Origin of the sequence: Sphingomonas swuensis (genome assembly GCF_039538045.1) — a bacterium.
GTDB lineage: Bacteria > Pseudomonadota > Alphaproteobacteria > Sphingomonadales > Sphingomonadaceae > Sphingomicrobium > Sphingomicrobium swuense.
This window is the reverse complement of sequence record NZ_BAABBQ010000001.1, coordinates 547054-603741: the sequence shown is the minus strand read 5'-3', so window position 1 is coordinate 603741 and position 56688 is coordinate 547054. Positions and strand designations below refer to the sequence as shown.

The window sequence follows — 56688 nt, the reverse complement described above, 5'->3', positions numbered from 1 at the left end:
TTCCGGCCGCGACCGACTTCATGCCCTCGCGGACGATCGCCTGGGCGAGAACGGTGGCGGTGGTGGTGCCGTCGCCGGCGAGGTCGTTGGTCTTCGAGGCCACTTCGCGCAGCATCTGCGCGCCCATGTTCTCGAACTTGTCCTTGAGCTCGATCTCCTTGGCGACGGTGACGCCGTCCTTGGTGATGCGCGGCGCGCCGAAGCTCTTGTCGATGACGACGTTGCGGCCCTTGGGCCCGAGGGTCACCTTGACCGCGTCGGCGAGGATGTCGACGCCGCGCAGGATGCGCTCACGCGCGTCGCGGCCGAATTTTACGTCCTTGGAAGCCATGTTGGCAGATCCCTTGATTGTGCCCCGGCGAAGGCCGGGGTCCAGCTGTTAGAAGAAGTCCGGGTCCCGACCTTGGTCGGGGATCGGGTCATGAAGTCAGCCGACGATCCCGAGGATGTCGCTTTCCTTCATGATGATCAGGTCCTCGCCGCCGACCTTGACCTCGGTGCCCGACCACTTGCCGAACAGGATCTTGTCGCCGGCCTTGACCTCCAGCGGAGTGATCGTGCCGGTGTCCGAACGGGCACCGGTGCCGACGGCGACGACTTCGCCTTCCTGCGGCTTTTCCTTGGCGGTGTCGGGGATGATGATCCCGCCCGCGGTCTTCGCCTCGGCCTCGGTCCGACGGACCAGAACGCGATCGTGAAGCGGCCTGAAAGCCATGTGTAAGCCCCTCATGTTGCTCATGTGAATGGTTCACGCTGGCACTCGCTCGAAGAGAGTGCCAGCGATGATCGGGCATATGGGTGGGGGGTTTTCCGCCGTCAACGGCCTGTTGTTCATTTTTCCGCAAGACGAAGGCGGACCACCTTTTGGCTTGCCTCAGCGCGCCTCGACCAGCCCCAGCTTCTCGCGCCGCGACCAGCGCCACAGCATCAGCACGCTGACCACCGCCAGCCCGAGCGCGAGCCCGGTCCAGATGCCCTCGCCGCGCCAGCCGGCACCGAAGGCGAGGCCGACCCCGCTCCCAAGCCCGACCGCCCAGTAGCCGAAGGCGGCGTAGAGCATCGGCACGCGCGTGTCCTGGAGCCCGCGGAGCATCGCCGCGCCGACCACCTGCGCCCCGTCGGCGAGCTGGAACACCGCCGCGATCAGCAGGAACTTGACCGCCAGCGCCAGCACCGCGGCATTCTCCGGGCGCCCTTCGGACAGGAACAGCCCGGCAAGCTCGCCCGGGAACAGCCAGATGATGCTCGCCGCCACGCTCATGAAGGCCATCGCGACTGCCAGTGCGACCTTGCCGGCAAGCCCGACCCAGGCCCGGTCGCCCGCGCCATAGGCGATCCCGATCCGCACCGTCACCGCCTGCGCAAGGCCGAGCGGGACCATGAAGCTGACGCTGGCGAGCTGGAGCGCGATGACGTGCGCCGCGACCGAGGTCGTGTCGATCAGCCCCATCAGGAACACCGCGCAGGAAAAGACGCTGACCTCGAACGCCCAGACGATCCCGATCGGAACCCCGACCTTGGCAAGTTCGACGAAACGCTGGCGGTCGAACCGCCACCAGCGCCCGAACAGGTGCATCCGCCGGAAGGTGCGCGAACGGTGCAGCACCAGCCCCATCGCAAGCGCCATCAGCAGGGTCGTGATTAGGCTCGCCAGCGCCGACCCGGTCAGCCCGAGCGCCGGCGCACCCCAGTAGCCGAAGATCAGCATCCAGTTGAGCACGGCGTTCACCGCCACCCCGCCGAGCGCCACCGCGAGCGCCACCAGCGTCCGGTCGAAGGCGGTCAGCGCGGTCCGGAACAGCGCCACCAGCAACGCCGGCAGCAGCGCCCACATCAGCACCCGGGCGAACCGTCCCGCGCCTTCCGACAGGACCGGGTCCTGCCCGAGCAGCAGGAACAGCCGCTCGCTGTTCCACAGCAGCAGCCAGCCGGCGAGGCAGTAGACGCCGACCAGCCAGATCCCCATTCGGAAGGTCCGCCGACTGTCGCGGATCGCGTGCCGCCGCCGCCCGAGCGCGGCCGCGATCAGCGGCGCGGCGCCGACCGCGAGGCCGGTGCCGCTGAACATCACCAGGCTGTAGAGGTTGACCGCCAGCGCCGAGGAGGCGAGCTCGCGCGCGCCCAGCCGGCCGAGCATCAGCACGTCGGTGGTGGTGATCGCGATCCCCGCCAGGTTGGCGAGTACCAGCGGCCACGCCAGCCGGAGCATGGCCGACACTTCCTCGCGGGTGCTCTTGGGGGCTTCGACCAGGACGGGCATCGCCGCGCGGTAGGGATGGGCGGCATTGGGAGCAACCCGCCAGCACCTCCCCGTCGCGCAGCAATGCAGGGGGAATCACGAGGCACTGCCGAGCATTGAAAGGGGTCCACGAAGGTCGTCCCGGCGGAGGCGGGGCCCAGCCGCCCGGAGCCCCAGCTCCCTCCCGCGATCGAGCCACCCCGCCCCTTCGACGAACGCCGCTTCCCCTCTTCCCACCCCTCCCCTATCAACCCCGGCAACAACGAAGGACACAAGCATGCGCGTGGCGAAGGCGATCTGGGGACTGCTGGTAGGGGTCAAGGACGCGCTCGTCCTGCTCTTCATGATCCTGTTCTTCGCCGGGCTCTATGCCCTGCTCAATGCCCGTCCCGCCCCCACCGTCAGCGACGGCGTGCTGATGCTCGACCTGTCGGGCGGAGTCGTCGAGCAGCCGGCCGAGGAAGGCTTCGCCGCGGTCGGCGGAAGCGCGGGACCGCGCCCGGTCGCGCTCCGCGACGTCCGTGCCGCCCTGCTCCGCGCCCGTACCGACGAGCGGGTCAAGGCGGTCGCGCTCGATCTCGACGGCTTCTCCGCCGGTCAGACCGTCATCGCCGACCTCGGCGACAGCCTCGGCGAGCTGAAGCGCGCGGGCAAGCCGGTGCTCGCCTACGCCACCGGCTACAGCGACGACGGCTATCAGCTCGCCGCCCATGCCGGCGAGGTGTGGCTCAACCCGATGGGCACCGTCCAGCTGATGGGCCCCGGCGGCAACAACCTCTATTTCGCCGGGCTGCTCGACAAGCTCGGGGTCACCGCGAACGTCTACAAGGTCGGCAAGTTCAAGAGCGCGGTCGAGCCCTTCACCCGCTCAGACATGAGCCCCGAGGCCCGCGAGAATGCGCAGGCGCTCGCCGGCTCGCTGTTCGAGACCTGGCGCGACGACGTCCGCCGGGCGCGTCCGCAGGCCAATGTCGAGGCCGCGCTGCGCGGTCCGGTCCAGCTGGTCCAGGCCGCCGGGGGCGACTTCGCCCGCGCCGCGGTCCAGGCGAAGCTGGTCGACAAGGTCGGCGAGAAGCGCGCCTTCGAGGCCCGCCTCGCCGAGCTTGGCGGCGCCGACGACAAGCTTCGCGGCGGCTACAAGCGGATCCGCCTCGACCGCTACATCGCCGCCGAGGTCAAGCAGGACACGAGCGGCCCGATCGGCGTCGTCACCGTTGCCGGCAATATCGTCGACGGCCGCGCCGGGCTCGGCACCGCGGGCGGCGACAGCATCGCCGAGGCGATCGAGAAGGGCATCCGCGGCGGCAAGATCAAGGCGCTGGTGGTGCGGATCGACTCGCCCGGCGGCTCGGCGCTCGCCTCGGAGCGGATCCGCCAGGCGCTGCTCCAGGCGCGCCAGAAGAATATCCCGGTGGTCGCCTCGATGGGCAATGTCGCGGCGTCCGGCGGCTATTGGGTCTCGACCGCGGCGCAGCATGTCTTCGCCGAGCCCTCGACCATCACCGGCTCGATCGGCGTGTTCGGGATCCTTCCGAGCTTCCAGGGTTCGCTCAGCAAGCTCGGGATCGCCGCCGACGGGGTCAAGACCACCCCGCTGTCGGGCGAGCCCGACCTTCTCAAGGGCCCCTCGCCCGAGGCCGGGCAACTGGTCCAGCTCGGGGTCGAGAGCATCTACGGCAAGTTCCTCGGGATCGTCGCCGAGGCCCGCCGCAAGACCCCGCAGCAGGTGGACGCGATCGGCCAGGGACGGGTCTGGTCGGGCGGCCAGGCGCGCCAGATCGGGCTCGTCGACCAGTTCGGCGGGATGGACGAGGCGATCGCCAAGGCGGCCGAACTGGCCAGGCTCGACGAGGACAATCGCGGGATCACCTGGCTCGAGCGCAAGAAGGGCTGGCAGGCCGAGCTCGCCGGGCTGCTCCGCGACGACGACGAGGATTCGGCCTCCGAGGACGACCCCTTCGCGTCGCTCCGCGCCCAGCCCGACCTCGTCGCGCTGGCGGCGCTGCGCGAGGCCGAGCTGCTGCTCTCGGGCCCGACCATCCAGGCCCGCTGCCTCGCCTGCGGCACCCCGGAGACGCGCTCCTCGGCTCCGACCCCCCGCCAGGGCTGGCTCGCCACCCTCCTCGCCTTGCTCTCGTGAGGCGTTCGCGCTAAGGGGCCGGCCGTCTTTCCGGGCGCAATCGCGGGGAAGCCGTCCGCTCAGCTGCTCATCGTCCCCCGTCTTCGGGAGGCAGGCGCTCGGTCCGGTCGGTTTGCCGCACCCGCGTCCGGAACGGCTCGTCCGTCGGCATGAGGTCGGCGCGGCGAACAACGAACCAACGCTTGCCAGGCCCGCCTGATGGAAAGCCGCCCCCAACCGGGCGGCTGGCGGCAAACCGACCGAGCTTTTGAAGGACGACCCTTTTCCTATGGCGACAGCCGCACAGCCGACCCGCGACGATTTCGCGGCCCTCCTCAACGAAAGCCTTGGTGGCGAGAACGAGGCCTTCGAGGGCCGCGTCGTCCAGGGCACCGTCACCGCCATCGAGAATGACCTCGCGGTCATCGACGTCGGTCTCAAGAGCGAAGGCCGCGTTCCCCTGCGCGAGTTCGCCGCCCCCGGCCAGAAGGCCGAGCTCAAGGTCGGCGACCAGGTCGAAGTCTATGTTGACCGCGTCGAGAACTCGCAGGGCGAAGCGATGCTCAGCCGCGACCGCGCCCGCCGCGAAGCCGCCTGGGACAAGCTCGAGGGTGAGTTCGCCGCTGGCAACCGCGTCGAGGGCGTGATCTTCGGCCGCGTCAAGGGCGGCTTCACCGTCGACCTCGGCGGCGCCGTCGCCTTCCTCCCCGGCAGCCAGGTCGACATCCGCCCGGTCCGCGACGTGCAGCCGCTGATGGACCTGCCGCAGCCGTTCCAGGTGCTGAAGATGGACCGCCGCCGCGGCAACATCGTCGTGTCGCGCCGCGCCATCCTCGAGGAAACCCGCGCCGAGCAGCGTTCGGGCCTCATCCAGAGCCTGGCCGAGGGCCAGATCATCGAGGGCGTGGTCAAGAACATCACCGACTACGGCGCCTTCGTCGACCTCGGCGGGATCGACGGCCTGCTGCACGTCACCGACATCAGCTACAAGCGCGTCAACCACCCCTCGGAGGTGCTCGAGATCGGCGCCACCGTGAAGGTGCAGATCATCCGCATCAACCGCGAGACCCAGCGCATCAGCCTCGGCATGAAGCAGCTCGAGAGCGATCCGTGGGAAGGCGCGCAGGCCAAGTATCCGGTCGGCGGCGTGTTCCAGGGCCGCGTGACGAACATCACCGAATATGGTGCTTTCGTCGAGCTCGAGCCGGGCATCGAGGGCCTCGTCCACGTCTCCGAGATGAGCTGGACCAAGAAGAACGTCCACCCGGGCAAGATCGTCAGCACTTCGCAGGAAGTCGACGTCAAGGTCCTCGAGGTCGACGGCGAGAAGCGCCGCATCAGCCTCGGCCTCAAGCAGGCCCAGACCAACCCGTGGAGCGACTTCGCCGAGAAGCACCCGGTCGGCAGCCAGGTCGAGGGCGAAGTCAAGAACGCCACCGAATTCGGCCTGTTCATCGGTCTCGACGGCGACGTCGACGGCATGGTCCACATGTCGGACATCGCCTGGGGCGTGTCGGGCGAGGAAGCGCTTGCGCTTCACCGCAAGGGTGAGACCGTCCAGGCGGTCGTGCTCGACGTCGACGCCGAGAAGGAGCGCATCAGCCTCGGCATGAAGCAGCTCGAGCGCGGCGGTGTCGCGACCGGCGCGACTCCGGGCGACGGCGCTCGCAAGGGCGAGGTCAAGACCGTGACCGTGCTCGAGGTCATGGACGGTGGTCTCACCGTTCAGGTCGGCGACGATGGGCCCACCGGCTTCATCAAGCGCTCGGATCTCGGCCGCGACCGCGACGAGCAGCGTCCGGAGCGCTTCCAGGTCGGCCAGAAGTTCGACGCCCAGGTGACCGGCACCGACCGCTCCAAGAAGCCGACCTTCTCGATCAAGGCGATGCAGATCGCCGAGGAGAAGCAGGCCGTGGCGCAGTATGGTTCGTCGGACTCGGGTGCGTCGCTCGGCGACATCCTCGGCGCCGCTCTGGAGCGTGCCAACAAGAAGTAAGTCGGCAAAGCCCCCATTTCGCGGGCACTTGCAGTCGGACCTCACATCTGACAGCTTGTGTCCCGCGGGTGGGGGCCCGTTGACCAACGAGAGGGGCGGGAACGAGACAATGATCCGGTCGGAACTGGTGCAGAAGCTCTGCCACGATTTTCCCGATCTCACCCAGCGCGACATCGAGCTGGTGGTGTCCAGCCTGTTCGACCAGATCACCGAGCAGCTCGCCCAGGGCGGCCGGGTCGAACTCCGCGGCTTCGGCGCCTTCTCCACCCGCCGCCGCGATGCCCGTACCGGGCGCAATCCCCGCACCGGCGAACAGGTCGAGGTGGACGCCAAGAAGGTCCCCTATTTCAAGCCGGGCAAGGAGATGCGCGAGCGTCTCAACCTGAGCGAAGTCACCGCCGAATAGGCTGGTTCACGTGCCCGGGATCATCTTGACTACGGGCTTTGATACAATTGCGGCATCGTCACTCAATGTGACATTGCGGAGCCGATGACCGGCAGTCCTGCCCTCTCCAGCCGTATCGCCGAACTCGAGGCCGAGCTTGCCGAACTCCGTGCCGAGCAGGCGCGCGAGGCCGACGGAGCGATGCTCAAGGTCCTTCTCGACGACATCGAGAAGCGCCACGCGGTCGAGCGGCGGCTGCACCGCGCCGAGGAATGGCTCCACCTCGCCGAGGAAGCGGGCCGGGTCTCGGCCTATACCTTCGACTTCGCCACCGGCACCCTCGACTGGTCGCCCTCGACCCTCGCGCTCTACGGCTTCCCGCTCGACGAGCAGCCGACGCTCGGACGCTGGCTCGCCGCCATCCACCCCGCCGACCGCCCCGCGGTCCAGGCGATCGCCGACCACGCGCTCCAGCATCATGGCGACGTCGACCACCGCTTCCGCATCGTCGGGCCCGGCGGCTGGCGCTGGATCGAGGACCGCGGGCGGATCGTCCGCAACGAGGACGGAAGCGCCGCGCGCCTCGTCGGCATCAACATCGACGTCACCGAGCTGGTCGAGCTCGAGCGCCGCGCCAGCCTCGACGGCGAGCGCCTCCGACTCGCCCTCGCCGCCGGCCGCAATGCCTGCTGGGATTGGGACCTCGTCACCAACCAGGTGACCTGGGACCAGCAGCTCGGCGTGCTCGCCGGCGTCGCCGACTTCGGCGGCGATTTCGACAGCTTCTGGGCACTCGTCCATGACGAGGACAAGCCCCGGGTCCGAGCCGCGCTCGACAGGGCGCTCGCCACCGGCAGCGACTATCGGGTCGAGTTCCGGATGGTCCGCGAGGATGGCAGCATCCGCTGGACCTTCACCCAGGCCAAGGTCGTGCAGGACGCGGACGGCAAGCCGGTCCGGCTGGTCGGCATCGACAGCGACATCACCGAGACCAAGCTCGCGCATCTCGCCCTCAACGAAAGCAGGCTGTTCCTCGTCTCGGTGCTCGGCGCGTCGCCCGACTGCATCAAGGTCATCGAACCCGACGGCACGATCAGCTTCATGAACAGCAACGGCCAGCTGCTGATGGACATCGCTGACTTCGAGGCGATCCGAGGCAAGCGCTGGGTCGACCTGTGGCCGGCCGAAGCCGCGCCGCTGCTCGAACATGCGCTGTCCGAGGCGGTGGCGGGCCGCCGCTCGCGCTTCGATGCCGCCTGCCCGACCGCCGCCGGGACGCCCAAATGGTGGGACGTCAGCGTCGCTCCGATCACGGCCGAGGACGGCACGGTCGAGCGCATCCTGTCGATCTCGCGCGACGTCACCGATCGCAAGGACGCCGACGATCAGCTCCAGCTGCTCAACGCCGAGCTTCACCACCGGATCAAGAACACCCTCGCGACCGTCCAGGCGCTCGCCCGCGCGACCCTTCGCAGCCATTCCGACCCGGCCCAGTTCGAAGCCGCCTTCTCGAGCCGACTGGAGTCGCTCGGAAAGACCTATGGGCTGCTTCGAAGCGGACCCCAGGCCGCCACCTTAAGCGAGCTGGTCGAGGCCGAGCTCGGACCGTTCGGCGGCCGCTCGGACGCGCTCGCGATCGGCGGTCCGGAAGTGCTGCTTTCATCCAACGCCGCCGTGTCGGTCGGCATGATCCTCCACGAACTCACCACCAACGCCTCCAAATATGGCGCGCTGGCAAGTCCCGGGGGCAAGCTCGCAGTCGACTGGACCATCGAGGACGGCAATGTCGCGCTGTCCTGGCGCGAGCATTGCGGAGACCCCGTCGCCCCGGCGGCGCCGGCCTCGGACGGCGGCTTTGGCTCGAAGCTCATCGACCGCCTTACCCGTCAGCTCGACGGCAAGGTCACACGCGTGTGGAGCGACGATGGCCTGTCACTCACCTGCCGCTTCCGCCAGTCCGCCGACTGAGCGCACGCGCCCGAGGCGGCGTCCCGCGGTACCTACTTGATAAGTAGGACTTCGTTTGTTCTATCCTCGCGATGGACTCACCCGATCGCGACGAACCTTCCTACGCCGACGTCATCGCCGAGGCGCCCGAACTCCACCGCGCCGATGGCTGGACCGCCGAGCGGCGGGTTCGCTTCCTCGACCTTCTCGCCGAGCATGGTTCGGTCACCAATGCCGCGCAGGCGGTCGGCCTGACCCGCCACTCCGCACGCAAGCTGCGGCTTCGTGCGCCCGCCTTCCGCGCCGCCTATGACGAGGCTCTGCGCGAAACCACCGCGATCCTTGCCGACACCTTGTTCGACCGCGCGATCCACGGGACCGAGCAGCCAATCGTCTACAAGGGCGAGGTCGTCGCGACCCGGATCCAGCACCATGACCGGCTCGGCATGTATCTGCTTCGGGTCCGCGATCCCGCCAATTATGCGCCGGTCGGCGAGCGCCTCCGCTGGCTCGACCGACAGGACCGCGACGCCGCCCCGACGCTCCCGCCCGCGGCCGCCGCGAACGACAATGACGAGGACGCGCCGCCGGTTAGCGACGAGAACCTGCTCACCAGGGTAACAAGGGTAACTTCGGCCGGGTCGCCCGCTCCGGGCGACCCCTCAGATCGCGACCGGGGCGGCGATGTGGGGATGGGGATCGTAGTCCTCGATGACGAAGTCCTCGAGCTCGTAGCCGAACAGGTCCTGCCCGCGGTCGCGGATGGTCAGCCTGGGCAGCGCCCGAACCTCGCGGCCGAGCTGCAGCCGAGCCTGGTCGAGATGGTTGGAATAGAGGTGGACGTCGCCGCCGGTCCACACGAACACCCCCGGCTCGAGCCCGCACTCGCGCGCCAGCATGTGGGTCAGCAGTGCGTAGGAAGCGATGTTGAACGGCACCCCGAGGAAGAAGTCGGCGCTCCGCTGGTAGAGCTGGAGGTTGAGCCGCCCCGCCGCGACCTGGGTCTGGAACAGGCAGTGGCAGGGCGCCAGCGCCATCCGACCGAGCTCGCCGGGGTTCCAGGCGGTGACGATCTGCCGCCGGCTCGCCGGATCCTTGCGGATCAGCGCGACCAGTTCGCGGATCTGGTCGATGTGGCGCCCGTCGGCACTCTCCCAGTCGCGCCACTGCTTGCCGTAGACGGGCCCTAGGTCGCCATTCTCGTCGGCCCATTCGTCCCAGATGCTGACCTTGCGCTCCTGCAGCCAGCGGACGTTGGTGTCGCCGTTGAGGAACCACAGAAGCTCGACGATGATCGAGCGCAGGTGCAGCTTCTTGGTGGTGACCAGCGGGAAGCCGTCGCGAAGGTCGAATCGCATCTGCGCCCCGAACAGCGACAGAGTCCCCGTCCCGGTCCGGTCCTCCTGCGGCACCCCCTCGTCGAGGATCCGCGCCATGAGCTCGTGATAGGCCTGCATGCGGGCCAGCCTAGCCGCTCCCATCGTCCCAAGCGAGACCGTTCCCCTGCGAAAGCGGGGCCCAGCGATCTTGCTCCAAAACCGACCAAACTCCCCGCCGATCGCATCAGAGCGGACCCGACTTCGCTAGGCATCGCCCGGCCGCGAACGGTAACCATGCCTCATGCTTCAGCGTGCCGAATCTCCTGTTGCACTCACCGGCGTCGAGGCGAGCCGGTCCTTCTTCGCCCCCTGCTTCCACGGCCAGTCGTCCGAACGGCTGTGGGTCGCCCATGTCGACGAGGAGGCGCGCTGCATCCACCTCGCCAGCTACGACGGCAGCCTCGACCAGGACGACATGCCGGTCCGCTCGATCATCGGCGATGCCATCAGGCTCGACAGCGCGGGCGTGGTCCTCGCCCACAACCATCCGGGCGGCAACGCCCTGCCCTCGCGTTCGGACAAGGTCTGCACCCGCAGCCTCGCCATCGCCGCCGAGGCGATCGACCTCACCCTGCTCGATCATCTGGTCTTCGCCGGCCCCGACTGCACCAGCTTCCGCCGCCTCGGACTGCTCTAGCCCGGCGCGCCCGGGTCAGTGCATCCGGCTTCCGTCGGGCACCTCATGGTCGGGAGCGAGCAGGCTGATCCGCCCTTCCCCGTCGCTCGCGCCAAGCACCAGCACCTCGCTCATGAACGGCCCGATCTGGCGCGGCGCGAAGTTGGTCACCGCCATCACCTGCCGCCCGATGAGCTCGGCCGGCTCGTACAGCGCGGTGATCTGAGCCGAGCTCCGCTTCACTCCGAGCTCGGGTCCGAAGTCGATGGTCAGCTTGATCGCCGGCTTGCGCGCCTCCGGAAAGGGCTCGGCCGCGATCACCGTCCCCGCGCGGATCTCGACCTTGAGGAAGTCGTCGAACGGGAGGGTCATGGCGCCGCCGGCTCACGGCACGGCTTGATCGCGCCCGGCGCGGGCCGCGGCCCGCTCGCCCGGAAGGCCGCGAAATAGCTGTCCCCGCCCGGCATCCGCTGGAAGCGGTCGAGCGTCAGTCCGACCCCGGCAAGCTCGCACTTGAGCTGCGCCGGCGGGATCCCGTGACGCTTCACCGGCCGGTCGGCGTCGACCACGATCACCTCGCCGCCTGCCTTGAGACCGCCGGTCAGGTGCCACAGGAAGGCATAGGGATCGGTCACCTCATGGTACATGTGCACCAGGAAGATCCGGTCGAGGCTGGCCGGCGGAAGCTTGGGATCGTCGGGCAGGCCGAGCCGGACCGCGACATTGTCGAGCCCCTCGCGCTGTACCCGCTGCGCCAGCCGGTCGCGGACCTCGGGCACGATGTCCTGCGCCAGCACCCGCCCCTTGGCCCCGACCAGCGGCGCCAGGCGGACGGTGTAATAGCCCTCGCCCGCGCTGATGTCGGCGACCGACATCCCCGGCTTGACCCCCGCCGCCGCGACCACCGCCTCGAACTCGCCGACCCGGTCGCGGACGTCCTCGGTCGAATAGGCGTCGGACACGATCGGCGCGGCGTCGCGCCCCGCCTTGGGGAAGGCCGCGACGTCGGGCTCGGCCCGGCAGCCGGTCAGCAGCACCAGGGTGGCGAGGCCCAGCAGCCGCATCCTAGTCGACATCCTCGACCACGACCTTCTCGCCGGTCACCCGCTGGCTCAGCGCCGCGGCCATGAAGCGGTCGAGCTCGCCGTCGAGCACGTCGCCCGGCGCGGTCGAGGTGACGCCCGTGCGCAGGTCCTTCACCAGCTGGTAGGGCTGAAGCACGTAGGAGCGGATCTGGTGGCCCCAGCCGATGTCGGTCTTGGCCGCCTCGGTCTTGTTGACCTCCGCCTCGCGGCGCTGCAGCTCGGCCTCGTAGAGCCGGGCCTTGAGCTGCTTCATCGCCTCGGCCTTGTTCTTGTGCTGCGAACGCTGGTTCTGGCACTGGACGACGATGTTGGTCGGCAAGTGGGTAATGCGGACCGCGCTGTCGGTGGTGTTGACGTGCTGCCCGCCCGCGCCCGACGCGCGGTAGGTGTCGATCTTGAGGTCGCCCTCGTTGACCTCGATGTCGATGTCGTCGTCGACCTCGGGATAGACCCAGACCGAGGCGAAGCTGGTGTGGCGCCGCGCCGAGCTGTCGTAGGGGCTGATCCGGACGAGGCGGTGAACCCCGCTCTCGACCTTGAGGTTGCCATAGGCATTCTCGCCCTTGATCAGCAGCGTCGCCGACTTGATCCCGGCCTGCTCGCCGGCGTGGAAGTCGACCAGCTCGACCTTCATCTTGTGGCGCTCGGCCCAGCGCGAATACATCCGCTGGAGCATGCCCGCCCAGTCCTGGCTTTCGGTCCCGCCGGCACCCGAGTTGACCTCGACATAGCTGTTGTTGGCGTCCGCCTCGCCCGCGAGCAGTGCCGCGACCTTGTCGCGCTCGGCCCGCTCGGCGAGCTCGGCGAGCGCCTTGACCCCGTCGTCGACCAGCCCGTCGTCGCCCTCGGCCTCGGCCATCTCGATCAGCTCGACCGTGTCGGTAAGCTCGGTCTCGATCTTGCGGGTCGCGGTGACCGCCTCCTCGAGCCGGCGGCGCTCGCGCATCACTTCCTGTGCGCCCTTGGGATTGTCCCACAGCGTGGGATCCTCGACCTTGCCGTTGAGCTCGTCGAGCCGCATCAGCGCGCGGTCCCAGTCGAGGAACCGGCGGAGAAGCGCGGTGGCGGCGTTGATCTGGTCGATATGAGCCTGCGCTTCGGCGCGCATCTTGGGTTCCTTCACTTCAACACCGTTCGTGCCGAGCGAGGTCGAGGCACCGTCCGAGCCGGCGTCCCTCGACTTCGCTCGGGACGAACGGACCAGGCGCTCCTAGTAGATTCCGCCCTGCCTTGCCAAGAAGTCGTCTGCCGGCGGCGTCGCCTGGGCGGGCGCGTCGGCGCGGGGGCGTGAACGCGGGGTAGCGGCGGGCCGGCGGCGCACGGTCGGCGCCTCGGCCGCGGCGAGCACGGTGGGCGAGCGGCGGATGGTCCGGCGCGGCTCGGTCTCGGGCTGGAAGGCTTCCCAGATCACCGCCGACTTGGGATCCTCGCGGACCGGGAAGGTCCCGAACACCCGGCGACCGGTGGCGCGGTCGATCCGGACCATGCGGATGCCCTCGGGCGCGATGAACGGCGTCGGCGGCACGTCCTTGAACGCGACCTGCGCCCATTGCTTGAAGATCGGCGCGGCGATCCGTCCGCCCTGCGCTCCGCCACCGAGCGAACGCGGCTGGTCGTAGCCCATGTAGACCCCGGCGACGACGTCGGGCGTGCCGCCGATGAACCACACGTTGGTCGGCCCCGAGGTCGTTCCGGTCTTGCCGAACAGCGGGCGATTGAGGTCGCGGAGGACGGTCGCGGTGCCGCGCTCGATCACGCCGGTCATGATGTGGACCATCTGGAAGCTTGCCTGCGGGTCGAGCAGCTGGCGCGAGCGGCTCGGCGGGCGCGGCATCGCGCGTCCGTCCCAGTCGGCGGCGTTGCAGCGCCCGTCCATCACGCCGCAGCGATTGTCGGTCCGGAAGATGACCTTGCCGTTGCGGTCTTGGATGTAGTCGATGAGGGTCGGGCTGACCGCCCGGCCATGGTTGGCGAGGATCGCATAGGCGTTGGTCAGCTTCATCACCGTCGTATCGCCGGCGCCCAAGGCCATCGACAGGAAGTTGGGATAGTCGCCGACGCCGAGCCTCCGCGCGGTATCGGTGACCTTGGCCATTCCGGTCTGCGAGGCGGTGCGCACGGTGATGAGGTTGCGCGACTGCTCGACCGCCCAGCGCATCGTCTTGGGCCCTGCATAGCCGCCGTCGAAGTTGCGGAAGCACTTGTTGCCGAGGCCGGCACCCTGCCAGACGCAGAAGGGCGCATCGGGGATGATCGAGGCCGGGGTCATCCCGTTGGCAAGCGCGGTATAGTAGACAATCGGCTTGAAGGTGGAGCCCGGCTGGCGCTGCGCCTGGGTGGCACGGTTGAAGCTGGCGCCGATCGCGTCGAACCCGCCCTGCATCGCCAGCACCCGGCCCGAGCGCACTTCCTGCGCGACGAAGCCGCCGCCGATCTCGGGGATGGAGCGGATCGCGTAGGTGTCCCCGGCGACCTGCTTGACGATGATGACCATGCCTTCGCGAAGGTTGGAGAAGGCGGTGCCGCCTCCGCCCCGCCGCGGCATGGTGGCATTGCCCGACGGAAGCGTTCCGGTGGAGCCGTCGGTAAAGCCGATCCGGGCGCTCGAACCGCTCTTGTCGAGAACCACGGCCTTGCGCCAGTCGGGGAAGCCGGTGCCGAGCGGGGTCCGATCGAGCGCCCCGGCCCAGCTGTCGCCCGAGACGTCGATGCTGAGGTCGGTATCGCGCCAGCCGCGCCCGCCATCGAAGCGCGCGAGGCCTTCGCGGAGCGCCTCGGCCGCGGCGTCCTGCATCACCGGGTTCATCGAGGTCCGCACCCACAGTCCGCCGGCGTAGACGCTGTTGGGGCCGTTCTTGGCATCCTCGCCGTAGCGCCGGATCAGCTCGCGGCGGACTTCCTCGGTGAAGTAGCCACCGACCTCCCGGAACTTGGCGTTGGTGCCGTAGCCGATGGTGCCAAGCGGAGCGGCGGCGGCGGCGGCACGCTGCGCCTCGCTGATGTAGCCGTTGCTGACCATCTCGCGCAGCACATAGTTGCGGCGGTCGAGCGCGCGCTGGGTGGCGCGGACGGGATCGTAGTTCGACGGCGCCTTGGGAAGGACGGCGAGATAGGCCGCCTCGGGGATGGTCAGGTCGGCGACGTCCTTGTCGAAATAGGCCCGCGCCGCCGCCTGCACGCCATAGGCGTTCCGGCCGAGGAAGATCTGGTTGAAGTAGAGTTCGAGAATCTGCTGCTTGGTGAGCGTGTTCTCGAGCCGGAAGGCGAGGATCGCCTCGCGGATCTTGCGGGTGACGTTGTAGCTCGAATCCTGGAGCAGCGCCTTGGCCACCTGCTGGGTGATGGTCGAGCCGCCGCGCGCCCGCGCGCCCCCGGTCGCCTTCTTCAGCGCGAAGTCGCCGACCGCGCCGACCAGGCCCGGATAGTCGATCCCGCCATGCTCGAAGAAGGTCTTGTCCTCGGCCGAGATGAAGGCCTGGACCACCAGCGGCGGATATTCGTCATAGTCGAGCTCGACCCGCCGCTCGCGGGCGAAGGTGCCGACGGGCTGCCCATCGAACCCGCGGATGTTGCTCGGCAGCGAGGGCTGGTAGGCGAGCAACGTCTCCTGGCTCGGAAGCCCAGCGGCGAACACCAGCCAGATGAGGATGAAGAAGGCGTAGCCCGAGGCGACCAGATAGCTCAGCCAGCGCAGCCAGCGCCGCTCGCGCCAGGCCGAGCGCAGGCGGTCGGCGGTGCGGGTGTGACGGTCGAACCAGACCGGGGCAGGCGGGGTCGCGACAGCGTCCATGGGCGAGCGCTCTACCCCGTCGGACGAGCGGGGGAAAGCCGAAGTTCGGGGCTAGCGGGCGCGAACCGCCTCGGCTTCGATGGTCCGGGCCAGGGCCTCGACGATCTGCCGGCGACGGACGGGATCGAGCAGCATCGCTTCATCCTCGGCATTGCTGAGGTAGCCGGCCTCGAACAGCACCGCGGCCGCCTCCGAGCGGCGGAGCACGCGGAAGGCGGCGAAGCGGTGCGGTTCGGGTCGAAGCGGGACCTGGTCCCTGGCTTCCTTGACGAGGCGGAGCGCGAAGTCGGCCCCTGCCGCCATCTCGTCGCGGGTCGCGACATCGGCGAGCAGCGCCCGGACCGACCCGTCGGATTCGCTCGAGACCGCTTCCTCGCCATTCTGGCGCGCGGCGAGCAGCGCGGCGCCGCCGTCGCTTGCGACCTCGGACAGAGAATAGGCCGTCGCGCCGCGCGCCTGCGGGTTGTTGGCGCTGTCGGCGTGGATCGCGAGGAACAGGTCGGCTCCGAGGCGACGAGCGATCGCGGCGCGGTCGTCGAGCGTCAGCGTCGCATCCCCGTCGCGGGTCAGCGCGACCCTCACCCGTCCGCGTTCGGCAAGGCGGTCGCGCAGTTCTCCGGCGATGAGCAGCGTGACGTCCTTCTCGCGGATTCCGTCGACCACCCCGCTCGCGCCGGGATCGCGCCCGCCGTGACCGGGATCGATCACCACCAGAGGGCGGCCCGGTGCCCGCGCCTCGATGATCCGGACGTTGGCGACGGTCGGCGGCAAGGCGGTGCTGAGCCCGCCTTCGCGGGCTTCACCCGCCACGGCCTCGCTCGCGGCGGCCCGCAACGGACCGCGCCCGAGCGCCACATAGGCCGCCCCGGCGAGGAGCAGGCCGCCCGTCGCAAGGAGCAGCAGTCGGGCAGAAGTGCGGTTCGGCATGGCGCGACCCTAGCGTGCCGTTGCAGGGGAACAAGGAGGCTGCTACGGCTGCTTCGTTCGCGGCTCGGTTTTCCGAGGCCCGCGGATCAAGGCCGGGGGCGTCGAAGACAGGGCGACACAACCGGCGTCGTACAGGTTGACGCTGATCCATGAAGTTCAAGAACGCGCCATTACCCGCTGCCGATGAGAGCAGCGACGCGCGTTTCCCGGTGACTGCCGGGGAGCCTCGATCAGCAGATGCATCCCCTTTTATTGCCATTCCCGCCGGCGTGAAGGCGCCCGCGATGGCACAAACACGCGCGCGCCGCCTGACCCTGTTCAGGGCGCGCGCCCGGAGACTATTCAATGACCACGCGCATGCTGATCGACGCGCGCCACCCGGAGGAAACTCGGGTCGCCGTCGTCCAGGGGAACCGGATCGAGGAGTTTGACTTCGAATCCGCCGAGCACAAGCAGCTCAAGGGTAATATCTATCTCGCCAAGGTGACCCGAGTCGAACCGTCGCTCCAGGCGGCGTTCGTCGATTATGGCGGAAATCGCCACGGCTTCCTCGCCTTCAGCGAAATCCATCCCGACTATTATCAGATTCCGAAATCCGATCGCGAGGCCCTGCTCCGCGAAGAGGCCGAGCATGCCGCCGAGGAAGAGCGGCTGCGCTCCGAAGCCGACGAACATGACGAGGACGACGGTCCGCTCGACCCGCACCACGAGGACGATGGTCATGACGACCGTCCCGAGGAGCCCGAGGACGAGCAGGACCCCGGTGACAGCCAGGGCGATCCCGAGGAAGGCGAGCGGGCACCGCGCGGTCGTCGCAGCCACAAGGACGAGGCCGCCGACGAGGTTCGTCGCAAGCGCCTGAACCTGCGCCGCCGCTACAAGATCCAGGACGTCATCCAGCGCCGCCAGGTGCTGCTGGTCCAGGTCGTCAAGGAAGAGCGCGGCAACAAGGGCGCGGCGCTGACCACCTACCTCAGCCTTGCCGGCCGCTATTGCGTGCTGATGCCCAACACGTCGCATGGCGGCGGAATCAGCCGGAAGATTTCCAACGGCGCCGACCGCAAGCGGCTGAAGTCGATCATCTCCGACCTCAAGCTTCCGGGCACCATGGGACTGATCGTCCGCACCGCCGGGCTCGAGCGGACCAAGGTCGAGATCAAGCGCGACTTCGACTATCTCGCCCGGCTGTGGGACGAGGTGCGCGAACGCACCCTCTCCTCCTCCGCACCGGCGCTCATCTATCGCGACAGCGACCTAGTGAAGCGGGCGATCCGCGACCTCTACCATAAGGACATCGACGAGGTCCTGGTCGAGGGCGAGGATGGCTACAAGGCGGCGCGCGGCTTCATGAAGCTGCTAATGCCAAGCCACGTCAAGAAGGTGCAGTCGCACCATGAGGCGACGCCGCTGTTCCAGCGCTACGGCGTCGAGGACCAGCTTGGCGCCATGTACCAGCCGCTCGTCCAGCTGAAGAGCGGCGGCTACATCGTCATCAACCCGACCGAGGCGCTGGTCTCGATCGACATCAACTCGGGCCGCTCGACCCGCGAGCACAATATCGAGCAGACCGCCTATGCGACCAACCTCGAGGCGGCGCAGGAGATCGCCCGCCAGCTGAGGCTGCGCGACATGGCCGGCCTCGTCGTCATCGACTTCATCGACATGGAACAGAACAGCCATGTCCGGAAGGTCGAGAAGGCGATGAAGGAAGCGCTCAAGAACGATCGCGCCCGCATCCAGGTCGGCCGCATCTCGAGCTTCGGGCTGATGGAGATGAGCCGCCAGCGGCTGCGCACCGGCGTGCTCGAGGCCTCGACCAAGGCGTGCCCGCATTGCGAGGGCACCGGCCTGATGCGCACCGCCTCCTCGGCGGGCCTCAGCGCACTCCGGATGATCGAGGACGAGGCCACCCGCGGCCGCGGCGAGAAGGTCTGCCTGCGGGCGGGCGCCGAAGCGGCGATCTACGTCCTCAACAAGAAGCGCGCCGAGCTGGCCGATATCGAGGAGCGCTACGGCGTCTCGGTCGAGGTGCTGGTCGACCCGACCTTCGAAGGCGCCCGCATGGCGGTCGAGAGCTCGGGCCCGCGCCCGGTCGCTCCGGTCCGCGCCGTCGCCCCGCCGGTCCAGGTCCAGGACGACGAGCCCGAGATCGACGAGGAGGAGTTCGCCGAGGACTTCACCGACGAGGAAGAGGGCGAAGGCGAGGACGAGCGTTCGTCGCGCGGCGAACGCGATGGCGAGGGTGACGACCGCAATGGTCGCCGCCGCCGCCGCCGCCGCCGTGGTGGCCGCAATCGCCGCCGTGACGGCGAGGCCGGCGAGCCGGGCGAGTTCGAGCCACGCGGTGAGGCCGAGGAATCGGACGAGACCGAGGTCGCCAACGACGACCAGCCCGAGGGCGAGGAGGAGCATGCTCCCGGCGCCGAGGGTGGCGAGGACGAGCCGCGCAAGCGGCGCGGACGCCGCGGCGGTCGCCGCAGGGGTGGACGTGGCCGTCCCGGCGAGGAAGGCGGCGAGGAGCTGACCCCCGATGCCGGCGAGGCCCCGATGGTCGAGCCGGTGCCGAGCGAGGACCCTGCGCCCGAGACGGTCGAGGCTCCGGTCGAGCCGCAGCCCGAACCTGTCGCCGAGCCCGAAGCCGAGGAAAAGCCCAAGGCGCGCCGTCGCCCGCGGGCCCGCAAGGCCGAGCCGGTCGCGGCCGAGGCGTCCGAGGCGGCTCCTGTCATCGAGGCACTTGCCCCCGAAGCCCCGGTCGAAACCGCCGCCGAGGATTCGGCAGTGGCCGAGGAGAAGCCCAAGCCGAAGCGCCGCTCGCGCGCCAAGAAGGTCGCCGAGCCCGTCGCCGAGACCGCGTCCGAGCCGCAGCTCGCACTGGCCGAGGCCGAGCCTGCCCCGGCCGAAAGTGCTCCGGTCACGGCGGCTCCGGCTCCGGCCGAAAGCGCCGGCGACGATGCCTCGCAGCCTGCCCGCAAGGGCTGGTGGTCGCGCACCTTCGGCTGAGCCTCTACCCCTGTTCCCCGGCGCGAGCCGGGGAACAGGTCAGGCCAGCGCCCTGATCTCGCGATTGTGGTGAACGAACAGCCCGGTGCCGGGGCGCCCGGCAAGAGCGGCCATCGCGCGCGCCACGGTCTCTGCCTCGATGGCGGCATAGCGCTCCAGCCCTCCGCGTAAGAGCAGGTTGAGCAAGGGCGCGGCGGCCTGCGCGAGGCCCTCGGCGGTGCGCCGCTCGGCCCGTTCGCCGAGCAGCAGCCCGGGCCGAAGCACGTCCACCCGCTCGAAGCCCAACGCGGTCACTGCCTGCTCGACCTCGCCCTTGAGCCGGAGATAGTCGTTGCGGCTGCCGAAGTCGGCGCCGCTCGACGAAACCAGGAGGAACTGCCGTGCGCCGGCCTTTCGGCAAGCCTTGGCGAAGGCGACGACGGCGTGGCGGTCGACCGCCTCGAACGCCGCCCAGCTGCCCGCCGACTTGCGGGTCGAACCCAGGGTCGAGATCCCGACGTCGATCCGCTCGCCCTTGAGAAGAGCGGGCCATTCCTCCATCGGACCAAGCTTCTCTCGCGCCGCGCCGCTCGGCCGCCGGCCAAGAACCAACAACGCCCCTCGCCGCTCGAGGAGCGGCCACAACCATCCTCCGACAAGGCCGGTGGCACCGATCATCGCGATCGTCATGGCGCGCTCTCCCGCGGGATGAGGCGCCAGACTATCAGAATTTCTCGGGTAACTCGACCGCGCCGACGAGTGCCTCGTGGCGCTTGATCGCGAAGGGATCGGTCATGCCCGCGACATAGTCGGCGACGTTGCGCGCCACGGCACGGGGATCGTCGCCGCGGTGCCAGGCGTCGGGCAGAAGTCGCGGGTCGTCGAGATAGGCGTTGGCAAGGTTGGTCACCACCCGCTGCGCCTCGCGACGGACAGGCTGCAACGGCGGCGCGTTGTAGAGGTTGGCGTAAAGGCAGCGCTTGAGCGCCCTTTCCTCGCCCCCGAGCGCCTCCGAGAAGCCTGCCAGCGCGAGCCCGGCGCCGCGCACGTCGGCGGTCGTCTCGGCGCCCGCTTCGGCGACCCGGCGGCGGGTCTCGGCGATCAGGTCGCCGACCATGGTCCCGATCTGGTCGCGGACCAGCGCCTTGACCTTGCGCTCGAGCGGGAGGTCGGGCCAGCGCTCTTCGATCGCCTGCCAGTGGCGCGCCACAAAGGGCTGGTCGAGCAGCAGGTCGAGCGGGAGCACCCCGGCGCGAAGGCCGTCGTCGATGTCATGATTGTCGTAGGCGATGTCGTCGGCGAGCGCCGCCACCTGCGCCTCGAGCGTCGGCCAGGTGTCGAGCTCGAGGCCGAGCAGCGCATCGACCTCGGCCAGCGCCCACTCGGGCTTCGCGACCGGACCGTTGTGCTTGGCCAGTCCCTCGAGCGTCTCCCAGCTGAGGTTGAGCCCGTCGAAATGCGGGTATGGAGTCTCCAGGCAGGTGACGAGCCGAAGCGTGTGCCCATTGTGGTCAAACCCGCCATGCGCCGTCAGCGCCTCGTCGAGCGCGTCCTCGCCGGCATGGCCGAACGGCGGATGGCCAAGGTCGTGGGCGAGGCACAGCGCTTCTGTCAGATCCTCGTTAAGGCCAAGCGCGCGGGCGATGGTCCGCCCGATCTGGGCGACCTCGATCGAATGGGTCAGCCGCACCCGGTAATGATCGCCGTCGGGGGCGACGAACACCTGGGTCTTGTGGCGGAGGCGACGGAAGGCGACCGAGTGGACGATCCGGTCGCGGTCGCGCTGGAAGGCATCGCGGGGCCCGCGCGGACCGAGATCAGGCTCGGCATGGAGCCGCCCGCGGCTCTCCGCGGGCCGCGCGGCGATCCCCCCGGGCAAGGTCACTTGGCGGCCAGCTTCTCGAACCTGGTTCCGGACGGTGCGGTCCAGACGAAGCCCTCGAGCTTGGCGGCATGGAGGTCGTTGACGAACTCCTGCGCCTCGTCCGAGTCCTTGAACGGGCCGACCAGCAGGCGCGACCAGCCGCGGACCTCGCTGACCAGCGGCGCGCGCGAGCGGAACAGTGACGACTTGGTCTTGCGAATGCGGTCATACTCGCGGCCCATGCGGTCGGCGTTCGCGCCGCCGGCGAGCTGGACGTAGATGCGCGATCCCGACGCGGTCGCCTTGGCCGGCTTCTCCTCGTCGGCCTTGGCCTTGTCGGTCTTCGACTTGTCGTTCCTGGCCTTGGGATCGACCTTCGCGGCCTTGTCGGCGGCGGCGAGCTTCACCGGCTTCCTGTCGCTCGCCTTGGCCTTGGCAGCGGGCTTCTCGGGGGCGTCGAGCTCCTCGCTTTCGGGGCGACTGGCGAGCCGCCGCTCGGGCGCGGGCTTGGCCTTGGCCTTCGGCTTCTCGACGATCGGCTTGGGTGCTGGAGGCGGCGGCGGGAGTGGGGCCGGAAGGCTGGTGAGGGTCGCCTCGATATCGGCGAGGCGCGTGGTGGTGCTCGCGGCCGGCTCAGGCGCGGGCGTGACGATGGAGGCGGTCCGGACCGGCGCGGTCTCCGCCACCCGGACGGGCGCGGGCCGCGTGCGGGCCACCCGCACCGGAGCCGGGCGGGGCTCGGCCTGCCTCGGCTCGGCGGGCGGATCGAGGGCAGCCAGCGCCGCCCCCTCGGCCGGCATCATGCCGAGATGCACCGCGGCGGCCTTTTGCCCCGGCCCAAGCGTCGGCAGGCGCCGAAGGAACGGGTCGAAGCCGAGGCCGACGCCCGGCATGATGAGGGTGATCGCCTGGCGCGCACCGTCGATGTCCCCGCCGAGCGCGAGGATGAAGGCACGGGCACGACGCGCGCCGGCATCGCGCCGGGCGAGCAGCGGGTCGAGCGCGGCCAGTGCCTCCGCCTTGCGGCCCGAGATGGCGAGGCTGAGCGCGAGCCGCCGGCGGGCCTCGGCCTCGTCGGGTCCGCTCAGCACCGCCCGGTAATCGCTCTGCGCCTCCGCCTGGCGACCGAGGAGGTCGAAGGCGAGGCCGCGGTCGAGCGCGACCAGTGCCTGGACCGCGCCGAGCCGTTGAGCCTGCTCGAACATGCCGAGCGCGGCGGTCCCCTCGCCCATCTGCGCGAGCGCCGATCCCTGCCCGGCCTTGGGTGCCCAGTGCGCGCTGTTCACTTCCTCGGCGCGGCCGAAGAAGCCGATCGCGGCCTGTGGATCGCCGAGCCGGATCGCGGCACGGCCGGCACCGAGCAGGGCATTATAGTCGCGCGGGTTGATGGCGAGCAGGCGGACGTTGCGCGCCAGCGCCGCCTCCGGGCTCTCCAGCGTACCGGCCGGCGGCGCCGCCGGAGGCAGCGGCGCTCGACCGCCGATATATTGTGCCGCGGCCGGCGCAGGCAGCAGCGCTGCAGCGGCCAAGATCCATGTCGATCGCATCCCCATCCCGTGCCGGGGTCTAGCTGAGCGGGTGCTGACGGGAAGCCGGACAAGCGGCAGGGCGTTGGCGGGAGCCGACGAGTCGAGCCGCGACCGCCGACACTCCGCCCGAGAGGGGTCGCGCCCATGACAAAGGGGTCCCGGCATGTCGCCGAGACCCCTCGCCGGCCGCCAGGCGGCCACCCCCGTGAAGAGGATTACTGGTTGTTCTGGCGGTTGAGGAACCGCGGAATGTCGAGCGGCTCGCGGCGGAGGCTCGGCGCGGCCTCTTCCTCGACCTTGCCGGCACCGCGCGCCATGCTGCTCATCCGCTCGAACAGGGTCCCGCTCGCGGCGGTCTGGAGCTTGGGCGCGGGCGCCGGCTCCTCGTCGCGCGGAGCCGGGATCGGCGGCGTCCCGACCGGGGTGGTCAGGATGTCCTCGCTGTCGAGCAGCAGTTCGTCGCTTCCCTCATCGGTGAGGTCGAGCGGGGCGGGAGCGGGAGTCGGTGCCGGAGCGGCCGAGATGACGGCGGCCGGAGCGGCAGTGGCGCGGCCCGGGAAGGTGAACACCTTGCTCGGCGCGGCGCTGGTGGTCGTCGCGGTGCTGGTGGTCGGCCGGGTCGCTTCTTCGGCTTCGATGCCGGTGGCAACGACCGAGACGCGGATCTTGCCGTCGAGGTCGTTGTTGAACGCCGAACCCCAGATGATGTTGGCGTCGGGGTCGACCAGCTCCTTGATGTGGCTGGCGGCCTCGTCGACCTCCATCAGGCGCATATCCTCGCCGCCGGTGATCGAGATGATGACGCCCTTGGCGCCCTTCATCGAGACGCCGTCGAGCAGCGGGTTCGAGATCGCCTTCTCGGCCGCCTCGATCGCTCGGTTGTCGCCCGACGCCTCGCCGGTGCCCATCATCGCCTTGCCCATCTCGCCCATCACCGAGCGGACGTCGGCGAAGTCGAGGTTGATGAGGCCGGGCATGACCATCAGGTCGGTGATCCCGCGGACGCCCTGCTGGAGGACCTCGTCCGCCATCTGGAACGCTTCCTTGAAGGTCGTGTCCGAGTTGGCGAGGCGGAACAGGTTCTGGTTGGGGATGACGATCAGCGTGTCGACGTGCTGCTGGAGCTCGGCGATCCCGGCCTCGGCGGCGCGGGTCCGGCGGCTGCCCTCGAAGGCGAACGGCTTGGTCACCACGCCGACGGTCAGGATGCCCTTGTCGCGAGCGACCTTGGCCATCACCGGAGCGGCACCGGTGCCGGTGCCGCCACCCATGCCGGCGGCGATGAAGCACATGTGCGCGCCCTCGAGCGCGCGCTCGATCTCTTCCATCGCCTCTTCCGCGGCGGCACGGCCGATTTCCGGACGGGCCCCGGCGCCAAGGCCCTGGGTGATCTTGTGACCGAGCTGGATTCGCCGATCGGCGAGGCTCGCGTTGAGCGCCTGCGCGTCGGTGTTGGCGACCGCGAAGTCGACACCCTGAACATCGGCGCGAATCATGTTGGCGATGGCGTTTCCGCCTGCACCACCGACGCCGATGACGGTGATCCTCGGCTTCAGCTCGTCAACCGCCGGACGGACGAAATCGATGCTCATGCCGCTTGCTCCCCCGAATGCCTTGTACGCGTTGAATTTCGTAGCCTGAATCTATGATTCACCGGACCTATCCGCACAAGCGGAAAAGTTAACGAACCTGCATCTTTTCGGACGAAACGTGCCCGGAGGGACTCAGGTGATTCAGATTGGGACGGTTTTCAGCGCCCGCCGCGCATCGCCGCGACCAGCCGGCCGATCCAGCCGCCGCTCGGTCCCGCCGGACGACCGGTCGGAAGCGCGAGGTCGCGGATGTCGCCGGTCCCTTGCCCCGCCAGCAGCGCCAGCCCGACCAGGCTCGCGAAAGCCGGCCCGCTGTGCGCGTCGGGAAGTCCGGTCAGCTGGCGCGGACGACCGACCCGGACCGCGCGCCCGAGCACGCCCTGCATGTAGTCGGCGATGTTCTTGAGCTCGGCCCCGCCGCCGGTCAGCACCACCTGGTGGCCGACCGGCTTGACGAAGCCGAGGTCCTTGAGCGCGCTCTCGACCTCGGCGGTGACCTGCTCGACCCGCTGGCGAATCACGGTCATGAACTGCGCGCGCGGGATGCGCAGCGGCTCGGCGCCATCCTCGGCCCCCATCGGCAGCGCCTCGACCACCTCATGGTTGTCGCGCGGGCTCGTCATCGCCGAGCCATGATAGCATTTGACCCGCTCGGCATCGCGGCGGCGGACACCAAAGGCGGCGGCGATGTCGTCGGTGATGTCCTTGGCGCCGAGCGGGATCGAGCGCAGCCCGACCAGCATCCCGCCCGCGTGCAGCGAGACGTTGGTGACCTCTGCGCCAAGCTCGATCAGCGCCACGCCAAGGTCGCGTTCCTCGGTGCTGAGGCAGGCGAGGCCCGCGGCGACCGGCGAGGCGACGATCGCCCGTACCCCGAGATGCGCCTGGCGGATGGTGAGGTCGACGTTGCGCAGCGGCGCCTCGTCGGCGGCGACGACATGGATGTCGACGCCCAGCCGGCTGGCGTGCATCCCGACCGGGGAGCGAACGCCCTGGACGTCGTCGATGGTATAGAGCGCCGGGTTGGCGTGGAGCACGACCTGGCCCGGACGGTCGACCGCGTCCCGCCCGCTGCGCAGCAACTCGTCGACGTCTGACGGCTCGACCTGGTGCCCGCCGATCTCGACCTCTACCGTGGCGAGGCCGCTCGACAGCCCGCCCGCGCCGAAGCTCGCCCACACGTCCTCGATCGTCTGGCCGCTCATCCGCTCGGCCTGCTCGACCGCCTCGCGGACCGCGACCTCGGTCGCCTCCATGTCGGTGACGAAGCCGCGCTTGACTCCGCGGCTCTGGCGCTGACCGGTGCCGAGCACGCGCAGCCGGCCTTCCTCGTCGGTCGTGCAGACCAGAGCGGAAACCTTGGAGGAGCCGATGTCGAGGGCGCCGATCAGCGGCGGCGCGTCAGTGGGGCGCATCAACCGTTCGCCTCGGGGGTGGTGCCGGGAGGTGGCGGCTGCGCGCCGGGCGGCACCCGGACGATCATCTTGCCGGGCACGCGAAGGTCGAAGCGGAGCATGTCGCGGCCGAGCAGGCCAACCGAGCGGTCCATCTTGGCGAAGCGCTGAAGCGCCTTGCTCGCCGCTGCCTCGCCCTCGGGCAGCGAGACCGTCTCGCCGGTGGCGAACGCAAGGTCCCAGCGGCGCCCGCCGATCCAGGTCGCCGACGCGACCTGCGGCTTGAGCGTCGGGACACCGTCGATCATGCGCTTCAGGAAGACCGCCTGGCGGTTGGCCTGCGGGCCGATCAGCAGCGGCAGGTCGGGCATCTTGTCGAGCGCGACCGCGTCGAGCACCACGCCCTCGCCGTCGATCAGGTTGAGCCGTCCCTGCTGCTGCCAGACCGCCGCGGGGGTCCGCTCGACCAAGTCGATCACCAGCGTGTCGGGAAGCCGGCGCGAGACGCGCGCGTCCTTGACCCAGCCGAACTGGAGAAGGTTGTCGCGGATGAGGTCGAGGTCGACGAGCGCCTGCGCGGCCTTGTCTTTGCCGATCGGCGCTTCCTCCGCTGCCCGGCGAAGCTCCTCGGTGACCACCGCGTCGACGTCGCCCCGGTCCATGTTCCGGAGGCCGACGATCTGGTAGCCGGCGACCGCGAAGCCGGCCTCGCCGCTTGCCGCGCCGGTCGCTCGGAACGCCTTGCCGGGGAGGTCGAGCGCGATGATCGCGACCAGGCCCATGACGACAACCAGCCCGAGGAAGGCGTAGCGGGCAAGCTTGCCAGTCCCTTCGGGCCAGGCCGCCGCGGGGGGCGCCTTGCGCGCGGGAGCCTTGCGCGTGCCCTTGCCGCGACCCTTGGCGGCGCTTGGCCGACGGATGGTCTGCGCGTTCATTCCATCGCCTCGGCGATCAGGCGCTCGACCAGTTCGCCGTAGCTGACGCCGCGCTGGCGGGCCTGTTCGGGGACCAGGCTGAGCGGGGTCATGCCGGGCTGGGTGTTGACCTCGAGCAGGTAGATGCCCGCCTCGCCCTGGCTGTCGTCCCAGCGGAAATCCGAGCGGCTCGCGCCCTTGCAGCCAAGCGCCCGGTGCGCGTTGAGCGCCATGTCGAGCATCGACTGCGCGATGTCGTCGGGCACCTCGGCCGGGCAGATGTGCTGGGTCACGCCATCGGTATACTTGGCTTCGAAATCGTAGAAGTCGTTGTGCGGCTTCAGCTCGGTCACGCACAGCGCCTCGTCGCCGACCACCGCAACGGTCAGCTCGCGGCCGCGGATGAACGGCTCGGCGAGCAGCTCGTCGAAGTCCTTCCACGGACCACTGGTGTCACGCCCGATCGGGTTGCCGTAGTTGCTCTCGTCAGTGACGATCGCGACCCCGACCGAAGAGCCTTCGTTGACGGGCTTCAGCACATAGGGCCGGGCGATCGGATCGCCCTCGAACAGCGCCTCGGAGCGGACCATCGTCCCCTTGGGCATGCGAACGCCGGCGGGCACCAGCAGGAGCTTGGTCAGTTCCTTGTCGATCGCGATCGCCGAGGTGGTCACGCCCGAATGGGTGTAGGGAATGCCCATCAGGTCCAGCAGCCCCTGAACGGTGCCGTCCTCGCCCGGGTGGCCGTGGAGCGCGTTGAACACCACGTCGGGCCGGAGCTCGGTCAGCACCTGTGCGACGTTGCGGTCCATGTCGACCTCGGTGACCCGGGTCCAGCCGCGCTCGCGCAGTGCCTCGGCGACGCCCTTGCCGCTCATCAGCGAGACTTCCCGCTCGGACGACCAGCCGCCCTTGAGGACGACAACGTGGAGGTTCCTGTTCAACGCTGCACTCCCACGCGCTGGATTTCCCATTCGAGCTCGGTCCCGCTGTGCGCGGCGACCCGGCGCCGGACCTCTTCGCCGAGCGCCTCGATGTCCGCGCTGGTTGCGCTTCCAAGATTGAGCAGGAAGTTGCAATGCTTCTCGCTCACCTGCGCGTCGCCGATCGTCAGCCCGCGGCAGCCGGCGCCGTCGATCACCTCCCACGCCTTCTTCGGCAGCGGGTTCTTGAAGGTCGAACCGCCGGTCTTGCTGCGGAGCGGCTGCGAGGCCTCGCGGCTGGCGGCGATCCGGTCCATCTCGGCCTGGATGGCGGCGGGCTCGGCCGGCTCCCCGCGGAAGGTCGCGGAGACGACGATCGCTCCATCGGGCAGCGCGGAATGGCGGTAGGTGTAGCCGAGTTCGGAATTGCCGAGCGTGAGCAGTTCGCCCGAGCGGAGCACGACCTCGGCCTCGACGAGAATGTCCTTCACTTCGCGGCCATAGGCGCCGCCGTTCATCCGGACGAAGCCGCCGACCGTGCCGGGGATCGAGCGGAGGAATTCGATCCCGCCGATCCCCGCGTCGCGCGCCGACGAGCTGACGAGGATTCCCGACGCGCCGCCGCCGCACTTGAGCGTGACGTCGTCGAGGCGGGCGACGCGCGCGAACGGCTTGCCGAGGCGGACGACCACTCCGGGTACGCCGCCGTCACGGACGATGAGGTTGGAGCCGAGCCCGAGCGCCATCACCGGCACCGCGGGATCGAGGGTGCCAAGGAAGGCCTGGAGGTCGGCGACGTCGGCCGGCTCGAACAGGGTCTCGGCCGCTCCGCCCGACTTGAACCAGACCAGCGGCGCAAGCGGGGCCGCGCTAGTCAGCTTGCCCCTCACCGCGCTCATCGCTTGCTGGCCCGCTCGGCCCGGATCGCCTCGGCGAGGCCTGCGGCCCACTTGGTGATGTCGCCAGCACCCATGCAGATCACCAGGTCGCCCTCGGCGGCGAGGTCGCGAAGGACATGGGCAAGGTCGGCGGCGCCGTCGACGGTCTGCACCATCCGGTGGCCATGGGCGCGGATGCCCTCGGCCAGCGCGGCCGCGTCGACACCCTCGATCGGCTCCTCGCCCGCGGCATAGACGGGCGCGACCAGCACCACGTCGGCCTCGACGAAGGCGTTGGCGAAGTCCTCCATCAGGTCGCGAAGCCGGGTGAAGCGGTGCGGCTGGACGACCGCGATGACCCGCCCGCTCGTGCTGTCGCGCGCGGCGGAGAGGACGGCGCGGATCTCGACCGGGTGGTGGGCATAGTCGTCGATGACGATCGTCCCGTCGATCTCGCCGACGCGGGTGAAGCGCCGCTTGACCCCGCCGAACCGCTCGAAGCCGCTGGCGATGACCTCGTCGGCAAGCCCGAGTTCGAGCCCGACCGCGATCGCCGCCAGCGCGTTCTGGATATTGTGCCGCCCGGGCATCGGCAGGGTCACGCCCTCGATCCGCCGCCGCTCGCCCGACCTTTCGAGCACCAGCGCGTCGAAGCGGGCCAGCCCGCCCTCGGTCACGACATTGTCGGCGCGCAGGTCGGCCGAGGCCGAGAAGCCGTAGGTGACGACCCGCCGGTCCTTGATCCGGCTGAGGAGGTTGGCGACCTCGGGATGGTCGATGCACATCACCGCCAGCCCGTAGAAGGGGACGTTCTCGATGAACTCGACGAACGCGTCCTTGGCCCGCTCGAAGCTGCCGTAATGGTCGAGGTGCTCGGGATCGATGTTGGTGACCACCGCGATGGTCCCGTCGAGGCGGAGGAAGCTTCCGTCCGATTCGTCGGCCTCGACCACCATCCACTCGCCCTTGCCGAGCCGGGCGTTCGAACCGTAGGCGTTGATGATCCCGCCATTGATGACCGTCGGGTCGCAGCCGCCTGCATCGAGCAGCGCCGCGACCATCGAGGTGGTCGTGGTCTTGCCGTGGGTGCCGGCGACCGCGACGGTGTTCTGCATCCGCATCAGCTCGGCCAGCATCTCGGCCCGGCGGACTCGCGGAAGGCGACGCTCGGCAGCGGCCTGAACCTCGGGATTGTCGGCGCGGATCGCGGTCGAGCAGACGACCACCGCCGCATCGCCTAGGTTGTCGGCGCTTTGCCCGATCATCACCGGGATGCCGGCCTTGCGCAGCCCCTCGGTGACGTAGCTCTCGGCCTGGTCGGAGCCCTGAACCTTGTAGCCGAGCTGGTGCATCACCTCGGCGATTCCCGACATGCCGATGCCGCCGATGCCGACGAAGTGGATGGTCCCGATGTCGGTGCCGACCGCCTTCATGCCGCGGCTCCCGCCGGAGCGAAGGTCGCCGTGGGCGGAGTTGCCTGCACCCTCCCGACCGGCAGCACCGACTCGCCGCCGCCGATCCGCTCGACGAGGTTGGCGAGGTCGCGCGCGGCATGCGGGCGTCCGACCGACAGCGAGCGCGCAGCGGCATTGGAGAGCGCCTCGGGATCGTCGGCGAGCGCCTCGATCTGCCGGGCCAGCGTCTGCGGGGTGAAGCCGGGCTGCGGGATCATCCGCGCCCCGCCTGCCCGCGCCATTTCGCGTGCGTTGGCGGTCTGGTGGTCGTCGGTGGCGATCGGCAGGGGCACGAGGATCGCCGGGCGGCCCGCCGCGGTCAGCTCGGCGATGGTCGAGGCACCGGCGCGGCCGATCATCAGGTGGCACTCGCCAAGCTTGCTGTCCATGTCCTCGATGTAGGTGGAGAGTTCGGCCGGGATGCCGAGCGCGCGGTAGGTCGCGCGGACCCGCTCGATATCGTCGGGCCGGCACTGCTGGATGACCTGAAGTCGGTGGCGAAGCCCTTCCTGGAGCGCTCCGAGCCCGTCGGGCACCACTTCGCCGAGCACCGTGGCACCCTGGCTTCCGCCGGTCACGAGCAGCTTGAGCGGTGCCACCTCGTCGAACGCCGGGAAGGGCATCTCGCCCAGCCGGACGATGCTTGCCCGCACGGGATTGCCGACCAGCACGACCTTGGCGGCGTCGCGCGGCTTGAGGCGTTCGACCCGCTCATAGGCCGTGCCGATCGCCGCCGCGCGTCCGGCAAGCAGCCGGTTGACCCGACCGAGCACGGCATTCTGCTCGTGCAGCACGGTCGGAATGCCCTTGGCCGAAGCAGCGAGCAGCGCCGGGAAGGCGGGATAGCCGCCGAAGCCGACCACCGCGTCGGGACGGTGCTTGGCGTAGAGTGCCTTCGCCTCGCGCCGGCCGGCCATCACCGAGCGCGCCGCCTTGACGAGGCCCCAGGGGGTCTTGCTCAGCCGTCCGGCGGGAAGGACATGCACCGGCACGTCCTTGAACAGGCCGGGGATCTTGGCGCCGCGCGCGTCGGTGATGAGCAGCACGCCATGGCCGCGCGCCTTCAGTTCGGCGGCGAGCGCATGGGCGGGGATCATGTGGCCGCCGGTTCCTCCGGCGGCGAGAACGAATTGCATCGGGCGCCTAACGCTCCCCATTCCATGTCACGACATAGGGCGAGCGCTTCAGATACGGGTTCCGGCGGGTAAAGGCGAGCAGCAGCCCCATCCCGATCGACAGCGCCAGCATCGAGCTTCCGCCATAGGAGATGAAGGGAAGCGTCATGCCCTTGGACGGGGCGAGCTGGACGTTGACCGCCATGTTGATCAGCGCCTGCAGCCCGAACTGGCAGGCGAGGCCGGCGGCGGCGAGGATCGCGAAGGGCTCGTCCTCGTCGAGCAGCTTCACCAGGACCCGGACCACTATCGCGCAATAGATGGCGGCGATCGCCATGCAGGCGATCAGCCCGAACTCCTCGCCGATCACCGAGAAGATATAGTCGGTGTGCGGCTCGGGCAGGTGGAACTTGCGGGTGCCGCCGCCCGGACCCATGCCGAGCAGCCCGCCCGCGGTCAGCGTGCGCATCGCATTCTCGACCTGGAAATTGTCGCCCTCGCCGAACAGGAAGCCGTCGATGCGGACCGTCGCCACGTCATAGAAGAAGTAGGCGAGGATGACCCCGATCACCCCGCCGACGCCCATGATCGCGAGCGCGCGGAGGTTGGCTCCGGCCAGGGCGATCATCGCCACCCACACGGTTCCGAAGATGATGGTCGAGCCGAAGTCGGGCTGGATCATCAGCAGCACCGCGACGAGGCCGGTGAAGGCGCCCGACAGGAGCATGACCGGAAGCCCCTTGTCCTTCTCCTTGAGGCTCAGCAGCCAGGCGGTGGTGACGATGAAGAAGGGCTTGAGGAACTCGGACGGCTGGACCTGGGCGAAGCCGAAGCCGAGCCAGCGGCGGGCGCCGTTCACCTCGGGCCCGATCACCGGCACCAGCAGCAGCGCGCCGATGCAGGCCGCGGCGCCGATCAGGCACAGCCGGCGGAGCCGCTCGCGCGGCATCATCGAGATCAGCACCATCACCGGCAGCGAGACCGCGATCCATACCAGCTGGCGGTAGAAATAATGGAGCGAGGCGAAGCGCACCGAGCCGCCCGAATAGCGCTCGGCCGCTGCCGGCGACGCGGCGGCAACGGCGACGAGGCCGACCGCGATCAGGATCGCGACAAGCAGCAGCAGGACGCGGTCGATCTCCCAGAACCAGCGGCCCACCGCCGAGCGGTCGGCGCGCCCGTAGCGATTGCTCGTGTCGATCGGAAAGGCCTTCGCCAGAACGCCGTTCATAATGCCCCCACGTAGGCCCTGAAGGCCTCCCCACGCGCTTCATAGTCCCGGAACTGGTCGAACGAGGCGCAGGCGGGGGAGAGTAGAACAACCTCTCCCGCCTGGGAATCCTCGGCCGCGCATTTCACCGCATTTTCAAGAGTCTCGACCTCGCTGACGTCAACTCCGAGTGCCCGGAGCAGCGCGGCGAAAATCGGCCCGGCCTCGCCGATGGTGTAGGCGCGCACGACATGGTCGAGGTGCTTGGCGGTGTCGCCAAGCTCCTCGCTCTTCGCCTGTCCGCCGACGATCCAGCGGATGCGCGGGTAAGCGGCGAGCGCCGGCGCAGCGGCCTCGGCATTGGTCGCCTTGCTGTCGTTGACGAAGAGAGTGCCGTTCCGCTCGCGCACCCGCTCCATGCGGTGGGGGAGGCCGGGATATGTGCGAAGAGCCCCGTAGATTTGCAGAAAATCTAAGCCAAGCAATTCGCTCGCAGAGATTGCGGCCGCAGCATTTTCGGCATTGTGAGGACCTTGTAGCGCTGGCCACTTCTCCTGATCCGAAAACGAGTAATCGTCGGGAGCAAGAATGTCGTGCGGGATGTCCTCGCGTCGTGAGAATGGGTGAAAACGTCGTACCAGAGGTCTGGGTATGACGGCACCGCGTGGCTTCATTTCGAACAATCGGAGTTTGGAGGCGGCGTATGCGTCAAAGCTCTCGTACCGATCCAGATGATCCGGAGTGATGTTGAGCAGCACCGCGACGTCGCAGTCGAGGCTCCGGGTCAGGTCGATCTGGTAGCTGGACAACTCGAGCACATAGATTCCGCCTTCCGGCAGCGGATCCTGGCTAAGGATCGGCAGGCCGATGTTGCCGCCCATGGTGGTCGGCACACCAGCGGTCTGGAGGATGTGGTGGACCAGCGCCGTCGTGGTGCTCTTGCCGTTGGTGCCGGTGATCCCGACCACCTTGTGCGGCGGGAGCTCGGCACGGGCGCGGGCGAAGAGTTCGATGTCGCCGATAATCTCGACCCCCGCCTCCCGCGCCCGGGCGGCGATCGGGTGAGTGTTGAGCGGCACGCCAGGCGAGACGACCAGGCTGTCGAATTGGCCAAGGTCGGCGCTGTCGAGGTCGAGCAGCGTCGCTCCCTCGGCCTTCGCGCGCGCCTCCTCGCTACGATCCCAAGCCGTCACCTCGGCCCCGCTCTCCAGCAGCGCGCGCACGGTCGCGAGGCCGGAGCGGGCGAGCCCGTAGACGGCGTATTTCTTGTTCTTCCAGGCCTTGGCCGTGATCACCGCAGCTTCAGCGTGGAGAGGCCGGCCAGTGCCAGCACGAAGGCGATGATCCAGAAGCGGATCACGACCGTCGGCTCGCTCCAGCCCTTGTGCTCGAAATGGTGGTGGATCGGCGCCATCAGGAACACCCGCCGCCCGGTCTTCTTGTAGACCGCGACCTGGATGATGACCGATAGCGCCTCGACCACGAACAGGCCGCCGATGATCGCCAGCACGAACTCGTGATGGGTCGCGACCGCCACCGCGCCGAGTGCTCCGCCCAGCGCCAGGCTTCCGGTATCGCCCATGAAGACCGCCGCCGGCGGGGCGTTGAACCAGAGGAAGGCAAGGCACGCCCCGACCACCGCCAGCAACAGCACGGTGAGGTCGCCCGCTCCAAGCACGTGCGGGATGCCGAGATAGTCGGCGAAGCGCGCGTTGCCGACGAGATAGGCGATCAGCGTGAAGGCCAGCGCCGCGATCACCACCGGCATGGTCGCGAGCCCGTCCAGCCCGTCGGTCAGGTTCACCGCATTGCCGAAGGCGACGATCACGAAGGCGCCGAAGGCGACGTAGAACCAGCCGATGTCGAGCAGCGAGCCCTGGACGAAGGGAATGTAGAGGTTGGTCCCCGACACCCGCACCATCAGCCAGGTGGCGAAGCCCGCGATGATGAATTCGAGAGCCAGGCGGACCTTGCCGGGGATGCCGGCATGGTGCGCCTTCTTCACCTTGTCATAGTCGTCGAGGAAGCCGATCGCCCCGAAGCCGCCGGTGACCAGCAGGCAGGCCCAGACATAGGGGCTGCGAAGGTCCATCCAGAGCAGGCAGGCGATCGTTACCGAGATGAGGATCAGGAGCCCGCCCATGGTCGGCGTGCCGCGCTTGGCGAGATGAGTCTGGGGCCCGTCGGCGCGGATCGGCTGGCCCTTGCCCTGCCGCACCCGCAGATAGTTGATGAACCAGGGTCCGATCAGAAGCCCGATGGCGAGCGCGGTCGCGGTCGCCGCACCGGCCCGGAAGCTGATGTAACGAACGAGATTGAGCAGCCCCGGAAAACCGAGATATTCCGCAATCAGGTAGAGCATGGTGCGGCGCCCCCTGCCACTGCGCTGACCAGCGATGCAAGTCCGACACCGTTCGACGCCTTGACCAGGACCGCGTCGCCTGCGCCGAGCAGACGCTGGAGCACGGCAGTCGCCTCGACGGCATCGGCGACGCGGGTGACCGGCACCCGTCCGCCGAGCGCCTCCTCGAGCACCGCCATCTCCTCGCCGACGAGGACGAGCTCGTCGACCCGGGCGGCAAGGATCGGCTCGGCAAGCGCGGCATGCGCGGCGGGACCATGGTCGCCCATCTCGCGCATCGTTCCGAGCACAGCGAGCCGCCGCCCGCTCACCTGCTCGGCGCCAAGGATCGCAAGCGTCGCCGCCATGCTCGCCGGATTGGCGTTGTAGCTTTCGTCGATCAGCAGGGCGGTACCCTCGCCGACCGACACCCGGTGCCGCTCGCCGCGGCCCTTCAGGCCGCCCATGTCGCCGAGCGCGAGGCCGGCGGCGGCGAGGTCGGCGCCCGCCGCCTCGACCGCGGCCAGCACCGCGAGGCTGTTCGAGACCCAATGCTCGCCCGGCTGGGCGATGTTGTAGGTGAGGTCCGCGCCCGCCAGCCGCGCCGTCACCAGACTTCCGCCATTGTCGGCGCGGACCGCGTGAACCGCGGTGACGTCGGCGTCGCCCGAGCCGAAGGTGCGGATGGTCTCGGCATGGCGCCGGGCAGCCTTGAGCAGGCGGTCGCGCCAGGGCGTGTCGTTGGGGATGATCGCGGTGCCGCCGGGCTCAAGCCCCTCGAAAATCTCGCCCTTGGCGTCGGCGATCGCCTCCATCGAACCGAGGTTCTCGATATGCGCCGAGGCGATGGCGGTGATCAGCGCGACGTGCGGGCGGACCATGGCGACGAGACCGCGGATCTCGCCCTCGTGGTTCATGCCCATCTCGAACACGCCATAGACGCTGTCGCGCGGCATCCGCGCCAGGCTCAGCGGCACGCCCGTATGATTGTTGTAGCTTTTGAGGCTGCGGTGGACCTTGCCGCGGTGCCGCCGCTCGAGCGCCGCCGCCAGTGCCTCCTTGGTGCTGGTCTTGCCGACCGAGCCGGTGACCCCGAGCACCGTGCCCGTCATCCGCGCGCGGCTCGCCTTCGCCAGCGCCTCGAGCGCGGCGGGAACGTCCTCGACCAGCACGTGAGGGCCGTCGACGGGCTTCGACACCAATGCACCGACGGCGCCCTTGACGAAGGCGCCGGGCACGAAGTCATGGCCGTCGGCGACGGTGCCCGGCATGGCGACGAACAGCCAGCCGTGCTCGACCTCGCGGCTGTCGAAGGTCACCCCGGTGACCTCGAACGGCTGCGAGACGGTGCCGCCGGTCGCCGCCGCGATCTCGGCCGAGGTCCACAGCGCGCCGCTCACGCCGCGCACTCCCGTGCGACCTGGGCGTCGTCGAACGGCATCGCCGAGTCGCCGACGATCTGGACCGTCTCGTGGCCCTTGCCGGCGAGCAGCACGATGTCGCCGTCGCGGGCCTCGGCCAGGGCGGCGGCGATCGCCTCTCGGCGGCCGCCGATCTCGCGCGCGTCCGGAGCCGCCTCGAGGATCGCGCGACGGATGTTCGCCGGATCCTCGCTGCGCGGATTGTCGTCGGTGACGATCACGAGGTCGCTCGCCGCCGCGGCGACCCGGCCCATCTCGGGCCTCTTGCCCTCGTCGCGATCCCCGCCGGCTCCGAAGACGGTGATGAGCCGCCCTTCGACATGGGGTCGGAGCGCCGCGATCGCGGCGTCGAGGGCATCGGGGGTGTGGGCATAATCGATGTAGACGGGCGCGCCCGCCTTGGTGATGACCGCGCGCTCGAGCCGCCCGCGCACCGGGCTGAGCCGGGCGAGACCGGCGAAGGTCTGCGCCCACTCCCCGCCGGTCGCCAGCACCAGCCCCGCCGCGACCAGCACGTTGGCGGCCTGGTAGGCACCGATGAGCGGCAGCTTAAGGGTCCAGTCGCGGTCGCCATGGCCGAGCTGAAGCGTCTGGCCGAGCGGACTTGCGCTGCGTGCCTTGAGGTCGATCGTTTCCCCGCCCGGTCCGACGGTCAGGAGCTGGAGGCCGCGGCGGCGGGCGCGCTCGGCGACCTCGCGGCTGCGCGGGTCGCCGGTCCAGATCACCGCGCTTCCGCCCTCTTCGACGACTTCCTCGAACAGGCGCATCTTGGCCTCGAAATAGGCCTCCATCGTGCCGTGATAGTCGAGATGGTCGCGCGAGAAGTTGGTGAATGCCGCGGCGGCGACGGGCAGGCCCTCGCTTCGATACTGGTCGAGGCCGTGGCTCGATGCCTCGTAGGCGACATGGCCGATGCCCATCGTCCGGAGTCCCGCCATGTTCGACAGGAAGGTGACGATGTCGGGGGTGGTCAGGCCGGTCTTCACCTGGTCGTCGGCGGTGGTCACGCCGAGGGTCCCGACCGAAGCGGAACGATGACCCGCCATGCGCCATAGCTGGCGGGTCATCTCCACCGTCGAGGTCTTGCCGTTGGTTCCGGTGACCGCGACGATCGTCTCGGGATAGGGAGCGAAATAACGTGCGGCGAGGTCGGCGAAGCGACGGCGCGGCTCGGCATCGGCGACGTGCAGCGCGCCGGACACCTGCGCCTCGGGCCGCGCGACCACGGCGACCGCTCCGGCGGCGATCGCGGCCGGGATGAAGTCCTCGCCGTTGCGGCTGCTGCCTTGGAAGGCGCCGAACACGGTACCGGGCGCGACCTTGCGATGGTCGATTGCGAAGCCGGTCACCTCGGCATCGACCGCGGGATCAACGCCGACCGGGACGTCGAGCAATTCGGACAGGCGCATCGGGTCTACTTCTCTTCGCGAACGAAGGGCATCACCTCGCCCATATTGGCATCACGCTTGAGGTCGGGCCGGACGCCGAGCATCGGCGCGATCCTCGCCACCACCTTGCCGAAAGTCGGGGCCGCGTTCCAGCCGGCGGTGCGCCAGCCATAGGTGTCGGCCGTGGCCTTGGGTTCGTCGAGCATCACGACCATCGCATAGCGGGGCTCGTCCATCGGGAAAACGCCCGCGAAGGAGGTGATGTTCACCGTCTTGGAATAGCGCCCGCCGATGATTTTCTCGGCGGTGCCGGTCTTGCCGCCGACCCGATAGCCGACCGCGTCGGCCTTCTTGCCGGTGCCCTTGGTCACGACCAGCCGGAGCAGCGCCCGCATCTTGTAGCTGGTGTCCTCGCTGAACACGCGCCGCCCCTTGGCGACCGGGTGGCCCTTGCCGACCTTGAGCAGCGTCGCAGGCCGATAGATGCCGCCGTTGTAGAGCGTCGCATAGCCGAGCGCGAGGTGGAGCGGAGTGACCGCGATCGCGTGGCCGAAGCCGACGGTCATGGTGGTCGACAGGTCCCAATTCTGCTTCGGGATGGTCTGCGCCTTGGCCCGCTCGCGAAGCTCGACCTCGACCGTGTCGAGGAACCCCATGCCCTTGAGGAAGTGGCGCTGGCGCTCGGTCCCGACCTGACCGGCGATCTGCGCGGTCCCGATGTTCGAGCTTTCCATCATGATCTCGGCGACCGAGCAGGGCCGGCCGAAGGGATGGGTGTCGGTGACCACCCGCCCGTTGGGGCGCATGAACTTGTCGTAGCAGGGATAGATCTGGCCCATCGACTTCACGTCGCCGGTGTCGAGCGCCATGGCGACGGTGAACGGCTTGAAGGTCGAGCCCAATTCGAAGGTACCGAAGGTGGCGCGGTTGAACTGCGCTTCGGGATCCATGTTGCCCGCGATGTTGGGATTGAGCTGCGGCAGGCTGGTCATCGCCAGCACCTCGCCGGTGTGGATGTCGAGCAGCACGCCCGCCGCGCCCAGTGCGCTGAATTGCGCCTTGGCGTTCAGCAGCTCATGCTCGAGCGCCTGCTGGACCCGGCTGTTGATCGACAGGGTCAGCGGCTCGCCGCGGGTGCCGGAGTCGGACAGATACTCGTCGAAGGCCCGCTCCATCCCGGCGGCGCCGTGGCCGTCGATGTTGGTGAAGCCGAGCACGTGGGCGGCAAGGTCGGTCTGCGGGTAAAGGCGATCGGGCTCGCGGCTGAGCGCAATGCCCGGTTCGCCCAGTGCGTTCAGCGCCTGCACCAGCCGCGGCGCGGCGCGGCGGCGGAGGTAGATGAACTTCTTGGGGCTGTTGATCTCGGCAAGCCAAGCCGCGGCCGACTTCTCGGGCATCAGCCGGGCGAGCTGGGCGGCCAGCGCGCCCTTGTCGCCGATCACCTTCGAGGGCTGCAGCGCGACGGTCCAGCTGTCGATCGTGCGGGCCAGCGGATGGCCGTCGCGATCGACGATGTCGCCGCGCGCGGGAAGCAGCGTCGAGGGGCCGCCCTGCCGGCCCGCGTGATCGCCGAACAGGCCGAGCCAGGTCAGCCGCAGCAGGACCACCCCGACCACCAGCGAGAAGACCAGCATGCCGACCATCAGCCGCTGGTGCATGATGGCGAGGAACTGGCGCCGTTGTCCGACCAGTCGAAGCCGCTCGGGCCGGGCGACGAGAGCGGGGGTCGGAGCGTTCATTACCGGGCTTTGGCGTCCTTGGACTTGGCTGGATCGGGTTTCTTCTTGGAGGGCGGCGGCTGGTCAGCGGCGGCGATCTTGGCGGCCACCTTCTTGTCCCTCGACGGCGTCGGCGCCGCCTTCTGCTTATCGCTCGGCTTGTCGGCAGCCGCTGTAACAGCCTTGGCCGCGACCTTCACCGGCTTCGCCGTCTCATCCTTCGGCTTATCCACAGTTTTTTCGCTCGCCTCGGGCGGGAGGTCGCGCTTGAGGCTGGCGACCTGCATGAGGTCGCGCGCGGTCTGGCCCGAGCCGCCCTGCGGGGCCGGTCGAACCGCAACATCGGGATCAGGCGCGGACGCCAGGACCACCGGTGCCGCCGGATCGATCGTCTTCTTGGGCGCGGTCAGCGTCGCCAGCTGGAAGCCGCCCTCGAGGAACTGCTGCGCCTGCGGCGCCGACAGCGCCAGCACCTTCACGTTCCAGCTTTCGAGCTGCTCGAGCCGGCCGCGGGTGCCGATCTCGGTCTGGAGCACGCGGATGTCGCGCTGGGCGAGGACGATGCGATTCTCGACATCTTCCAGCACGGCGCGCTCGGACGCGACCTTGAGATTGACCATGTAGCAGCCGAGCGCCGTCCCGGCGACGGCGGCGACCCAGCCTACTTCGCGAAAGCCGCGCATCATCATGCTGCCTTTCTGGGGATTGCGGGGGCGTCGGTCCGGATGGCCGTGCGCAGGCGGGCGGAACGGGCCCGCGGATTGTCCTTCAGTTCGGCCTCGCTCGGGGCGACCGGCTTGGCGACCTGACGAAATGTTGGGGCCGGCCCGTCAGCCACCGCGGGACGGTGGCGAGAGCCGGCCGGCGCGGCCCCACTCCGCACCTTGAGGAACTGCTTGACGATCCGGTCCTCGAGGCTGTGGAAGGTCACCACCGCGAGACGGCCGCCTTCACGCAGGCTGCGCTCGGCCGCCTCGAGCCCCGCCTCGAGCTCCTCGAGCTCGGCATTCACGTGGATCCGGATCGCCTGGAAGGTGCGGGTCGCCGGGTCGGTCTTCATCCCCGCATGCCAGCCGAGCACCTTGCGGCAGACCGCCGACAGCTCGGAAGTGCGGGTCAGCGGACGCGCCGCGACGATCGCCCGGGCCAGGCCGCGCGCCTTCGGCTCGTCGCCATAGGTGCGGATGACGCGCGCAATCTCGGCCTCGTCGGCGGTGTTGAGGAAGTCGGCGGCGGTCGGGCCTTCCTGGCTCATCCGCATGTCGAGCGGGCCGTCATCGCGGAAGGAGAAGCCGCGCTCGCGCTGGTCGAGCTGCATCGAGCTGACGCCGATGTCGAGGGTGATCCCGTCGACCGGAGCGGCGCCCATCTCGGCGAGCACCTCGCCCATGGCGGAAAAGCGTTCGTGGACGAGCGTCAGGCGCGAGTCCGGGACGAGTGACGGCCCCGTGGCGATCGCGTCAGGGTCGCGATCAAAGGCAATCACTCGTCCCGCCCCCGCCCCGAGCATGGCGCGCGTATAGCCGCCAGCCCCGAACGTGCCGTCGACATGGACTTCACCCGGGACAATGGCGAGGCCTGCGACGACTTCATCCACCAGCACCGGCTTGTGTGCGGGGGCACCAGAAACGGAGGAGGGATTCCCGCTCACGCGAGCCCCCGTTCTTCAAGCCGGTAACGGCAGACATCCTTGAGGTCCTCGGGGATGCGGTCATCCTCGAGGAGCGTGGTCGGGTTCCAGATCTGGAATGTCTCGCCGACGCCCAGGAACAGGGCATGCTCGGCGATCCCGCCCTTGCGACGCATCATGGTCGGAAGAAGGATCCGGCCGGTGCTGTCGTAGGGCACTTCCTCGCTGATCGCGAAGGCCATGAGATTGCTCTGCTGGTAGGCGAGCTGGGCATCGGCCTGCTGCTCGTTCTTCTCCAGCAGCCGCTCGATCTTCTGGTGCTTCAGCGCGGCATAGGCGGGGTCGTAGGCGCTGAGGCAGGGAAAGGTCTCGTGCTTGGCGAGAACGATGGTGCGGGCATCGCCGCGGCGCTCGATCACGGTGCGCAGGAAGGCGGGCACGGAGACGCGGCCTTTCGCGTCGACCCCGTTCAAGGCACTGCCCTGAAACAGATGCTCCAATGCCACCGCAACAACTCCCCAGCGCGGTGGACAGACCTCACCCGTTCGCCGGAACGCGGGGTGACCGCCTCCGACGCTGGCCCAACAGTGATGGGATCAGCCCCGTGCTACGACTTGTGTGTAACGCGGGAGGCCATGGGACTCAATGGGATATCGTGGGAAATGATGGGCTGATCTGGTTTTTGCCGGTTTTCTGCGGCTTCGATGCACCACATCCACCCAGATGTTCACTCCACGTTCTTGCCCTGAAGCTTGTGGATAAGTCTGTGAACTGTGGATAGCCAGCGAATCTCCACGCAAACCCACGGCCACCCACGGCCAAGGATTAGCGCGCGACCTCGCCGACGAGGGAAACCAGCGCTGCAAGGTCGTCGAGGTCATCGGACATGGCGAAATCGGCGTCGCCCACCACGATCACCCGCCCGAGGCCGATGGTGCAGCGCGCGAGCGCCTGCGTCGCGGTGCATTCGCGCCCCGTGGCGGCAAGCGCACCGATCCCGGCCTGGCCGGTGAGTTCGCGGCCCTTGCCGAGCCTGAGAGTCGTCGCACCCTCCTCGCCCGCCTCGAGCAGGCGCAGGGTCAGGCCCCAGTGCCGCAGCAGCCCGGTATCGGGGAAGCTGTAGGGCGGGCGGAAGCGGTCGCCGAGCGGCCGGCTGCTTTCCCACCGCAATGCCGGATCGGCGAGGAGGACGAGGCGACCTCCGTCCCGGACCCAGCTGTCGAGCGCCACCAGCCGCTCGGCGGTCAGCGCCTGAGGCTGGATCGCGAGCAGGGTCGCGCCGGGCGCGACCTGCTCCGGCCCGTCGACGGCAGTGACGCGATAATCCTTCTCGAGCGCGGCAAGCAGCGGGCTGCGGGGCTGGTCGAGGGTGAATTGTTCGCCGAACAGGATCGGCAGGCTGGTGAGCAGCGCGAGTTCGGGCCTGGCCGTTCCGGAGGAGCTCGCGGGCGCTTCCTGCCGGCACCCGACCAGCGCAAGTGCGAGCAGCAGCGAAAGGCGCATCAGGGCGTGGGCGGCGCCGGCGTGTTCAGCACCTCATTCTCCGCCCCCTGTCCGGGCGCGACGCCGAGTTCGGCCAATGGCTCGTTCGGTTCCGCCGCCACATTGGCCTGCACGTTCGAGTTCGCCGTATCGTCCCCGCTGCGGATGATCGCGGTGCCGAGAAGCACCATCAGGAAGACGAAGGCGAGCCCGGTCAGCCCGTAGCGGATGCGCTGCATCGCGGTTGCTCCCACCCCCATCCTCTCGAAACTATGGCCTTCGCCGCGTTATGCAAGAGCAGGCATTCCGAAGCCTGCGCCATTGACCGTTCATCCTGCGGACGCGAAAGGGCGCGGCATGACGATTCGCACCACCCTTCTCGCGCTCGGCGCGGTCCTGACCCTCTCCGCCTGCAACAAGGACGATCACACCATCGTCGAGCAGGGTCCCGTCGACCCGATGGCCAACGAACTCGCCGCGGCGCCCAAGGTCGAGCTTCCGCCTTCGATCGCCGCCAGCAAGACCTACCGCTGCGACGGCAACAAGGTCGTCGAGATCGACTGGACCGAGCGCAACGGCAAGCCGGCCGGCGCCAACTATCGCGTCGGCGCCGACACCGTCGCCTCGACCGTCACCATGGCCCCGGCCGAGGGCACCGGCCCCTACACGGGACCTGACGGCAGCAGCATCACCGGCACCAAGGACGCCAGCAGCGTCACCGTGACCGTTCCGGGGCAGAGCGCGATCACCTGCCGCGCCTGACGCCTTACCTCCTCCAACCCTTCGAACCCCGGCCCTCACCGGCCGGGGTTTTTGTTTGTGCGCCGCCCGGCTAAGGGGCGGCGCATGTCCGAGATCAGCCCGCAAGTCGTCGCCGAGCATGGCCTTTCCGCGGAAGAATATGAGCGCATCCTCCATGCGCTCGGGCGAGAGCCCAACCTTACCGAACTGGGCATCTTCTCGGTCATGTGGTCCGAGCATTGCAGCTACAAGAGCTCGCGCATCCACCTGAAGAAGCTGCCGACGACCGCCCCCTGGGTGATCTGCGGACCGGGCGAGAATGCCGGCGTGATCGACATCGGCGATGGCGACGCCGCCATCTTCAAGATGGAGAGCCACAACCACCCCAGCTACATCGAGCCCTACCAGGGCGCGGCGACGGGGGTCGGCGGAATCCTGCGCGACGTCTTCACCATGGGCGCGCGGCCGATCGCCAACATGAACGCGCTCCGCTTCGGCGATCCCAAGCACCCCAAGATGCGTCACCTCATCGCCGGCGTGGTCGCGGGCATCGGCGGCTACGGCAATTGCGTCGGCGTTCCGACCGTCGGGGGCGAGACCAATTTCGACCCCGCCTACAACGGCAACATCCTCGTCAACGCCATGACCGTCGGCGTCGCGAAGACCGACAAGATTTTCTATTCGGCCGCCGCCGGCATCGGCAATCCGGTGGTCTACGTCGGCTCCAAGACCGGCCGCGACGGGATCCACGGCGCGACCATGGCCTCGGCCGACTTCGGCGAAGACAGCGAGGAGAAGCGCCCCACCGTCCAGGTCGGCGATCCCTTCACCGAGAAACTGCTGATCGAGGCCTGCCTCGAACTGATGGCCTCCGATGCGATCGTCGCCATCCAGGACATGGGTGCGGCCGGCCTCACTTCCTCCAGCGTCGAGATGGCCTCGAAGGGCGGCGTGGGCATCCGCCTCGACATGGACCAGGTCCCCTGCCGCGAGAGCGGCATGACCCCCTACGAGATGATGCTCTCGGAGAGCCAGGAGCGCATGCTCATGGTTCTCAAGCCCGGCCGCGAGGCCGAGGCCGAAGCCATCTTCAGGAAGTGGGAGCTCGACTTCGCGGTGATCGGCACCGTCACCGATACCGGCCACATGGAGCTCGTCTGGCAAGGGCGGACCGTCGCCGACATTCCCTTGGGCCCGCTCGCGGACGAAGCGCCGCTCTACGACCGCCCGTCGCTCAGCCGCGAGGAGTATCGGGACTGGGCGCAGGTAAAGCCGCTCGGCGACATCCCGGAGAGCAGCGACATCGCCGGCGACCTCCTCAAGCTGATGGGCTCTCCCGCACTCGCCTCGCGGCGCTGGATCTGGGAGCAGTATGACAGCCAGGTCGGGGGCGACACGATCCAGAAGTCGGGCGGCGACGCGGCGCTGGTCCGGGTCCACGGCACCGACAAGGCGCTCGCCATCACCACCGATTGCACGCCCCGCTATTGCTATGCCGACCCTCATGAAGGCGGGAAGCAGGCGATCGCCGAGGCCTATCGCAACATCTCGGCGGTCGGCGCGACCCCGCTCGCGGTCACCAACTGCCTCAACTTCGCCAATCCGCAGCGGCCCGAGATCATGGCCCAGATCACCGGCTGCCTCGACGGCATGAGCGAGGCCTGCCGGGCGCTCGACTTCCCGATCGTCTCGGGCAACGTCAGCCTCTACAACGAGAGCAAGGCGACCGGCGGCGGAAGCGCCATCCTCCCCACCCCCGCGATCGGCGCGGTCGGACTGATGAAGGACTGGTCGAAGAATGCGACCATCGCCTTCAAGCATGACGGCGACGTGGTCTGCCTGATGGGCGGCACCCGCCGGGATGGATCGGGCCACCTTGGCCAGTCGCTCTGGCTGCGCGAGATCGCCGGCGAGAATGCGGGCGCCCCGCCGCCGGTGGACCTCGACCATGAACTGGTGGTCGGCACCCTCGTTCGAGAGATCGTCGAGCGCCAGATGGTCACCGCGGTCCACGACGTCTCCGACGGCGGGGTCGCCGTCGCGGTGGCCGAGATGGCGCTCGCGGGCGACCGCGGCGCCGAGATCCTGCTGTGGAAGCCGTTCGTCGCCGACGCCTTCGGCGAGGACCAGGGCCTCTACCTCGTCACCGTCCGCGACGATGCCGAGGCGCTTTCCGCGCTCGAGGCACTCGAGGACGCCTGCGAGGAGGCCGGCGTGCCCTGCGCGGTGATCGGCGTGGTCGGCGGCGATTCGCTCAAGTTCGTCGATGTCGAGGAGTGGGAGGCCGATCGCTTCGACGGTCTCTCCGAAGTCGCCCTCGCCGACCTCCGCCGGGCTCACGAAGCCTTCCTGCCCGAACTGATGGGTGCCGACGGCGCGCTGGCCTGACCTTTCTCCTGCACAAGCAGGAGCCCAGTGCCTTCATTGCTCGGGACAAGATGCTCTCCCGCCCACGCAGGGGAGCAGCTTCAGGCTGCCCGTACCTCAGCACGGCCCAGCGCCGCCGCGACGGCATCCTCGAGCGCGCCGACGGTGAACGGCTTCCTCAGCAGCTCGTAACCCTTGAGGTCGTCGCCCTCGCCCTCGCCGACATAGCCGGTGACGAACAGCACGGCGACTTCCGGGAAGCGGCGCTTCAGGTTGCGGATGAGTTCGGGCCCGGTCATCCCGGGCATGATCACGTCGCTGATGACGAGGTCGAACTCGCGCTCCTCGAAGGCGCTCAGCGCTTCTTCGGCATTGGCGCAGGCGACAGGCTGATAGTCGAGATCCTCGAGCGCCTCGACGGTTGCCCCGCGGACGCGGGGGTCGTCCTCGACCAGCAGGATTCGCGCCCCGCTCCGGGCCGACAGGTCTCCCCGTGAGGGTTGGCTCATTGCCGGATGCATCCGCACCTCCGCAGCTTGGGCCTGACCCCTCGGAAGGTACAGGCTGACCACGGTCCCGACGCCTACTGCCGAGTCGATGGCGACCTCGCCGCCCGACTGGCGCGCGAAGCCGAAAATCTGGCTGAGCCCAAGCCCCGTGCCCTTGCCCACTTCCTTGGTGGTGAAGAAGGGCTCGAAGGCGCGGCGCTGGACTTCCTCGGTCATCCCGATGCCGGTGTCGGCTACCGCGATCCGGACATAGTCGCCGGCCGGCAGGCCCGCGACCTCGCCCTCGTGCAGCGCGACGTCGCTGGTGGCGATGGTGATCACCCCCTCGCCGTCCATCGCGTCGCGCCCGTTCACCGCGAGGTTGAGCAGCGCATTCTCGAGCTGGTGCGGATCGACGAAGATCGGCCACTGGCCATTCGCCTGCACCTTGACCGAGATCCGCTCGCCCAGCGTCCGGTCGAGGAGGTCGGTCAGCCCGCTGATCAGCTCGGCCGGCTGGACGGGCGCCGGGAGCAGCGGCTCGGCCCGGGCGAAGCTCAGCAGCCGCCGGGTCAGCGAGGCGGCGCGGGTCGCGCCGTCCATCGCATTGTTAAGATGCTGCATGACCTCGCGTTTGGGCCCGCCGAGCCGACGCCGGGCGAGGTCGATCCCGCCGACCACCACCGCCAGCATGTTGTTGAAGTCGTGCGCGATGCCGCCGGTCAGCTGTCCGACCGCCTCCATCTTCTGGATCTGGCGGAGCTGTGCTTCGGCCGCCTCGCGTTCCTCCGCCTCGGTCAGCAGCGCCTGGTTAGCCGCCGACAGCTCCTGCGTGCGAAGCGCCACCGCATGCTCGAGCGTCTCCGCCTCGCGCCTTGCGATCAGATTCTGGCGGATGCTCTGCACCGCGAGAAAGCCGAGCAGGATCGCCGCTCCGCCAAGCACGACACCGAGCCAGCTCAGATAATCGGTCAGCCGGTCGGCCTGGGCCGAGAAGAATTCGGTTTGCTCCATGCTGTTGCGAAGAACTTCGCGCTCGGACGAGGCGATTTCGCTCAGCTTGGCGCGAAGCGCGGGACCGGGGCCCTCGCGCCCCTTGGACACGATGAAGAAGAGGACGAGCCCGCCTTCTCCCTCTCCATTCGCCGCGGCCCGCGCCGCGGGGGTCAATTGCGCGCCGCGTGCCGTGTACAGCTCGCGCACCTGCCGGACCCGCGAAATCTGCACCGGGTCGTTGCGCACCAACCGTTCAAGCTGGCTGATCTGGGTCCCGGCAAGCCGCCACTCGTTGGCGTAGATCGGGCCGGACACCTGGCGGTCCTCGTCGAGCACGAAGCGCCCGAGCGCCGCTTCCGAGCGCGCCAGCGTCGCGTCGACCGTGCGGACCAGCAGGGTCACGTCATAGGCATGGCGCTCGCGCTCTAGCGCCTGGTCGCGGGCACGGTTGCTCATCGCGACCAACAGCACCATCCCGAGCAGGATGAGTGCCGCAAGTGTCGCCCCTGCCGCCGCTCCCACCCGGCGCCAGTCGAACCCGCTGTCCTCGGGGATCGCCCTCATAATCGGGCAGTCTAGGACTCGACGGAAATTCCTACAACCGCCTGTTCAGATTAGCCCTGCAAAGACAGCCTCGATGCGCCTGCTCGTCCCCTTCCTTGCCCTCCTCGCCGCCGCCCCTGCGCTTGCGGCCGAGCCCGTCCGCCTCACCGCGGAACAGGCGCTGGCGCAGGATGCCGAGCGCTACGCCGCCATCTTCGCAATTCCTCCGGCGGAGGCGCTGACGCGGTTGAAGCAGCAGCAGGCCAGCATTGCGGTCACCGAACGGCTGCGCATCCAGTATCGCGACCAGCTCGCCGCGATCGTCATCGAGCATCGCCCGTCGTGGGGAGTCGTCGTTCGCCTGACCGGGCGCGGGCTTCCCGCCGACCGGGTCGAGACCGAGCAGGGCCTCCCCATCCCGATCCGCTTCGAGAGCGAGCTTCCCTCGACCCGCGCGCTCGCGCTTCGGATCCTCGATGCCGAGCGCGGCGCCCTGCCGCGGCTCGTCCCCGGCTACCGCGGCGCCGGGGTCGACCCGGCCACCGGCGGGCTTCTCGTCATGCAGCGTCCCGGGGCCGATCCTCGCCCGGTCAGTGTCGCCGAGCAGGCGCTCTACGACCGCCTCGGCCTGCCCGTGCGGATCCGCCGACTCGACGCGGTCATGACCAACAGCGCCGCGGTCGGCGGGGGGCGGGTCGAGGGCACCAGCGCCGACGGCCGCCGCTGGCGCTGCACCACCGGCTTCGTCGTCCGCAAGGCCACGGGCGAGCTCGGGGTCACCACCGCGGCGCACTGCCCCGATTCGCTCAGCTGGCGCGGTCCCGACGGCGAGGAAAGGCTGCTGCCGATGGCCGGCGCCTGGGGCAATGCCGAGCATGACGTCCAGGTCCACACCGGGGTCGGCCCGGCCGAAGGCGTCGTCTTCAGCGATGCCGCCAAGCAGAGCGTCCGGCCGATCACCAGCTGGGCGACCCGGCCGATGACCCGCAGTGGGGACTTCCTCTGCCTTCGCGGCGAAAGCAGCGGCTATGCCTGCAATGTCGTCGAGCTGACCGACTTCGCGCCCTCGGGTGACCTCTGCGGCGGGCTGTGCGCCAACAGCTGGGTCACCGTCGCCGGTCCGGAGTGCCGCCGCGGCGACAGCGGCGCGCCCCTGTTTCTCGGAACGATCGCTTATGGCGTGCTCAAGGGCGGCGCCTACCTCCAGGGCGGCACCTGCGCCTTCTCCTACTACCAGAGCGTCGACTATCTGCCCGACGGCTGGCGGGTGGCGACGGTCAGATAACCCCGACCCGCTTGCCCGCGGCCTCGAACATGCCGAGGATCTCGCCAACCTGTTCCTCGCTGTGCAGCGCGCAGAGCGAGCAGCGCAGCAGGGTCATTCCCGCCGGGGTTGCCGGCGGCCGCGCGAGGTTCACGTACAGCCCTTCCTGCAGCAACGCCTCCCACATCGCCGCTCCGCGCTCGAGGTCGGGCATGATCACCGCGATGATCGCCGACTGCGGGGTCTCGGTGCCGAGCGTGAAGCCGAGCTGCTTGAGGCCACCATGCAGCCGCTTGCTGTTCGCCCACAGATGGTCGCGCTTGTCCTTGGCGCCGCGCAACAGGTCGATCGAGGTCGCGGCGGTGGCGACCACGCTTGGCGGAAGGCTCGCGGTGAACACGTAGGGCCGGCACACCAGCCGCAGGATCTCGAACTTGGGGTGGTTGGAGACGCAGAAGCCGCCGACCGTTCCGACCGACTTGGAGAAGGTCCCGATGACGAAGTCGACGTCGTCGAGCACGCCCTGCTCCTCGGCGACCCCGCGGCCATGCTCGCCGATGAAGCCCATCGAATGCGCCTCGTCGACCAGCACCATCGCGCCCGCCGCCTTGGAAACCGCGACCATCTCCTTGAGCGGCGCGGTATCGCCGAGCATCGAATAGACGCCCTCGAGCACGACCAGCTTGCCGGCCTCGGCGGGAAGCCGCTTCAGCCGCTTCTCGAGCGCTTCGACGTCATTGTGGCGGAAGGCGACGATCTGGGCGTTGCCGAGCGCGCAGCCGTCGTAGATCGAGGCATGGCTGTCGATGTCGAGGATGACGTAATCGTCCTTCCCCGCCATCGTCGAGATGATCCCGAGATTGGCCTGGTAGCCGGTCGAGAAGACCATCGCATGGTCCATCCCGTAGAAGCGCTTGAGCGCTTCCTCGCACTCGCGGTGACCCTGGTAGGTGCCGTTGAGCACCCGGCTTCCGGTCGTCCCCGAGCCAAATTCGTCGAGCGCCTTCTTGCCGGCCGCAAGCACCTGCGGGTCGAAGGTCTGGCCCATGTAATTGTAGGTGCCGAGAAGGATCGTCCGCTTGCCGTTGCAGATGGCGACGGTCGGGCTTTCGACCCGCTCCATCACCAGGTTGAACGGGTCGGTGACCCCGGTCGACAGCAGCGCCTCGCGCTGGTCGATGAGCGGCTGGAACTTGTCGAACAGGTCGGGCGCGGTGCCGCGCGGCGCAGGCTTGCCGGCGTCGGCGGTCATCGCGAAGCCAGGATCGGTCACGCCTCGCCCTTCAGTTCGCCGACCGCGTCGATCAGCTGGCCGACCGTCTCGATCTCGGCCGCGCGATTCATGGTAATGATGATGTCGAACTCGTCCTCGACCGCGGCGACGAAGTCCATCACCGTCAGGCTGTCCCATTCGAGATCCTGGGCGAAGCGCGTGTCCTCGCTAACCTCGATGCCCTTCTTGTTGAAGTCGGCCACCAGGCGGTTGATGGCATCCTTGCGTTCGTCGCGGTCGGTCATGGTCTCACTCGCTAAGCCGTGCTGCCCCCAAGCGCAACAAAGGGGCGAAAAGCAGGCACGTCCACGCTATCAGCCATGCCGATGACCGCGCTTCCACCCTACGCCCAGCTGCTCCAGCTCCGCTCCGAGCGTCGCGAGGACGGCGGCCTGCTGTGGACCATGCCCTTCCACGACGACGTGGTCGGCCGCCCCGGCTATCTTCACGGCGGCGCCATCGCCGGGCTGCTCGAGTTCGCTGCTTACGGCCAGCTCGCCTTGGCCACCGAAGGCCGCGAGGTCGTGCTCAAGCCCATCTCGGTGACGGTCGACTATCTCCTCGGCGGCAAGGCTCGCGACACCTTCGCCAGCGCCACCATCGAGCGGCTCGGTGCCCGGATCGCCAATGTCGAGGCCTTCGCCTGGCAGAAGGATCGCGCCAGCCCGATCGCCAGCGCCCGCATCAATTTCCTGCTTGCGCCACGCGCCTAGCGGATCGCGCCGCTCCGGATCAGCCGCGGAAGCAGGGTCACCGCGGTGACCAGCGGGTGCTTCTTCTGCCACGGGCTCAGCCGCAGCTCGGTCCCGGCATGTCGGTTGATCTTCCACGCGATATATTCCGCGCCGCCGGCAAAGGTCGCACTGGCCTTGGCCAGGCGTGCGACCGACAGCAACTTGCCTTCCAGCCGCCGCCGCTTCCACCCGCCCCGGCAACGCCGGCCGACGGAGCGGGCCGCAGCCATCGCCGGACCGAAGAAGCGCAGGTAGCGCTGCGGATCGGCCTCGACCACCGAAGCGCTGCGATCCCCCTTCTCGGCACGGATCTCGACCGAATAGGTGAGTGCGAAGGCGGCCTGCCACAGTTCGAGCGGCGGCCGCGCATTGTCGAGCGAGCAGAGCGCTGCGCTGAGCAGGGTCGGAGCGGCCCGGGCGACCGCGTCGACGGCCCTGTCCGTCGCCTGCTCGTCCGCCGACCACACCAGCCGCGAGGGTTGGGCGAAGCGCGCCCAGACCGACGAGTTGCGGGTCTCGGGACCGTTCAGCCGATGGAAGTCGGCTTCGCTCAGGACCGCATATTTGGCGGCGAGTCCGTCATGCGCGAAGGGGAAGACGTTGGGCGGGATCAGCCGGTTGGCCGTCGCCAGCCATGCCTTGTCATAGGCCGCGCCATAGTCGGACACGATCAGGTAGAAATCGAGCATGCGCCCGTCGAGCTCGGACTCGCGCAGGCAGGAGCCGTAGAAGAGCACTGCCCGCGAGGCCGCGCCATGCTGCTCGGCCACGGCCTTCGCCATCGCAACGACCTTGGGATCGACCGGTTCGGCAAGCTCGGCGCGGACCAGCGCCTTCAGCTCGGCCGCCGGATCAGGCGGCGAGGCGGACAAAGGACAAGGGCTTGGCAGGGGTCAGCCGGATGGGCTGGCCGATCCGCGCCTCGAACATCTCGCCATCGAGGATGACCGAGGAGCGATCGCCCTCGATCGAGATCTCGTCGGCTTCCTCGACATGGACGCCGCTCAGCTTCTTGGCGCCGAGGCGATGGGTGAAGCCGGCGAACAGTCCGCGCACCAGCGAGCTCGACCGGTGGTCGATCGCAAGCAGCTTCAGCCGTCCCTTGCCGGCGGTCCGCACCTCGCTTCCGAGCAGCAGTTTTTCGAGCGTGGTCACCGCCAGCAGCTGGAAGCGCCCACGAAGGGCGCCCAGCCGACGGACCTTGACCTCGATCGGTGACGGGCTCGGCGGGAGGAAACGATTCGTCAGCCCGAAGGTCTGCCGAAGCAGCACAAGCAGCGCGGTCAGCACGTGGCTGACCCCGTTGGGCAGGCCGAGCGGGTAGATCTTGTCGCGGCAGAACAGCATCGAATCGGCGAGGCCGGCGCCGCCGAGGAACATGCCGATCACCGGCTCCTCGCGTCCGTCACTGGTCAGCGCGATCAGTTCGCGCGCGACGAGGTGGTCCGACAGGTCGCCGTCGGCCAGCGTCAGCAGCCGCTGCAGCGCCTCGACCGGATCGCCGACCGCGCCGAGATCGAGCGCGATGAGGTTGGTCTTGCCGTTCGGAAGCACCGCGACCGGAGGCCGCGAATCGCCGAAATGATCGCCGTTGATGAGTTCGGTCAGCGCCGCCTGCACCGTCCCGTCGCCGCCGTTGATCGCCAGCACCTTGGGCCGCACCCGGGCGATGGTCTTGAGCGCCTCGCCAACCTGGTCGGCCTTCTCGACCTCATAGTGGAAGATGTCGGGATGCTCGGCGCAGAAGGCGCGGATGCGCGGCAACTGCGACAGGTTGCCGGTCGAGTTGGGATTGGAGAGGAGCGCGATCCTGGCCTTGCCCATCAGCGCACCCCCTCAAGGTCAGCCCGGCGGCACGCGCCTGCACCGACGGCCGCCGCCGGCACGCGGGGCGCCGGGGTCGTCGTCCGGAACAGGGTGGCAAGCGGTGATCGCATCGGGGAACACTCGTCGGAAGGAGTGGCAAACCCCCATTCTCCGTTCCCGGCGCAGGGCCGCGGAGACGAAGGGCAGAGACGCCAATGTCACGGTTGCACTTGCTTTGCGGCCAAATCATGGTTGAGGGGAACGGCTGCATGTCCCTCATCGACCGCTACATCGCCCGGGCGATCGCCATCCCCCTCCTCGGCACGCTCGTGCTGGCGGCGATGCTGCTCGTCCTCGACAAGATGCTCCGGCTATTCGACTTCGTGATCAATGCCGGCGGTCCGGTCAGCGTGGTGTGGCGAATGCTCGCCAACCTGCTGCCCGAATATTTCGCGCTCGGCATCCCGGTCGGGCTGATGCTCGGAATCCTGCTCGCCTTCCGCAAGCTCGCCACCTCGAGCGAGCTCGATGCGCTGCGCGGGATCGGGGCGGGCTTCGGCCGCCTCCTCCGCGTGCCCTATTATTATTCCTTCGCGCTGCTGCTTCTGAACCTCTTCCTGGTCGGCTGGCTCCAGCCCTGGACCCATTATGGCTATGAGCGGCTGCGCTTCGACCTTCGCTCGGGCGCGCTCGGCGCGAGCCTCAAGGTCGGCGAGTTCAACACGCTCGGCAAGCGCCTGACGATCCGGATCGACCGCAGCGAGAATGGCGGCTCGCAGCTTCACGGACTGTTCGTCCAGGCCGACGACAAGAGCGGCAAGGGCGTGGTCGCGACCGCCTCGCATGGCCGCTTCCTCGCCACCGACGATCCCGACACCATCCTCCTCAGGCTCGAGCGCGGTCGGCTGATCCAGCAGGATCCCAGCTTCACCACCCCGCGCACCCTTGCCTTCGAAAGCTACGACCTGCCGATCAACCTGCCGCGGATCGACAGCTTCCGGGCCCGGGCGCAGGACCAGACCGAGGAGATGACCCTGCCCGAGCTGGTCCATGCCAGCTATGGCGGCGGGATGGTCGGCGAGGCCAATCTCGCGGCCCGCTCCAACCTTCACTTCCGGCTGGTCGAGGTGTGGATGATGCTCCTCCTCCCGCTGCTCGCGGTGGCGCTGGCGGTGCCGCCCAAGCGCTCGAGCTCGAGCCTTGGCATCTTCGTCGGGATCGTGATGGTGGTCGCCTACCACAAGGTCAACCAGTGGGCCGAGGATGCGGGCGCGCAGGGGCGCTTCATCCCCGAGGTGGTGCTGTACCTCCCCTTCCTGATCTTCGCCGGCCTCATCCTGTGGATGTTCCTTACCCTCGCGACCAAGCCCGGCGGGCAGCCGATCGGTGCGCTCGAGCGGGGTGCGGGCAAGGCCTGGGCGTTCATCAAGCGATTGCTTCCCAAACCGCGCCGACGGGTCGCGAAGGCCGCATGATCAACCTCAACTTCTTCCCCTCGCGCCGGCTCGCTACCTACACCGTCTGGCTCTACGTTTCGCGCAGCCTCGCCGTGCTTCTTTCGCTGAGCATGGTGCTGATGATGCACAACCTGCTGTCGGAATCGGGCAAGATCCTCGCCATCCCCGGCAATGGCGAAGCCGAGCTGTGGCGCTACGTCGGTTACCGCTTCCCGCAGCTGATCGCCTTCGCCTTTCCCTTCTCCTTCCTGCTCGGCGCGCTGATCACCTTCACCACGCTCAACCAGAACAGCGAAGTGGTGGCGATGAAGGCGGCGGGCCTCAGTGCCCACCAGTTGCTCGCCCCTTTGGTCGCGGCCAGCATCGGGCTTGCCGCTTTCTCCTTCTTCTTCAACGAATATGTGGTGGTCGACGGAAGCCGCCAGCTCGCCGCCTGGGACGACAACGACTATAAGCCGGTGCCGCCCGACAGCGGCATCCTCAGCAACGTCTGGGTGACCGCGGGCGACGACCTCGTACGGGCCAAGATAGTCACCGGGCGCGGTGCCGGGGTTCGCCTGCGCGACGTCACCATCTACGAGCGGCAGGACATCACCATCCGCCGCATAGTAGAGGCCTCGCAGGCGCGCCCGTTCGAGGGCGGCTGGATCCTCGAGAACGTCCGCACCTACGACAGCCAGATGAACATGATCCTGCGCCGGCCTGCTCTGCGCGCCCTCGAGGGTGTCGAGCCGCCGCGCTTCACCCTCGCCAAGGTCGACCCCGACTCGCAGAACTTCCGCACGCTCCGCCGTAACATCGACGAGATGGAGCGGGCCGGCGTGACCACCGCCACTGCCCGCACCGGACTGTGGCACAAGATCTCGCAGCCGCTCTCGACCATGCTGATGCCGTTGCTCGCCGCGATGGCCGCCTTCGGCCTTGCCCGTTCAGGCAAGGTACTGGTCCGCGCCGTCATCGGCATGGCGCTCGGCTTCGCCTATTTCGTGATCGACAATTTCGCGGTGGCGCTGGGCAATGTCGGTGCCTATCCGCCCGTCCTCGCCGCCTGGGCTCCGTTTCTTCTCTTCCTGCTCATTGGCGAGACGGTGCTGATCCGCTCGGAGGAATGATGCTTCGTTCGCTGCTTGCCCTGTCCCTGCTCGTCCTGCTCGGCGCGGCCGCTCCGCCGAAGGACTGGCGCACGACGGGAGTGGAGAGCGTGGCGGGCTGGACCTTCGGCCGCCCCGGCGCTCCCCTGCTCTCCGAATATGCGAGCTTCGGCTGCCCGCATTGCGCCCTCTTCTCCGAAGGGGCCGGGCCGACGATCAACGCCAGGGTGAAGGCGGGCAAGCTGCGGCTTTCCTGGCGGCCCTTCCTCATCTTCCCGCACGACCGTGCCGCCGCCGTCCTCGCGCGCTGCGTGCCCGCGCCGCGCCGCCTTGCCTTCATCGAAGCGCTGATGGCCGATCAGAAGGGCATCAAGGCGAGGCTTGCCGACGGGCAGCGCAACGATGCGATCCGTCAGCGCCTATACGAGGCCGAATTGCGCGGGCCCGAGGCCGAGGCCGCGGTCATCGCCGACGTCACCGGGCTCGACGATCTCGCGGTCCGGCACGGTCTTTCCGGTGCGAGGGCCTCCACCTGCCTCGCCAGCGCCGCCAATCATTCCTGGGTCACCAATGCCGATCTGACGGCTCGAACCGCCGGAGTCACCAGCACCCCGACCTTCTTCCTCGCCGGCAAGGCTTTTCCCGGCAAGCTCACCCCCGAGGAGCTGGTCGCGGCCCTGCCCCGCTAGCGCCAGGCCCTCGCCGTCCCAATATAGCCGCAATGAAGCACCACAACAGCGACGGCGGATCCGGCACGATCCGAATTCTTCAAGTGAGGCAGTGACGTGAGCAGTTCGGCCCGGCCGGGAATCTGGAAGCGTTCGCATTATCTCGACCGCATGACCCTTCGCCAATTGTGGGTCGCCTATTTCCAGTATCCGGCGATCATCGCCTACATCGCGCTGTCGCTCGCAAGCATTCTGGTGTGGGCCGAATTTCCTGCCAGCCCGGTCCGGACGGCGCTTGCCGCCGGCAGCATCGTCGCCGCTTACCCTCTGGTCTGGTACTGCCTCCATCGCTGGGTGCTGCACAGCAACTGGATGTTCAAGGTGCCTTTCCTCGCCTCGACCTGGAAGCGAATCCACTACGACCACCACCAGGATCCCAACCATCTCGAGGTGCTGTTTGGCGCGCTCCACACCACGCTTCCGACGATCGCCGGGGTCGCGCTTCCGATCGGCTATGCAATCGGCGGCATTGGCGGTGCCGCGGGGGCGCTTGCGGCGGGCCTGCTGACGACCTGCGTCTACGAGTTCGTCCACTGCATCCAGCACCTCGCCTACAAGCCGAAGTCGAAGGTCATCGCCGAGATGAAGAAGCGCCACATGGCGCACCATTTCCACGACGAGCGCGGCAATTACGGGATCACCAGCTACTTCTGGGATCGCGCGCTCGGCACCTTCTACGATCGGCCCGAACGCCCGGCGAAGAGCCCGACCGTCTTCAACCTCGGCTACACCGACGAGGTCGCCCAGCATTATCCGTGGGTGAAGACGCTGTCCGGCGGGATCGTCGCCAGCGGCCACCCCCGCAAGCGCGGCGACAACAGCGAGAAGCGCGAGGCGGCGTGAGCGGACGGAGATCCTCCCTGTCGCGCAGCGACGGGGAGGTGG

General features: G+C 68.9%; 50 protein-coding genes (1 of these 50 only partly in view). 14 read left to right on the top strand and 36 right to left on the bottom strand.

Annotated elements, in window-relative coordinates; genetic code table 11:
• From groL to ABD727_RS03020, 3 genes are all read right to left on the bottom strand, one after another.
• On the bottom strand, positions 1-331 hold the 5' portion of the coding sequence (gene groL / locus ABD727_RS03030) for a chaperonin GroEL (RefSeq protein ID WP_344705911.1). Its footprint begins 1316 nt before the window's first position; the window shows 331 of its 1647 coding nt (coding positions 1-331); its start codon is at positions 329-331; its stop codon lies off the left edge, out of view.
• A 96-nt stretch (positions 332-427) separates the two neighbouring features.
• Positions 428-715: a co-chaperone GroES gene (groES, locus tag ABD727_RS03025; RefSeq protein WP_344705910.1), complete on the bottom strand. Its 288-nt coding sequence runs from the start codon at positions 713-715 to the stop codon at positions 428-430.
• Between the two features lie 159 nt (positions 716-874).
• The gene (locus ABD727_RS03020; protein ID WP_344705909.1) at positions 875-2260 is read right to left on the bottom strand and encodes an MATE family efflux transporter; all 1386 of its coding nucleotides are present in this window, start codon (positions 2258-2260) and stop codon (positions 875-877) included.
• Between the two features lie 256 nt (positions 2261-2516).
• Here ABD727_RS03020 and sppA point away from each other — a divergent pair, with 256 nt between their 5' ends.
• The 4 genes from sppA (at position 2517) to ABD727_RS03000 (ending at position 8707) form a co-directional block, all read left to right on the top strand.
• The gene (gene sppA / locus ABD727_RS03015; protein ID WP_344705908.1) at positions 2517-4379 is read left to right on the top strand and encodes a signal peptide peptidase SppA; all 1863 of its coding nucleotides are present in this window, start codon (positions 2517-2519) and stop codon (positions 4377-4379) included.
• A gap of 268 nt (positions 4380-4647) precedes the next feature.
• Positions 4648-6354 (top strand): 30S ribosomal protein S1, encoded by a 1707-nt coding sequence (gene rpsA / locus ABD727_RS03010; RefSeq protein WP_344705907.1) that lies wholly within the window; start codon positions 4648-4650, stop codon positions 6352-6354.
• A 109-nt stretch (positions 6355-6463) separates the two neighbouring features.
• Positions 6464-6760 carry an integration host factor subunit beta gene (locus ABD727_RS03005; protein ID WP_344705906.1) on the top strand — a complete coding sequence of 99 codons (297 nt, stop codon included), beginning with the start codon at positions 6464-6466 and terminating at the stop codon, positions 6758-6760.
• Between the two features lie 84 nt (positions 6761-6844).
• Positions 6845-8707 (top strand): sensor histidine kinase, encoded by a 1863-nt coding sequence (locus ABD727_RS03000; protein ID WP_344705905.1) that lies wholly within the window; start codon positions 6845-6847, stop codon positions 8705-8707.
• 77 nt (positions 8708-8784) lie between these two features.
• On the opposite strand, the gene ABD727_RS02995 is transcribed toward ABD727_RS03000, so the two are convergent.
• Together ABD727_RS02995 and ABD727_RS02990 are read right to left on the bottom strand one after the other, a co-directional pair.
• Positions 8785-9120: a hypothetical protein gene (locus tag ABD727_RS02995; RefSeq protein WP_344705904.1), complete on the bottom strand. Its 336-nt coding sequence runs from the start codon at positions 9118-9120 to the stop codon at positions 8785-8787.
• A 228-nt stretch (positions 9121-9348) separates the two neighbouring features.
• Entirely contained in the window at positions 9349-10143 is a 795-nt protein-coding gene (locus ABD727_RS02990; protein WP_344705903.1) for a thymidylate synthase, read from the bottom strand.
• A gap of 163 nt (positions 10144-10306) precedes the next feature.
• Between ABD727_RS02990 and ABD727_RS02985 the strand changes: the two genes are divergently transcribed.
• Entirely contained in the window at positions 10307-10702 is a 396-nt protein-coding gene (locus ABD727_RS02985) for a JAB domain-containing protein (protein ID WP_344705902.1), read from the top strand.
• Positions 10703-10717: 15 nt separating this feature from the next.
• Here ABD727_RS02985 and ABD727_RS02980 read toward each other — a convergent pair whose 3' ends face one another.
• The 5 genes from ABD727_RS02980 to ABD727_RS02960 form a co-directional block, all read right to left on the bottom strand.
• Positions 10718-11053 (bottom strand): tRNA-binding protein, encoded by a 336-nt coding sequence (locus tag ABD727_RS02980; RefSeq protein WP_344705901.1) that lies wholly within the window; start codon positions 11051-11053, stop codon positions 10718-10720.
• On the bottom strand, positions 11050-11757 hold the full coding sequence (locus ABD727_RS02975; protein WP_344705900.1) for a methyltransferase domain-containing protein: 708 nt from the start codon (positions 11755-11757) through the stop codon (positions 11050-11052). Before ABD727_RS02975 ends, ABD727_RS02980 begins: the two co-directional genes overlap by 4 nt.
• Positions 11747-12874: a peptide chain release factor 2 gene (prfB, locus tag ABD727_RS02970; protein WP_344705899.1), complete on the bottom strand. Its 1128-nt coding sequence runs from the start codon at positions 12872-12874 to the stop codon at positions 11747-11749. The genes ABD727_RS02975 and prfB overlap by 11 nt, the downstream gene beginning before the upstream one ends.
• A gap of 102 nt (positions 12875-12976) precedes the next feature.
• Positions 12977-15556: a penicillin-binding protein 1A gene (locus ABD727_RS02965; protein WP_344705898.1), complete on the bottom strand. Its 2580-nt coding sequence runs from the start codon at positions 15554-15556 to the stop codon at positions 12977-12979.
• A gap of 51 nt (positions 15557-15607) precedes the next feature.
• Positions 15608-16483, bottom strand: a complete 876-nt coding sequence (locus tag ABD727_RS02960) for an N-acetylmuramoyl-L-alanine amidase family protein (RefSeq protein ID WP_344705897.1) — start codon at positions 16481-16483, stop codon at positions 15608-15610.
• 345 nt (positions 16484-16828) lie between these two features.
• On the opposite strand from ABD727_RS02960, the gene ABD727_RS02955 reads away from it, so the two are divergent.
• Entirely contained in the window at positions 16829-19483 is a 2655-nt protein-coding gene (locus tag ABD727_RS02955) for an Rne/Rng family ribonuclease (RefSeq protein ID WP_344705896.1), read from the top strand.
• Positions 19484-19522: 39 nt separating this feature from the next.
• Here the strand turns inward: ABD727_RS02955 and ABD727_RS02950 are convergent, their stop codons facing one another.
• The 21 genes from ABD727_RS02950 to ABD727_RS02850 all read right to left on the bottom strand — a co-directional run bounded on the left by ABD727_RS02950 (position 19523) and on the right by ABD727_RS02850 (position 42575).
• Positions 19523-20152 carry an NAD-dependent epimerase/dehydratase family protein gene (locus ABD727_RS02950; RefSeq protein ID WP_344705895.1) on the bottom strand — a complete coding sequence of 210 codons (630 nt, stop codon included), beginning with the start codon at positions 20150-20152 and terminating at the stop codon, positions 19523-19525.
• A gap of 34 nt (positions 20153-20186) precedes the next feature.
• Positions 20187-21347: a deoxyguanosinetriphosphate triphosphohydrolase gene (locus ABD727_RS02945; protein ID WP_344705894.1), complete on the bottom strand. Its 1161-nt coding sequence runs from the start codon at positions 21345-21347 to the stop codon at positions 20187-20189.
• Positions 21344-22855, bottom strand: coding sequence for an SPOR domain-containing protein (locus tag ABD727_RS02940; protein ID WP_344705893.1), 1512 nt, complete (start codon positions 22853-22855; stop codon positions 21344-21346). The genes ABD727_RS02945 and ABD727_RS02940 overlap by 4 nt, the downstream gene beginning before the upstream one ends.
• Before the next feature lie 215 nt (positions 22856-23070).
• Entirely contained in the window at positions 23071-24447 is a 1377-nt protein-coding gene (gene ftsZ, locus ABD727_RS02935) for a cell division protein FtsZ (RefSeq protein WP_344705892.1), read from the bottom strand.
• Between the two features lie 158 nt (positions 24448-24605).
• Positions 24606-25862, bottom strand: a complete 1257-nt coding sequence (gene ftsA, locus ABD727_RS02930) for a cell division protein FtsA (RefSeq protein ID WP_344705891.1) — start codon at positions 25860-25862, stop codon at positions 24606-24608.
• Positions 25862-26776: a cell division protein FtsQ/DivIB gene (locus ABD727_RS02925; RefSeq protein WP_344705890.1), complete on the bottom strand. Its 915-nt coding sequence runs from the start codon at positions 26774-26776 to the stop codon at positions 25862-25864. Before ABD727_RS02925 ends, ftsA begins: the two co-directional genes overlap by 1 nt.
• Positions 26773-27729: a D-alanine--D-alanine ligase gene (locus ABD727_RS02920; RefSeq protein WP_425566750.1), complete on the bottom strand. Its 957-nt coding sequence runs from the start codon at positions 27727-27729 to the stop codon at positions 26773-26775. Before ABD727_RS02920 ends, ABD727_RS02925 begins: the two co-directional genes overlap by 4 nt.
• Positions 27696-28577 carry a UDP-N-acetylmuramate dehydrogenase gene (gene murB, locus ABD727_RS02915; RefSeq protein ID WP_344705888.1) on the bottom strand — a complete coding sequence of 294 codons (882 nt, stop codon included), beginning with the start codon at positions 28575-28577 and terminating at the stop codon, positions 27696-27698. Before murB ends, ABD727_RS02920 begins: the two co-directional genes overlap by 34 nt.
• Positions 28574-29989, bottom strand: coding sequence for a UDP-N-acetylmuramate--L-alanine ligase (murC, locus tag ABD727_RS02910; protein WP_344705887.1), 1416 nt, complete (start codon positions 29987-29989; stop codon positions 28574-28576). Before murC ends, murB begins: the two co-directional genes overlap by 4 nt.
• Positions 29986-31146 (bottom strand): undecaprenyldiphospho-muramoylpentapeptide beta-N-acetylglucosaminyltransferase, encoded by a 1161-nt coding sequence (murG, locus tag ABD727_RS02905; protein ID WP_344705886.1) that lies wholly within the window; start codon positions 31144-31146, stop codon positions 29986-29988. Before murG ends, murC begins: the two co-directional genes overlap by 4 nt.
• A 7-nt stretch (positions 31147-31153) precedes the next feature.
• Positions 31154-32356: an FtsW/RodA/SpoVE family cell cycle protein gene (locus ABD727_RS02900; protein WP_344705885.1), complete on the bottom strand. Its 1203-nt coding sequence runs from the start codon at positions 32354-32356 to the stop codon at positions 31154-31156.
• Positions 32353-33630 (bottom strand): UDP-N-acetylmuramoyl-L-alanine--D-glutamate ligase, encoded by a 1278-nt coding sequence (gene murD / locus ABD727_RS02895; RefSeq protein ID WP_344705884.1) that lies wholly within the window; start codon positions 33628-33630, stop codon positions 32353-32355. Before murD ends, ABD727_RS02900 begins: the two co-directional genes overlap by 4 nt.
• Positions 33627-34697, bottom strand: a complete 1071-nt coding sequence (gene mraY / locus ABD727_RS02890) for a phospho-N-acetylmuramoyl-pentapeptide-transferase (protein WP_344705883.1) — start codon at positions 34695-34697, stop codon at positions 33627-33629. The genes murD and mraY overlap by 4 nt, the downstream gene beginning before the upstream one ends.
• The gene (locus tag ABD727_RS02885; protein WP_344705882.1) at positions 34685-36076 is read right to left on the bottom strand and encodes a UDP-N-acetylmuramoyl-tripeptide--D-alanyl-D-alanine ligase; all 1392 of its coding nucleotides are present in this window, start codon (positions 36074-36076) and stop codon (positions 34685-34687) included. The genes mraY and ABD727_RS02885 overlap by 13 nt, the downstream gene beginning before the upstream one ends.
• Entirely contained in the window at positions 36073-37506 is a 1434-nt protein-coding gene (locus ABD727_RS02880; RefSeq protein ID WP_344705881.1) for a UDP-N-acetylmuramoyl-L-alanyl-D-glutamate--2,6-diaminopimelate ligase, read from the bottom strand. Before ABD727_RS02880 ends, ABD727_RS02885 begins: the two co-directional genes overlap by 4 nt.
• 5 nt (positions 37507-37511) lie before the next feature.
• Positions 37512-39224 (bottom strand): peptidoglycan D,D-transpeptidase FtsI family protein, encoded by a 1713-nt coding sequence (locus ABD727_RS02875; protein WP_344705880.1) that lies wholly within the window; start codon positions 39222-39224, stop codon positions 37512-37514.
• Complete coding sequence (locus ABD727_RS02870) at positions 39224-39886, bottom strand: hypothetical protein (RefSeq protein ID WP_344705879.1); 663 nt, start codon at positions 39884-39886, stop codon at positions 39224-39226. Before ABD727_RS02870 ends, ABD727_RS02875 begins: the two co-directional genes overlap by 1 nt.
• A gap of 2 nt (positions 39887-39888) precedes the next feature.
• Positions 39889-40854, bottom strand: coding sequence for a 16S rRNA (cytosine(1402)-N(4))-methyltransferase RsmH (rsmH, locus tag ABD727_RS02865; protein ID WP_344705878.1), 966 nt, complete (start codon positions 40852-40854; stop codon positions 39889-39891).
• Positions 40851-41306, bottom strand: coding sequence for a division/cell wall cluster transcriptional repressor MraZ (locus ABD727_RS02860; RefSeq protein WP_344705877.1), 456 nt, complete (start codon positions 41304-41306; stop codon positions 40851-40853). The genes rsmH and ABD727_RS02860 overlap by 4 nt, the downstream gene beginning before the upstream one ends.
• A gap of 352 nt (positions 41307-41658) precedes the next feature.
• Positions 41659-42336, bottom strand: a complete 678-nt coding sequence (locus ABD727_RS02855) for a DUF4350 domain-containing protein (protein ID WP_344705876.1) — start codon at positions 42334-42336, stop codon at positions 41659-41661.
• The gene (locus tag ABD727_RS02850) at positions 42336-42575 is read right to left on the bottom strand and encodes a hypothetical protein (RefSeq protein WP_344705875.1); all 240 of its coding nucleotides are present in this window, start codon (positions 42573-42575) and stop codon (positions 42336-42338) included. The genes ABD727_RS02855 and ABD727_RS02850 overlap by 1 nt, the downstream gene beginning before the upstream one ends.
• A 97-nt stretch (positions 42576-42672) precedes the next feature.
• On the opposite strand from ABD727_RS02850, the gene ABD727_RS02845 reads away from it, so the two are divergent.
• Together ABD727_RS02845 and purL are read left to right on the top strand one after the other, a co-directional pair.
• Positions 42673-43077, top strand: a complete 405-nt coding sequence (locus tag ABD727_RS02845) for a hypothetical protein (protein WP_344705874.1) — start codon at positions 42673-42675, stop codon at positions 43075-43077.
• Positions 43078-43161: 84 nt separating this feature from the next.
• A complete protein-coding gene (purL, locus tag ABD727_RS02840) occupies positions 43162-45444 on the top strand; it encodes a phosphoribosylformylglycinamidine synthase subunit PurL (protein ID WP_344705873.1) in 2283 nt (760 codons plus the stop codon).
• 80 nt (positions 45445-45524) lie between these two features.
• Here purL and ABD727_RS02835 read toward each other — a convergent pair whose 3' ends face one another.
• A complete protein-coding gene (locus ABD727_RS02835; protein WP_344705872.1) occupies positions 45525-47471 on the bottom strand; it encodes a response regulator in 1947 nt (648 codons plus the stop codon).
• A gap of 73 nt (positions 47472-47544) precedes the next feature.
• Here ABD727_RS02835 and ABD727_RS02830 point away from each other — a divergent pair, with 73 nt between their 5' ends.
• Positions 47545-48735, top strand: coding sequence for a chymotrypsin family serine protease (locus ABD727_RS02830; RefSeq protein ID WP_344705871.1), 1191 nt, complete (start codon positions 47545-47547; stop codon positions 48733-48735).
• Here ABD727_RS02830 and spt read toward each other — a convergent pair.
• Both spt and ABD727_RS02820 read right to left on the bottom strand, forming a co-directional pair.
• The gene (spt, locus tag ABD727_RS02825; RefSeq protein ID WP_344708009.1) at positions 48728-49966 is read right to left on the bottom strand and encodes a serine palmitoyltransferase; all 1239 of its coding nucleotides are present in this window, start codon (positions 49964-49966) and stop codon (positions 48728-48730) included. The genes ABD727_RS02830 and spt overlap by 8 nt on opposite strands.
• 17 nt (positions 49967-49983) lie before the next feature.
• Positions 49984-50232, bottom strand: a complete 249-nt coding sequence (locus tag ABD727_RS02820; protein ID WP_344705870.1) for an acyl carrier protein — start codon at positions 50230-50232, stop codon at positions 49984-49986.
• An 81-nt stretch (positions 50233-50313) separates the two neighbouring features.
• Here ABD727_RS02820 and ABD727_RS02815 point away from each other — a divergent pair, with 81 nt between their 5' ends.
• A complete protein-coding gene (locus ABD727_RS02815) occupies positions 50314-50700 on the top strand; it encodes a PaaI family thioesterase (RefSeq protein ID WP_344705869.1) in 387 nt (128 codons plus the stop codon).
• On the opposite strand, the gene ABD727_RS02810 is transcribed toward ABD727_RS02815, so the two are convergent.
• Together ABD727_RS02810 and ABD727_RS02805 are read right to left on the bottom strand one after the other, a co-directional pair.
• Positions 50697-51593 (bottom strand): hypothetical protein, encoded by an 897-nt coding sequence (locus ABD727_RS02810; protein WP_344705868.1) that lies wholly within the window; start codon positions 51591-51593, stop codon positions 50697-50699. The two genes, ABD727_RS02815 and ABD727_RS02810, sit on opposite strands and share 4 nt — an antisense overlap.
• On the bottom strand, positions 51574-52545 hold the full coding sequence (locus ABD727_RS02805; RefSeq protein ID WP_344705867.1) for a diacylglycerol/lipid kinase family protein: 972 nt from the start codon (positions 52543-52545) through the stop codon (positions 51574-51576). Before ABD727_RS02805 ends, ABD727_RS02810 begins: the two co-directional genes overlap by 20 nt.
• 251 nt (positions 52546-52796) lie before the next feature.
• Between ABD727_RS02805 and lptF the strand changes: the two genes are divergently transcribed.
• From lptF to ABD727_RS02785, 4 genes are all read left to right on the top strand, one after another.
• Positions 52797-54002 (top strand): LPS export ABC transporter permease LptF, encoded by a 1206-nt coding sequence (lptF, locus tag ABD727_RS02800; RefSeq protein ID WP_344705866.1) that lies wholly within the window; start codon positions 52797-52799, stop codon positions 54000-54002.
• Positions 53999-55096 carry an LPS export ABC transporter permease LptG gene (gene lptG / locus ABD727_RS02795; protein WP_344705865.1) on the top strand — a complete coding sequence of 366 codons (1098 nt, stop codon included), beginning with the start codon at positions 53999-54001 and terminating at the stop codon, positions 55094-55096. The genes lptF and lptG overlap by 4 nt, the downstream gene beginning before the upstream one ends.
• Entirely contained in the window at positions 55096-55764 is a 669-nt protein-coding gene (locus ABD727_RS02790; protein WP_344705864.1) for a thioredoxin domain-containing protein, read from the top strand. Before lptG ends, ABD727_RS02790 begins: the two co-directional genes overlap by 1 nt.
• A 150-nt stretch (positions 55765-55914) precedes the next feature.
• Entirely contained in the window at positions 55915-56646 is a 732-nt protein-coding gene (locus tag ABD727_RS02785) for a sterol desaturase family protein (RefSeq protein WP_344708008.1), read from the top strand.
• The last annotated feature ends 42 nt before the right edge of the window (positions 56647-56688 follow it).

What these genes read in the sequence shown, in the direction of transcription:
- ABD727_RS02820 (WP_344705870.1), bottom strand. Translation starts at nt 50,232, where the DNA reads ATGACCGACCGCGACGAACGCAAGGATGCCATCAACCGCCTGGTGGCC.
- ABD727_RS02835 (WP_344705872.1), bottom strand. Translation starts at nt 47,471, where the DNA reads ATGAGGGCGATCCCCGAGGACAGCGGGTTCGACTGGCGCCGGGTGGGA.
- ABD727_RS02815 (WP_344705869.1), top strand. Translation starts at nt 50,314, where the DNA reads ATGACCGCGCTTCCACCCTACGCCCAGCTGCTCCAGCTCCGCTCCGAG.
- ABD727_RS02870 (WP_344705879.1), bottom strand. Translation starts at nt 39,886, where the DNA reads ATGCGCGGCTTTCGCGAAGTAGGCTGGGTCGCCGCCGTCGCCGGGACG.
- ABD727_RS02980 (WP_344705901.1), bottom strand. Translation starts at nt 11,053, where the DNA reads ATGACCCTCCCGTTCGACGACTTCCTCAAGGTCGAGATCCGCGCGGGG.
- ABD727_RS02990 (WP_344705903.1), bottom strand. Translation starts at nt 10,143, where the DNA reads ATGCAGGCCTATCACGAGCTCATGGCGCGGATCCTCGACGAGGGGGTG.
- ABD727_RS02790 (WP_344705864.1), top strand. Translation starts at nt 55,096, where the DNA reads ATGCTTCGTTCGCTGCTTGCCCTGTCCCTGCTCGTCCTGCTCGGCGCG.
- ABD727_RS02880 (WP_344705881.1), bottom strand. Translation starts at nt 37,506, where the DNA reads ATGCGCCTGTCCGAATTGCTCGACGTCCCGGTCGGCGTTGATCCCGCG.
- ABD727_RS02805 (WP_344705867.1), bottom strand. Translation starts at nt 52,545, where the DNA reads ATGGGCAAGGCCAGGATCGCGCTCCTCTCCAATCCCAACTCGACCGGC.
- ABD727_RS02925 (WP_344705890.1), bottom strand. Translation starts at nt 26,776, where the DNA reads ATGAACGCGCAGACCATCCGTCGGCCAAGCGCCGCCAAGGGTCGCGGC.
- spt (WP_344708009.1), bottom strand. Translation starts at nt 49,966, where the DNA reads ATGACCGCCGACGCCGGCAAGCCTGCGCCGCGCGGCACCGCGCCCGAC.
- ftsZ (WP_344705892.1), bottom strand. Translation starts at nt 24,447, where the DNA reads ATGAGCATCGATTTCGTCCGTCCGGCGGTTGACGAGCTGAAGCCGAGG.
- lptF (WP_344705866.1), top strand. Translation starts at nt 52,797, where the DNA reads ATGTCCCTCATCGACCGCTACATCGCCCGGGCGATCGCCATCCCCCTC.
- lptG (WP_344705865.1), top strand. Translation starts at nt 53,999, where the DNA reads ATGATCAACCTCAACTTCTTCCCCTCGCGCCGGCTCGCTACCTACACC.
- ABD727_RS02830 (WP_344705871.1), top strand. Translation starts at nt 47,545, where the DNA reads ATGCGCCTGCTCGTCCCCTTCCTTGCCCTCCTCGCCGCCGCCCCTGCG.
- murG (WP_344705886.1), bottom strand. Translation starts at nt 31,146, where the DNA reads ATGCAATTCGTTCTCGCCGCCGGAGGAACCGGCGGCCACATGATCCCC.
- prfB (WP_344705899.1), bottom strand. Translation starts at nt 12,874, where the DNA reads ATGCGCGCCGAAGCGCAGGCTCATATCGACCAGATCAACGCCGCCACC.
- ABD727_RS03005 (WP_344705906.1), top strand. Translation starts at nt 6,464, where the DNA reads ATGATCCGGTCGGAACTGGTGCAGAAGCTCTGCCACGATTTTCCCGAT.
- ABD727_RS02955 (WP_344705896.1), top strand. Translation starts at nt 16,829, where the DNA reads ATGACCACGCGCATGCTGATCGACGCGCGCCACCCGGAGGAAACTCGG.
- ftsA (WP_344705891.1), bottom strand. Translation starts at nt 25,862, where the DNA reads ATGCGCCCCACTGACGCGCCGCCGCTGATCGGCGCCCTCGACATCGGC.
- purL (WP_344705873.1), top strand. Translation starts at nt 43,162, where the DNA reads ATGTCCGAGATCAGCCCGCAAGTCGTCGCCGAGCATGGCCTTTCCGCG.
- ABD727_RS02975 (WP_344705900.1), bottom strand. Translation starts at nt 11,757, where the DNA reads ATGTCGACTAGGATGCGGCTGCTGGGCCTCGCCACCCTGGTGCTGCTG.
- rpsA (WP_344705907.1), top strand. Translation starts at nt 4,648, where the DNA reads ATGGCGACAGCCGCACAGCCGACCCGCGACGATTTCGCGGCCCTCCTC.
- ABD727_RS02965 (WP_344705898.1), bottom strand. Translation starts at nt 15,556, where the DNA reads ATGGACGCTGTCGCGACCCCGCCTGCCCCGGTCTGGTTCGACCGTCAC.
- ABD727_RS03020 (WP_344705909.1), bottom strand. Translation starts at nt 2,260, where the DNA reads ATGCCCGTCCTGGTCGAAGCCCCCAAGAGCACCCGCGAGGAAGTGTCG.
- ABD727_RS02785 (WP_344708008.1), top strand. Translation starts at nt 55,915, where the DNA reads ATGACCCTTCGCCAATTGTGGGTCGCCTATTTCCAGTATCCGGCGATC.
- murC (WP_344705887.1), bottom strand. Translation starts at nt 29,989, where the DNA reads ATGAAGGCGGTCGGCACCGACATCGGGACCATCCACTTCGTCGGCATC.
- ABD727_RS02875 (WP_344705880.1), bottom strand. Translation starts at nt 39,224, where the DNA reads ATGAACGCTCCGACCCCCGCTCTCGTCGCCCGGCCCGAGCGGCTTCGA.
- ABD727_RS02845 (WP_344705874.1), top strand. Translation starts at nt 42,673, where the DNA reads ATGACGATTCGCACCACCCTTCTCGCGCTCGGCGCGGTCCTGACCCTC.
- murB (WP_344705888.1), bottom strand. Translation starts at nt 28,577, where the DNA reads ATGAGCGCGGTGAGGGGCAAGCTGACTAGCGCGGCCCCGCTTGCGCCG.
- sppA (WP_344705908.1), top strand. Translation starts at nt 2,517, where the DNA reads ATGCGCGTGGCGAAGGCGATCTGGGGACTGCTGGTAGGGGTCAAGGAC.
- ABD727_RS02950 (WP_344705895.1), bottom strand. Translation starts at nt 20,152, where the DNA reads ATGACGATCGCGATGATCGGTGCCACCGGCCTTGTCGGAGGATGGTTG.
- ABD727_RS02995 (WP_344705904.1), bottom strand. Translation starts at nt 9,120, where the DNA reads ATGGTGCTGGATCCGGGTCGCGACGACCTCGCCCTTGTAGACGATTGG.
- ABD727_RS02850 (WP_344705875.1), bottom strand. Translation starts at nt 42,575, where the DNA reads ATGGGGGTGGGAGCAACCGCGATGCAGCGCATCCGCTACGGGCTGACC.
- ABD727_RS02900 (WP_344705885.1), bottom strand. Translation starts at nt 32,356, where the DNA reads ATGAACGGCGTTCTGGCGAAGGCCTTTCCGATCGACACGAGCAATCGC.
- ABD727_RS02855 (WP_344705876.1), bottom strand. Translation starts at nt 42,336, where the DNA reads ATGCGCCTTTCGCTGCTGCTCGCACTTGCGCTGGTCGGGTGCCGGCAG.
- groES (WP_344705910.1), bottom strand. Translation starts at nt 715, where the DNA reads ATGGCTTTCAGGCCGCTTCACGATCGCGTTCTGGTCCGTCGGACCGAG.
- ABD727_RS02960 (WP_344705897.1), bottom strand. Translation starts at nt 16,483, where the DNA reads ATGCCGAACCGCACTTCTGCCCGACTGCTGCTCCTTGCGACGGGCGGC.
- ABD727_RS03000 (WP_344705905.1), top strand. Translation starts at nt 6,845, where the DNA reads ATGACCGGCAGTCCTGCCCTCTCCAGCCGTATCGCCGAACTCGAGGCC.
- mraY (WP_344705883.1), bottom strand. Translation starts at nt 34,697, where the DNA reads ATGCTCTACCTGATTGCGGAATATCTCGGTTTTCCGGGGCTGCTCAAT.
- ABD727_RS02920 (WP_425566750.1), bottom strand. Translation starts at nt 27,729, where the DNA reads ATGGGAAATCCAGCGCGTGGGAGTGCAGCGTTGAACAGGAACCTCCAC.
- ABD727_RS02985 (WP_344705902.1), top strand. Translation starts at nt 10,307, where the DNA reads ATGCTTCAGCGTGCCGAATCTCCTGTTGCACTCACCGGCGTCGAGGCG.